The 57227-nt window shown below is 52.2% G+C and carries 54 protein-coding genes and 4 tRNA genes (2 of these 58 running past the window's edge); 47 read left to right on the top strand and 11 right to left on the bottom strand.

Annotated features, from left to right (window positions below; genetic code table 11):
- From ACHZB8_RS16210 to ACHZB8_RS16185, 6 genes are all read right to left on the bottom strand, one after another.
- Positions 1–322 carry the 5' end (the start) of an MFS transporter gene (locus tag ACHZB8_RS16210; RefSeq protein ID WP_316861833.1) on the bottom strand. Its footprint begins 944 nt before the window's first position, so only the first 322 of its 1266 coding nucleotides appear in the window; the start codon lies at positions 320–322; the stop codon falls past the left edge of the window.
- 121 nt (positions 323–443) lie between these two features.
- Entirely contained in the window at positions 444–2234 is a 1791-nt protein-coding gene (gene ade, locus ACHZB8_RS16205; RefSeq protein WP_316861879.1) for an adenine deaminase, read from the bottom strand.
- A gap of 237 nt (positions 2235–2471) precedes the next feature.
- The gene (locus ACHZB8_RS16200; RefSeq protein ID WP_316861832.1) at positions 2472–3902 is read right to left on the bottom strand and encodes a carbon starvation protein A; all 1431 of its coding nucleotides are present in this window, start codon (positions 3900–3902) and stop codon (positions 2472–2474) included.
- 224 nt (positions 3903–4126) lie between these two features.
- Positions 4127–5845 (bottom strand): LytS/YhcK type 5TM receptor domain-containing protein, encoded by a 1719-nt coding sequence (locus ACHZB8_RS16195; RefSeq protein ID WP_316861830.1) that lies wholly within the window; start codon positions 5843–5845, stop codon positions 4127–4129.
- Positions 5846–5900: 55 nt separating this feature from the next.
- Positions 5901–6686 carry a LytTR family DNA-binding domain-containing protein gene (locus tag ACHZB8_RS16190; protein ID WP_316861829.1) on the bottom strand — a complete coding sequence of 262 codons (786 nt, stop codon included), beginning with the start codon at positions 6684–6686 and terminating at the stop codon, positions 5901–5903.
- A 269-nt stretch (positions 6687–6955) separates the two neighbouring features.
- Positions 6956–7081, bottom strand: coding sequence for a hypothetical protein (locus ACHZB8_RS16185; protein WP_316861827.1), 126 nt, complete (start codon positions 7079–7081; stop codon positions 6956–6958).
- 118 nt (positions 7082–7199) lie between these two features.
- On the opposite strand from ACHZB8_RS16185, the gene ACHZB8_RS16180 reads away from it, so the two are divergent.
- From ACHZB8_RS16180 to ACHZB8_RS16160, 5 genes are all read left to right on the top strand, one after another.
- Positions 7200–8204, top strand: a complete 1005-nt coding sequence (locus ACHZB8_RS16180; RefSeq protein WP_316861826.1) for a TAXI family TRAP transporter solute-binding subunit — start codon at positions 7200–7202, stop codon at positions 8202–8204.
- A gap of 106 nt (positions 8205–8310) precedes the next feature.
- A complete protein-coding gene (locus ACHZB8_RS16175) occupies positions 8311–10389 on the top strand; it encodes a TRAP transporter permease (RefSeq protein ID WP_316861824.1) in 2079 nt (692 codons plus the stop codon).
- 495 nt (positions 10390–10884) lie between these two features.
- Positions 10885–12840, top strand: a complete 1956-nt coding sequence (locus ACHZB8_RS16170) for an EAL domain-containing protein (RefSeq protein ID WP_316861822.1) — start codon at positions 10885–10887, stop codon at positions 12838–12840.
- A 230-nt stretch (positions 12841–13070) separates the two neighbouring features.
- Entirely contained in the window at positions 13071–14249 is a 1179-nt protein-coding gene (locus ACHZB8_RS16165; protein WP_316861820.1) for an aminotransferase class V-fold PLP-dependent enzyme, read from the top strand.
- Positions 14250–14663: 414 nt separating this feature from the next.
- A complete protein-coding gene (locus ACHZB8_RS16160) occupies positions 14664–17108 on the top strand; it encodes a GH36-type glycosyl hydrolase domain-containing protein (RefSeq protein ID WP_316861819.1) in 2445 nt (814 codons plus the stop codon).
- 158 nt (positions 17109–17266) lie between these two features.
- Here ACHZB8_RS16160 and ACHZB8_RS16155 read toward each other — a convergent pair whose 3' ends face one another.
- Positions 17267–18145, bottom strand: a complete 879-nt coding sequence (locus ACHZB8_RS16155) for an EamA family transporter (RefSeq protein WP_316861817.1) — start codon at positions 18143–18145, stop codon at positions 17267–17269.
- Positions 18146–18249: 104 nt separating this feature from the next.
- Here ACHZB8_RS16155 and ACHZB8_RS16150 point away from each other — a divergent pair, with 104 nt between their 5' ends.
- The 3 genes from ACHZB8_RS16150 (at position 18250) to ACHZB8_RS16140 (ending at position 22049) form a co-directional block, all read left to right on the top strand.
- Positions 18250–18819, top strand: a complete 570-nt coding sequence (locus ACHZB8_RS16150) for a TetR/AcrR family transcriptional regulator (protein ID WP_316861816.1) — start codon at positions 18250–18252, stop codon at positions 18817–18819.
- 286 nt (positions 18820–19105) lie between these two features.
- Positions 19106–21085 (top strand): bifunctional 2',3'-cyclic-nucleotide 2'-phosphodiesterase/3'-nucleotidase, encoded by a 1980-nt coding sequence (locus tag ACHZB8_RS16145; protein WP_316861815.1) that lies wholly within the window; start codon positions 19106–19108, stop codon positions 21083–21085.
- Positions 21086–21212: 127 nt separating this feature from the next.
- Entirely contained in the window at positions 21213–22049 is an 837-nt protein-coding gene (locus ACHZB8_RS16140) for a glycerophosphodiester phosphodiesterase family protein (RefSeq protein ID WP_316861814.1), read from the top strand.
- A gap of 131 nt (positions 22050–22180) precedes the next feature.
- Here ACHZB8_RS16140 and ACHZB8_RS16135 read toward each other — a convergent pair whose 3' ends face one another.
- Positions 22181–22861: a D-lyxose/D-mannose family sugar isomerase gene (locus tag ACHZB8_RS16135; RefSeq protein WP_316861813.1), complete on the bottom strand. Its 681-nt coding sequence runs from the start codon at positions 22859–22861 to the stop codon at positions 22181–22183.
- A gap of 217 nt (positions 22862–23078) precedes the next feature.
- Here ACHZB8_RS16135 and ACHZB8_RS16130 point away from each other — a divergent pair, with 217 nt between their 5' ends.
- The 5 genes from ACHZB8_RS16130 to ACHZB8_RS16110 all read left to right on the top strand — a co-directional run bounded on the left by ACHZB8_RS16130 (position 23079) and on the right by ACHZB8_RS16110 (position 27333).
- The gene (locus ACHZB8_RS16130; protein ID WP_316861812.1) at positions 23079–24095 is read left to right on the top strand and encodes a LacI family transcriptional regulator; all 1017 of its coding nucleotides are present in this window, start codon (positions 23079–23081) and stop codon (positions 24093–24095) included.
- 69 nt (positions 24096–24164) lie between these two features.
- Complete coding sequence (locus ACHZB8_RS16125; protein ID WP_316861810.1) at positions 24165–25106, top strand: carbohydrate kinase; 942 nt, start codon at positions 24165–24167, stop codon at positions 25104–25106.
- Positions 25107–25308: 202 nt separating this feature from the next.
- The gene (locus tag ACHZB8_RS16120; protein WP_316861808.1) at positions 25309–25518 is read left to right on the top strand and encodes a TetR/AcrR family transcriptional regulator; all 210 of its coding nucleotides are present in this window, start codon (positions 25309–25311) and stop codon (positions 25516–25518) included.
- Complete coding sequence (locus tag ACHZB8_RS16115; protein WP_316861807.1) at positions 25451–25915, top strand: TetR-like C-terminal domain-containing protein; 465 nt, start codon at positions 25451–25453, stop codon at positions 25913–25915. The genes ACHZB8_RS16120 and ACHZB8_RS16115 overlap by 68 nt, the downstream gene beginning before the upstream one ends.
- Positions 25916–26577: 662 nt before the next feature.
- Complete coding sequence (locus tag ACHZB8_RS16110; RefSeq protein ID WP_316861806.1) at positions 26578–27333, top strand: MBL fold metallo-hydrolase; 756 nt, start codon at positions 26578–26580, stop codon at positions 27331–27333.
- A gap of 140 nt (positions 27334–27473) precedes the next feature.
- On the opposite strand, the gene ACHZB8_RS16105 is transcribed toward ACHZB8_RS16110, so the two are convergent.
- The 3 genes from ACHZB8_RS16105 to ACHZB8_RS16095 all read right to left on the bottom strand — a co-directional run bounded on the left by ACHZB8_RS16105 (position 27474) and on the right by ACHZB8_RS16095 (position 29235).
- Positions 27474–27549 (bottom strand) — tRNA-Thr (locus tag ACHZB8_RS16105).
- Between the two features lie 161 nt (positions 27550–27710).
- A complete protein-coding gene (locus ACHZB8_RS16100) occupies positions 27711–28553 on the bottom strand; it encodes an RNA methyltransferase (RefSeq protein WP_316861805.1) in 843 nt (280 codons plus the stop codon).
- A gap of 49 nt (positions 28554–28602) precedes the next feature.
- Complete coding sequence (locus tag ACHZB8_RS16095) at positions 28603–29235, bottom strand: alpha/beta hydrolase (protein WP_316861804.1); 633 nt, start codon at positions 29233–29235, stop codon at positions 28603–28605.
- Between the two features lie 206 nt (positions 29236–29441).
- Here ACHZB8_RS16095 and ACHZB8_RS16090 point away from each other — a divergent pair.
- From ACHZB8_RS16090 to rpsH, 34 genes are all read left to right on the top strand, one after another.
- A tRNA-Tyr gene (locus tag ACHZB8_RS16090) sits at positions 29442–29526 on the top strand.
- Between the two features lie 20 nt (positions 29527–29546).
- Positions 29547–29620: transfer RNA gene (locus tag ACHZB8_RS16085), tRNA-Gly, on the top strand.
- A 165-nt stretch (positions 29621–29785) separates the two neighbouring features.
- On the top strand, positions 29786–30976 hold the full coding sequence (gene tuf, locus ACHZB8_RS16080; RefSeq protein WP_316861784.1) for an elongation factor Tu: 1191 nt from the start codon (positions 29786–29788) through the stop codon (positions 30974–30976).
- A gap of 483 nt (positions 30977–31459) precedes the next feature.
- A complete protein-coding gene (locus tag ACHZB8_RS16075) occupies positions 31460–31870 on the top strand; it encodes a hypothetical protein (RefSeq protein WP_316861802.1) in 411 nt (136 codons plus the stop codon).
- On the top strand, positions 31863–32321 hold the full coding sequence (locus ACHZB8_RS16070) for a hypothetical protein (protein ID WP_316861800.1): 459 nt from the start codon (positions 31863–31865) through the stop codon (positions 32319–32321). Before ACHZB8_RS16075 ends, ACHZB8_RS16070 begins: the two co-directional genes overlap by 8 nt.
- A gap of 460 nt (positions 32322–32781) precedes the next feature.
- A tRNA-Trp gene (locus ACHZB8_RS16065) sits at positions 32782–32857 on the top strand.
- Between the two features lie 98 nt (positions 32858–32955).
- Positions 32956–33153 carry a preprotein translocase subunit SecE gene (secE, locus tag ACHZB8_RS16060; RefSeq protein ID WP_316861798.1) on the top strand — a complete coding sequence of 66 codons (198 nt, stop codon included), beginning with the start codon at positions 32956–32958 and terminating at the stop codon, positions 33151–33153.
- A 7-nt stretch (positions 33154–33160) separates the two neighbouring features.
- Entirely contained in the window at positions 33161–33697 is a 537-nt protein-coding gene (gene nusG, locus ACHZB8_RS16055; protein WP_316861797.1) for a transcription termination/antitermination protein NusG, read from the top strand.
- A gap of 193 nt (positions 33698–33890) precedes the next feature.
- Entirely contained in the window at positions 33891–34319 is a 429-nt protein-coding gene (gene rplK / locus ACHZB8_RS16050; protein WP_316861796.1) for a 50S ribosomal protein L11, read from the top strand.
- A 6-nt stretch (positions 34320–34325) separates the two neighbouring features.
- Complete coding sequence (rplA, locus tag ACHZB8_RS16045) at positions 34326–35018, top strand: 50S ribosomal protein L1 (protein WP_316861795.1); 693 nt, start codon at positions 34326–34328, stop codon at positions 35016–35018.
- 341 nt (positions 35019–35359) lie between these two features.
- Positions 35360–35878, top strand: a complete 519-nt coding sequence (gene rplJ / locus ACHZB8_RS16040; RefSeq protein WP_316861794.1) for a 50S ribosomal protein L10 — start codon at positions 35360–35362, stop codon at positions 35876–35878.
- A gap of 54 nt (positions 35879–35932) precedes the next feature.
- Positions 35933–36307, top strand: a complete 375-nt coding sequence (rplL, locus tag ACHZB8_RS16035) for a 50S ribosomal protein L7/L12 (RefSeq protein ID WP_316861793.1) — start codon at positions 35933–35935, stop codon at positions 36305–36307.
- 156 nt (positions 36308–36463) lie between these two features.
- The gene (gene rpoB, locus ACHZB8_RS16030) at positions 36464–40606 is read left to right on the top strand and encodes a DNA-directed RNA polymerase subunit beta (RefSeq protein WP_316861792.1); all 4143 of its coding nucleotides are present in this window, start codon (positions 36464–36466) and stop codon (positions 40604–40606) included.
- Positions 40607–40698: 92 nt separating this feature from the next.
- Positions 40699–44910: a DNA-directed RNA polymerase subunit beta' gene (gene rpoC / locus ACHZB8_RS16025; RefSeq protein WP_316861791.1), complete on the top strand. Its 4212-nt coding sequence runs from the start codon at positions 40699–40701 to the stop codon at positions 44908–44910.
- Between the two features lie 804 nt (positions 44911–45714).
- On the top strand, positions 45715–46086 hold the full coding sequence (gene rpsL, locus ACHZB8_RS16020) for a 30S ribosomal protein S12 (protein ID WP_090075714.1): 372 nt from the start codon (positions 45715–45717) through the stop codon (positions 46084–46086).
- Positions 46087–46110: 24 nt separating this feature from the next.
- Positions 46111–46581, top strand: coding sequence for a 30S ribosomal protein S7 (gene rpsG, locus ACHZB8_RS16015; RefSeq protein ID WP_316861786.1), 471 nt, complete (start codon positions 46111–46113; stop codon positions 46579–46581).
- An 18-nt stretch (positions 46582–46599) separates the two neighbouring features.
- Positions 46600–48675, top strand: coding sequence for an elongation factor G (fusA, locus tag ACHZB8_RS16010; protein WP_316861785.1), 2076 nt, complete (start codon positions 46600–46602; stop codon positions 48673–48675).
- A 94-nt stretch (positions 48676–48769) separates the two neighbouring features.
- A complete protein-coding gene (gene tuf, locus ACHZB8_RS16005; RefSeq protein WP_316861784.1) occupies positions 48770–49960 on the top strand; it encodes an elongation factor Tu in 1191 nt (396 codons plus the stop codon).
- A 60-nt stretch (positions 49961–50020) separates the two neighbouring features.
- Positions 50021–50329: a 30S ribosomal protein S10 gene (rpsJ, locus tag ACHZB8_RS16000; RefSeq protein WP_090072145.1), complete on the top strand. Its 309-nt coding sequence runs from the start codon at positions 50021–50023 to the stop codon at positions 50327–50329.
- A 24-nt stretch (positions 50330–50353) separates the two neighbouring features.
- Positions 50354–51088, top strand: coding sequence for a 50S ribosomal protein L3 (gene rplC / locus ACHZB8_RS15995; protein ID WP_316861781.1), 735 nt, complete (start codon positions 50354–50356; stop codon positions 51086–51088).
- Positions 51088–51708 carry a 50S ribosomal protein L4 gene (rplD, locus tag ACHZB8_RS15990; RefSeq protein ID WP_316861779.1) on the top strand — a complete coding sequence of 207 codons (621 nt, stop codon included), beginning with the start codon at positions 51088–51090 and terminating at the stop codon, positions 51706–51708. The genes rplC and rplD overlap by 1 nt, the downstream gene beginning before the upstream one ends.
- On the top strand, positions 51705–51998 hold the full coding sequence (locus ACHZB8_RS15985) for a 50S ribosomal protein L23 (protein WP_316861778.1): 294 nt from the start codon (positions 51705–51707) through the stop codon (positions 51996–51998). The genes rplD and ACHZB8_RS15985 overlap by 4 nt, the downstream gene beginning before the upstream one ends.
- 25 nt (positions 51999–52023) lie before the next feature.
- Positions 52024–52860 carry a 50S ribosomal protein L2 gene (gene rplB / locus ACHZB8_RS15980; RefSeq protein ID WP_316861777.1) on the top strand — a complete coding sequence of 279 codons (837 nt, stop codon included), beginning with the start codon at positions 52024–52026 and terminating at the stop codon, positions 52858–52860.
- Between the two features lie 10 nt (positions 52861–52870).
- Positions 52871–53149, top strand: coding sequence for a 30S ribosomal protein S19 (gene rpsS, locus ACHZB8_RS15975; RefSeq protein ID WP_316861776.1), 279 nt, complete (start codon positions 52871–52873; stop codon positions 53147–53149).
- Positions 53149–53529: a 50S ribosomal protein L22 gene (gene rplV / locus ACHZB8_RS15970; protein WP_316861775.1), complete on the top strand. Its 381-nt coding sequence runs from the start codon at positions 53149–53151 to the stop codon at positions 53527–53529. Before rpsS ends, rplV begins: the two co-directional genes overlap by 1 nt.
- Positions 53529–54257 carry a 30S ribosomal protein S3 gene (rpsC, locus tag ACHZB8_RS15965; RefSeq protein ID WP_316861774.1) on the top strand — a complete coding sequence of 243 codons (729 nt, stop codon included), beginning with the start codon at positions 53529–53531 and terminating at the stop codon, positions 54255–54257. The genes rplV and rpsC overlap by 1 nt, the downstream gene beginning before the upstream one ends.
- 34 nt (positions 54258–54291) lie before the next feature.
- Entirely contained in the window at positions 54292–54705 is a 414-nt protein-coding gene (rplP, locus tag ACHZB8_RS15960; RefSeq protein WP_316861773.1) for a 50S ribosomal protein L16, read from the top strand.
- Positions 54706–54725: 20 nt separating this feature from the next.
- Complete coding sequence (gene rpmC / locus ACHZB8_RS15955; RefSeq protein WP_316861772.1) at positions 54726–54926, top strand: 50S ribosomal protein L29; 201 nt, start codon at positions 54726–54728, stop codon at positions 54924–54926.
- Between the two features lie 10 nt (positions 54927–54936).
- Positions 54937–55182 (top strand): 30S ribosomal protein S17, encoded by a 246-nt coding sequence (rpsQ, locus tag ACHZB8_RS15950; protein ID WP_316861771.1) that lies wholly within the window; start codon positions 54937–54939, stop codon positions 55180–55182.
- Positions 55183–55254: 72 nt separating this feature from the next.
- Positions 55255–55623, top strand: a complete 369-nt coding sequence (gene rplN / locus ACHZB8_RS15945; protein ID WP_090072124.1) for a 50S ribosomal protein L14 — start codon at positions 55255–55257, stop codon at positions 55621–55623.
- Positions 55623–55940, top strand: coding sequence for a 50S ribosomal protein L24 (gene rplX / locus ACHZB8_RS15940; protein ID WP_316861770.1), 318 nt, complete (start codon positions 55623–55625; stop codon positions 55938–55940). Before rplN ends, rplX begins: the two co-directional genes overlap by 1 nt.
- Positions 55933–56490 carry a 50S ribosomal protein L5 gene (rplE, locus tag ACHZB8_RS15935; RefSeq protein WP_316861769.1) on the top strand — a complete coding sequence of 186 codons (558 nt, stop codon included), beginning with the start codon at positions 55933–55935 and terminating at the stop codon, positions 56488–56490. The genes rplX and rplE overlap by 8 nt, the downstream gene beginning before the upstream one ends.
- Positions 56491–56519: 29 nt before the next feature.
- Positions 56520–56825 (top strand): 30S ribosomal protein S14, encoded by a 306-nt coding sequence (gene rpsN / locus ACHZB8_RS15930; protein WP_316861768.1) that lies wholly within the window; start codon positions 56520–56522, stop codon positions 56823–56825.
- A gap of 13 nt (positions 56826–56838) precedes the next feature.
- A protein-coding gene (rpsH, locus tag ACHZB8_RS15925) for a 30S ribosomal protein S8 (protein WP_316861766.1) crosses the window boundary here: on the top strand, positions 56839–57227 show its 5' portion. It continues 10 nt past the right edge of the window; 389 of the gene's 399 nt are visible here — the first part of the coding sequence; it begins with the start codon at positions 56839–56841; its stop codon lies beyond the right edge, outside the window.

Raw genomic sequence — 57227 nt, 5'->3', positions numbered from 1 at the left:
AGGCAAAGCCAGCCATGGCGCGCAGGATGATCCAGGCGTAAGGCAGCATCAGCAAAGATGTGAGCATCACCGACAGGCAGGCGATCGCTGCCATGACACTGAAACCGCGAATGTGTCCTGCACGGGAAACGATGGCAGGGACTGTGAGACAACCGGATATGTAGCCTATCGCCCATCCGGTGCCTAGCAAGCCAAGTTCAAAGCTCGAAAAGCCTTCAATGCCGCCTCGAACCGGCAAGAGCATGCCGGTGAGACCGCCTGCAAAAAACAAAAAGAATGAGCCTAGCAACAGCGCGGCAATAGATATCAGACTACGGGACACGAATTCAGAAACCTTTTAGGTTGTGCTTGTTGAATAAAGCGATCTGAGGCAATCGGGAGCATGAAGCACCCGCCTTGCAATTTGGTGAACGAGAAAAGCAACAAGACGTCAAAATTGAGGCCTAGAGGAACAAATCCACCTTCTCGAACCTGGTTACATCGATAATGCCCATGTCCGAAATTCTGATTTCCGGAATGACGGCCAGGGCCAGGAGCGAATGTTGCATATAGGCATTGTTGAGATCGCAGCCGCAGGCTTGCATCGCCTTGACCATGTTTGACGCCTTTTCAGCCACGATTTCCGCCCGCTCATCGGACATCAGTCCCGCGATTGGCAGCTCGACAGTGGCCAGTTCCTTGCCTTCAGAGAAAATGGTGATGCCTCCGCCAACATTGGCCAAATGATTGGCTGCCAGCGCCATGTCCTGTTTGCTGGTTCCGACGATGATCATGTGATGGCAGTCATGAGCGACCGTGGAAGCCATCGCACAGGGTTTGTTGTAGCCGAAGCCCGAAACAAAGCCATTGACAACCCCACCGGTTGCCTTGTGTCGCTCTACCAGCGCGATCTGGCAGACATCTTTCTCGTCATCCATCTGGACCAGACCGTCCTTGACAGAAAGGGCTGCTTCCAGAGCCTTGGTTGGCGCCTGATTTTCAATGACCCCGATCACGCGGGCCGTGACTTCGTTTGCGCCCTCAGGTGCCTTGATATCGAAATCCGTCGCTTGTAGCGGCTTGCCAAGCTTGATGGTGTTTTTGGCAAAGTCGGGATAGCTGGCGGCTGGGATGTCGGCAACAAGGGTGCCATCTTTTGCCAGAAGCTTGCCTTGCGCAATGACAAGCTCGATTGGCAGGCTGGGCAAATCTGAAGTGATGATGATGTCGGCCCGGCGACCCGGTGTGATCGAGCCGATATCCCGTTCCATGCCGAAATGCTCGGCGGTGTTGATGGTCGCCATCTGGATGGCCGTGATCGGCTTCAGTCCCTGCGCGATGGCATGCCGGACAACACGGTTCATGTGGCCGTCATTGACCAGCGTGCCGGAGTGACTGTCATCGGTGCACAACACGAAATGACGCGGATCAAGCCCATCTTCGGTGATCGCCTTGATCTGTGCGGCGACATCGTACCAGGCCGAGCCGAGCCGCAGCATCGAGCGCATGCCCTGTCGCACGCGGGCAATAGCGTCCTCCTTGCGTGTTCCTTCATGATCATCGGCAGGCCCACCGGCAACATAACCATGGAACATCAAACCGAGATCAGGGGATGCAAAATGGCCTCCGACGGTTTTTCCTGCCTTCTGGGTCGCGCCGATCTCGCCAAGCATCTTGGGATCGTTCATGGCTACGCCGGGGAAATTCATCATCTCGCCAAGGCCGCAGCTTTGCGGCCATGTCAGCGCTTCGGTCACCTCGGGAACGCCGAATTCGGCACCGGCATTTTCAAGGCCCGGAGCAGACGGGATACAGGAGGGGACCTGTACCTGCACATTGATCGGCATATCCACCGCCTCGTCATGCATCAGCCTCACCCCTTCAAGGCCGAGAACATTGGCGATTTCATGGGGGTCGATGAACATCGAGGTCGTGCCATGGGGGATGACGGCCCGGCAGAATTCGGTAACCGTCACCATGCCGCTTTCGACATGCATATGCGCGTCGCACAGGCCGGGAACCATATAGCGACCGTTGACGTCGATGATTTCGGTCTTCTCGCCGATGGTATGGCTGGCGTCGGCTCCCACATAGGCAATGCGTCCGCTTACGATGGCCACATCTATTCCATCGATGATTTCACCCGAGTGCACATTGACCCATTTGCCACGGCGCAAGACGCTGTCAGCTGCTTTGCGTCCCATGGCAACATCGACAAGCAATGGGGCACAGTCGGACCAGGTTGGAATGGGCATGGGACCTCCGAATTTGTTATAGACCTTGGTTTTCTTGGGCGCACCTGGCTGGGTTGCCTTGAGGGAAGGGCAAAGCGGCGCAGTGATTTGCATAAACTATCCTGCCTGAAGGTTATCTTCCAGATGCCAAGTGGAAAAAGCGCAAACAAAAAGCCGCACCGGTGCAAGTCCGGCGCGGCTCTGTCTTATACAGGTTATTCGGTGATGAGGGACGCGTTTGCGCCCCGTCACACACGCCTATTCGGCAGGGGTTTCCTGTCCTGCGACATCATCTGTCGGGCGCACCATCACAAGGAAGGCGACCAGAGAGGCAATCGCAATCACGATACCACCAATATTGGAAATATTAGTTGGCAGGTTGAAGCCGATTTGAGCTTGCAGGATGAAGGCTGCATCAACGGCTGTCATGAAGACGGCAGGCACCGTTGCAATCCAGTGGAATTTGGCTTTGCGAGCCAGCCAGATAGCCGCGCTCCAGAGCACCAGCATGGACAGGGTCTGGTTGGACCAGCCGAAATAACGCCAGATGATGTTGAAGTCGACCAGCGAGATCACGAAGGCAACTGCAAACAGCGGCAGAGCGATCAAGAGGCGTTTGTTGATTTTTGCCTGATCGAGATTGAGAGCTTCAGCCAGAATGAGACGTGTTGACCGGAAAGCGGTATCGCCACTGGTGATTGGCAGAACAACAACGCCGAGGATTGCCAGGAAGCCGCCGACTACGCCGAGGAGGCTGGTGGAAACTTCGTTGACAACGGCGGTTGGAGACCCAGCAGCAATCACAGCCTGAAGAGCTTCTGGGCTGTCATAGAAGGTCATGCCGGCAGTTGCCCAAACGAGACCGATGATGCCTTCGGCAATCATTGCGCCATAAAAGACCTGACGACCGTTTTTCTCGTTGCGCATGCAACGGGCCATCAGAGGCGACTGGGTCGAGTGGAAGCCGCTCAATGCGCCACAGCTCAGCGTGATGAAGAGCAGCGGGAACAGTGGCAGATCTTTCGGATGAACATTGACCGAGAAGTCTTTGTTCGGCAGGAATTCATAGCCATGCCAGATCAGACCGATGGTGATGCCGATGGTCATGAACATCAAAAGGGCACCGAAAATCGGATAAAGACCACCAATGATCTTGTCGATTGGCAGGATGGTTGCGATGAAATAATAGATGAAGATCAGGCCGACCAGCAGCTGCACGTTGAGGCCTGTCATGTTGGAGAGCAGTTTTGCCGGGCCAAGAATGAAGACCACACCAACCAGCAACAGCAGAATAACAGAGAAAACCCTCAGGACCTGACGGGCAAACTGGCCCATTTCATCGCCGACAACTTCCGGGATGGATTTGCCGCCGCTACGTACGGACAACATGCCAGAGAAATAGTCATGAACGCCGCCGGCCAGGATGCTGCCGAAGACAATCCAGAGCAGGGCCTGCGGGCCATAAAGTGCACCGAGAATTGGACCGATGACAGGGCCCAGACCAGCAATATCAAGCAGCTGGATAAAGAAGACCTTCCAGGTTGGCATATTGACATAGTCAATGCCGTCTTCCTTGGTCCAGCAAGGTGTTTTTCTTTCAGGCTCAATACCAAATGTCTTTTCGACAAAATAGCCATAGGTGAAATAGCCGAGAATCAATATCGCGACGCATGTCAGGAAATAAAGCATACCGTTCCTCCATTCATGAGCAGTCCGAATTTTCGGGCTGCTCTTCTTCCCTGAGGCCGGACCCTAGTTAACAAAGTCTGAACCACCAAGAAAATGCATCTGGAAGGTCGCTTTGGCGGGCTGAAATGCACTTGCACCGGTCCCAAATGCATCTTCTGCTTTATCGGTAATCGCGTTTTTTGCTGGAAGATCCGGGGTAAACCGGGCAGTTTTCCCAAAAGGAATCAGGATACTTTGGGTAACAGTTCTTCACGGTATGGAATGGAAAACTGAATGCGCGTTCCGGCATGGGTTTGGCTGGAAATGTCCATCGCGTGATCCTGACCATAGATATGTTCAAGGCGCAGGTTGGAATTGCGCAGTCCGACGCCACCCTGTTGGGCTTCCAGAGGCTTTTTCTCCAGAAGCGACGACATGACATCTTTCGGGATGCCGACACCATCGTCATATACGACGACCGACAGCGTGGTGTCTTGTCGGCTGATTTTCAGGCCGAGCGTTCCACCTTCCGCTTTCATGCGCAGGCCGTGCTTGACCGCATTCTCGATCAGCGGCTGGATGATCAGGGAAGGAATCGGCCAGTCTTCACACCCCTTTTCGACATCCATCTGAACCTTTATGCGCTCTCCGAACCGGGCTTTCTCGATGGCGAGGTAGGAGTTGACCTGATCCAGTTCGTCAGCAAGGCGGACGAAGCCTTTGCTCGAATCCAGATTTTTGCGCATGTAAAATGACAAATCGAGGATCAACTCTCTCGCCCGGTCCGGAGCCGTACGGCAGAAGGAGGCGATTGTGTTGAGAGAGTTGAACAGGAAATGTGGGTTGATCTGGGCCTGAAGATGCCTGATTTCGGCATGAGCCAGAAGGCGGTCCTTGATCTGGATATCCTGCAATTCAAGCTGGATGGAGAACAGATCGGTCAATCCTTTGGCAATTTCGAAAAGGAAGCTGTTCAGTTCCTGCTTGGCCGAGCCGTAGAATTTGAGAGTACCGACAATATGGTCATTCTTTTTCAAAGGCACGATGATGGCGGAGGTAAAGGGGCAATGACGATCACTACAACCGATCAGGGATTGCTCTTTGAGAAATATGGGCTCGCCAGTGACGATGACCTGAGCGGTCGCTTTGGTTACAAAGGGTTCTCCGGGCAAATGATGGTCGCTGCCTTCTCCGACATGAGCCAGAACGAGATTGGCATCAGTGACGGACACCGCAGCAACGGGTAATCGCTCCAGAATGCTGTTACACATGGCCTTCGCACTGTCTTCGTTCAAGCCAAAGCGCAGGTGGCTGACCGTGCTGTTGGCAATCTCGAAAATCTTTTGCGTATGGTCCGATGCCTTCCTCTCTCTCAGCGCTTGAATGGACTTGATGACATGTACAAAAAGGACGGTGCCCAGACCGTTGCCGATGAGCATTGGCAGCATGATGACCTGCACCAGGGCAAGCGCTTCTTCAAAGGGTTGCGAGAGCAACAGCACGAGGCCCATATGCATGGTTTCACCGAGAATGGTGAGGAAGAAGGCGACAGTCCAGTCCATGGCCCGTTCCTTCAACCATCGGCGCATCAGGCCAGCGGCGAGGCCCTCCAAGATGGTTGCCAATGCACAGGAAAGAGCCGAGAAGCCCCACGGATCAATCAGAAACCGATGCCCGCCCGCAACCAGTCCTGCACCAAGGCCCACGACCGGCCCGCCAAACAGTCCGGCCGTGACGACAGCCATTGCCCTGAGGTTGGCGAAGGAATTGAAAATCTCGTTGCCACCATAGGTGCCCAGAATACCCAGAATGCCGAAAAAAATGATCAGAAACAGGCGGTTGGACAGGCTCGCGCGGCTGAAGTTGATATCCTGAACGGGAGAAAGGGTCAGGATGACAAATGCGCCGGCGACAAGCAGTGCGACCTGCTTGAGCAAGAATGTCAGCAGAGCGACAATCGACATGTCTGGCTAGCTCCCTTTTCCAATTCAGTATCATGTTTGGCGAGCGCTGGAAGGCTCACAGTCCCAAACGGAGTTTGAAGTCCTTTACGCGCGATCGGCTTATTGTCAACTCGCTGCGTTTTTGATCCGTCATGACAAGGCTGTATTTACCGTTGAACCAGGGGCTGAATTCCCGAATGGCATTCAGATTGACAAGGGTCGAGCGGTGCGCACGGAAAAAGCTGCTACCTGAAAGGTGGTCTTCCAGCCGATCCATGCTGGAAATGCCATAAATCGGCATCTCACCGTTTTTGGTATGGGCAATGATACGGCTGTCTTCGCAGTCGAAATAGACAATTTCCTCCGGATCAACCAGACGGATTCTGCCCTTGGTTTCCACCGAAATACGAGTATGGGCTGGCTGCATGTTCGGCTTGTTTGAAACCTGGGCCAGTAAATGCTCCAGCTTTTGCTTGAGCGGATCTCCTCTCTCTGTCATCAGCTTGCTGATCCTGCTCAGCGTTGTCGAAAGACGCGCTTCCGATACGGGCTTGAGGATATAGTCCACTGCGCTTGCTTCAAAGGCATCCACGGCATAGGAGTCAAAAGCCGTCACAAACACGAACAGGGGCGGGTTTTCTTGTTCCTGCATCAGGGTTCGGATGACGTCGAAGCCGGTCTGACGCCCCATTTGAATGTCGAGAAAGATGACATCGGGTCTTATTGACCGACTGAGATTGATGGCTGCTTCGGCAGATTCCGCTTCCGCCACAACGTCAATGCTCTCCTGCTCGGAAAGCAGAAAGCGCAGCTCATCCCGGGCGGGCTTTTCGTCATCGACAATCAAACACCTGACTTGCATTTTCACTCCAAGAAAAAAAGCGTCTTTCGATGGGGTTGTGAATTCGCGTTATTGTTATTTCTGGCGAAAGGCGATTTTGTTTATCCAGATTTAGATTAGGCTGGTCCTTCCAGCCACAGACTATTAGGGCTTAGGTAATTTTGCGGGGTGCTGGGTCGAGATTTGGCTTTGCTGATTGAGCCTGTTTGAATTTTATCCAAAGTTGAAAGAGGCATGAAGTGAGATTAATGGGGGGATGTGAGTTGCGATGGAAACTGCTTGACCTCGCGTCACACGGCAAATCTCCCGGTATCGATATCGCTCAAGGCCTCATTTTCGCAGATCAGGGTGCGTGTGAAGGAAGCGACGGGGATCGATCTTTCGCTGATCAGCTTTTCAGGCACTTGTAAACTCATCCTTTTTGCTAGTATTCGAAGAGCTCGTGTGCGGAATTTTCCGTTCACACTCAACTTGGCATATCAGTTTGGATAGGGTAACGTTTTTTGGTCAATTCAGTGGAGGTTAGGAGATAATATGAAACATTTTAAAATTTTTACCGGCGTAGCTATTGCGCTTGGCCTTGCTGCTTCAGCTGCTTGTGCTCAAGATATGGCATTCTTCCGCATTGGTACGGGCGGGACGTCCGGCACCTACTATCCGATTGGTGGGCTTCTTGCCAACGCGATTTCCAACCCACCGGGCTCTCGTCCATGTGACAAAGGCGGTTCGTGCGGCGTTCCTGGCCTGATCGCGTCAGCTCTCTCTGCCAACGGCTCTGTTGCCAACATCAACGCCATATCAGGCGGTACTCTGGAATCCGGTTTCTCCCAGTCCGACGTTGCGACCTGGGCCTACACAGGAACTGGCATCTGGGAAGGCAAACCCGCAGTTGATAAACTCCGCGCAATTGCGAACCTTTATCCTGAAAGCATCCACCTTGTCGCAAGTGCCAAATCCGGCATTGCCAGCGTTGCTGATCTGAAAGGCAAACGCGTGTCACTTGATGAGCCGGGATCCGGTACGCTTGTTGACGCAAAAATCATCCTCAATGGCTATGGTCTGACTGAAGAAGACATCACGCCAGAATATCTCAAACCCGATCAGGCTGCTGACCGCATGCGCGACGGTGCCATGGATGCTTTCTTCTTTGTAGGCGGATATCCTGCCGGTGCCATTTCCGAATTGGCAAGCCAGCATGACGTCAAACTGGTACCTATTACCTGCGAAGAAGCTCCGAAAATCTGCGAAGATTTCAAATTCTTCGGTCCGGACCTCATCCCTGCTGGTACTTATGAAGGCAATGGCGCAGACGTCAAAACGCTTTCCGTTGGTGCCCAGTGGGTAACCAGTGCAGATCAGCCAGAAGAACTGGTCTACAATATTACCAAAGCTCTGTGGAACAAAAACACCCGCAAACTGTTGGATGCCGGTCATGCCAAAGGCAAAATGATCACCGCAGATACCGCGCTTAACGGTGTTGGTATTCCTCTGCATCCGGGTGCTGAAAAATTCTATAAAGAAGCAGGCTTGTTGAAATAAGCCTCAGTTTGGCATCGGTTGGGGCATAAAGCTCCAGCTCTGAACAAATAATGGGGGCGAGGGAAATCCCGCCCCTTTTCTGTAACAGATGACGGGAGAGCAGGTGATGACAGGGGACAGCGGAAAACAAAGCGAAACCGAGGACATCCGCCAATTAACGGCTGATGAGCTTCAGGCAATCGAGGAAGAATTTGATCCCGAATTGCGATTTCGTGTTCTGGCTTGGCCTTTGACAGTCATCTCTGCGATCATTCTTTTTCTTCTCTCCTGCTACCATTATTATACCGCTGGTTTCGGGATTCCTCAGGCAACCGTTCACAGGGGCATGCATCTCGGCGTCACCTTGCTGGTGGTCTTTCTCAGTTTTTCCGCTTTCGGCAAGAAAACTGTCAAACCCGGTCTGCTGGCACCGTTCGGACTGCCGCTGATTGACTGGGTTTTTGCGTTTGCCGGAGTGGTCAGTGCGCTCTATGTTCCGTGGATCTACTCCGATCTGGCCTTCCGTGTTGGCAACCCTCTGCCGATTGATATACTGATGGGCACGATCATGATCGTGGTCCTGCTTGAGGCTGTACGTCGTTCGATGGGGTGGCCCTTGCCCGTGATTGCGATCCTGTTCATCGCCTATGCCTATTTCGGCAAGTCGATGCCGGGGATTCTGGTGCATCCGGGGGCGAGCTGGGCCAATATTGTCAACCATCTCTATCTGACCTCGCAAGGGATCTACGGCACGGCGCTTGGCGTGATCGCGACATATGTGTTCCACTTCGTGCTGTTTGGGGTCATGGCGACGCGTATCGGACTGGGACAACTCTTCATCGATGTTGCCTCCGCATTGGCCGGGCGTTATGCCGGAGGCCCCGCGAAGGTGTCCGTGCTGTCATCGGCAATGCTGGGTTCGATTTCCGGCTCTTCGATTGCCAACACTGTGACAACCGGTGCCCTGACCATTCCGGCGATGATCCGCATCGGCTATCCGCGCCATTTCGCGGCCGCAGTTGAAGCCGCCGCGTCTACGGGCGGCCAGATTACACCACCGGTCATGGGGGCTGTTGCCTTCCTGATGATCGAATATCTCAACGTGCCGCTGACAACCATCCTGACAGCCGCTCTCGTGCCAGCTTTCATGCATTTCTTCGGCGTTCTGGTGCAGGTTCATCTCGAGGCGCGGCGTCTTGGGTTGCGTGGCATGTCCGCCTCAGAGCTGCCCAACGCCTTCAAGGTGCTCAAAGAGGGGTGGTTGTCCATCGTTCCCCTGGCCATTCTCGTTGCCGTTCTTCTGTCTGGCCGCACGCCATTTGCTGCTGCCTTTTATTCCATTTCCGCCTGTATCGTGGTTCTGGCAATCCAGCAGATTCAGAAGTCCGGAATTGTCGGTGGCCTCAAGGGGACCTTCCATGAAGTTTTCGAAGGCTTCATTCTGGGGGCCAAGCAGTCCTTGTCGGTCACCTCTGCGGCGGCTCTGGTTGGTGTCGTGATCGGTGTCGTTACGCTGACAGGTGTTGGCTTCAAGATCGCCTATATGGTGACCAGCATTGCACAGGGGTGGGCGACGTCGATTCATGATCTGATTGCTTTCCTGCCGTTCGAATTGATGACAGTGCCTGCGCTCACCCTCCTGTTCACGCTGATGTTGACGGCGGTGGTCTGTATTCTCATGGGGTGCGGTATTCCGACAACTGCCAACTATATCATCATGGTCGCTGTCGCTGCGCCAATCCTTGGCATGCTGGGCGTGCAGCAGATGGTCGCTCACTATTTCGTCTTCTATTATGGCGTGCTTGCAGATGTGACGCCCCCGGTTGCCATGGCGGCCTATGCCGGTGCGGGTATAGCAGGGGCCAACGCCTTCAAGGCGGGCAATACCGCCTTCCGGCTCAGTATGGGAAAGGCTCTTGTTCCCTTTGTCTTTGCGTTCCAGCCAGCTTTGCTGATTGTAACCGACGGGTTTACCTGGACAGCCTTCGCCATTGCCTTCAGTGGTGCGGTTCTTGGAATCTGGGTGCTTGCGTCCGCGGTTTCTGGCTGGTTGTTTGCAAGCCTTTATTGGTTTGAAAGACTGGTGTTGATTGTTGCTGCAATTCTTCTTGTGGCACCAAACTTTTTGGCAACGGCCATAGGATTGGTTCTGGTGGTGCCGGTCGCTCTGCGTCAATTGGTCCCGCGGATAACTCAAAGGGCATAAAACGGCCGATGCTTCAGGTTGTGTTTTCCTGATGCTTCTTCCTTGAGGTGTGCGTGTGCCTTCATGGATGATTATTGAGAATGGCGGCTAGCAGGTAATGCTGGCCGCCTTTTCTTTGTGTTGTCTCGATTTTGACCATGGCCTGCTATCATTCCTCATTGAGGATCGATGGGGCTAAGCAATTGATAAACAAGTTCGAGACAGTATTCGAAATTGAAAATCTTGGAGAATTTGAGTGAATATGTAACGATTTGCCTGAAACCAATTTATGATGAGGCGTTGGAAATATAATTGGTTTTATGTGTCAATATTAATCTGAAATAGAATATATATCTTTGAATTTTTTGCTAATATAAGCAATTTTTACAATGGTATTTTTGATAAATCTATTTTTTATATCAATATATATAATTGAAATACACATAAATGATTGATTCATACTCCTTCTGTAATCTTTCTTTTGTTGGTCGCGAAAGGAAAATGGCAGTGTTGGGGATGAAGGTCAGTCAAATCCCACGTTTTTCCATATCGGAAAAGATGGATGGAAGCCGAGAGCTGATCATGGCGCAATATGAGTCCTGTTCGCGCTTCATTCCCACTATCTATTTGATCCTGATAAGCAGTCTTTGGGGAATCGCGATTACTTGTCGTGGTCTCGATATGGTCCCCGTCGTGTTTATTCCTCCGGCCCTGTTTGCCGTGTTTGTGTTGTTCCGGGTTTATTTCTGGTTTGATAGCAGACCTGAATTGGTCACCTTTGAGCAGGCCAAGCGGGAGCTGTTGCAAACAAAGATTGGGACGATTGCTCTCCCCGTGATCTTTACCGCATGGGCGCTCTATCTGTTCGAACACAGCGCCTATGACATTCGCGTGAATGTTACCTATTTCATGGCGATGTCGGGTGTTTGTATTGTCGTTTTTCTCATGAATTTGAGAGTTATTGCCATTCAAACCGCCTTGATCGTGTATGTGCCTTTGATCTCCCGGCTGTTCTTGACGCACGATCCCGGTCATATAGCAATGGCGATAAATCTCATTGTCGTTAATCTGCTTCTTCTGACGGTTGTCTATTTTCAGTCCAAGCGCTTTGCTGAAACAGTATTCGTGAAACTGGCTCTTCAGGAGGCAAGTAACCACAACAAGATCTTGGCGAACCAGGACAGTTTGACGGGGCTCGCAAACAGGCGTCTGTTCTTCAGCAAACTGGAAAGCGAAGTTGCCTTTGCAAAGTCGCAAGGGCATCGGCTTGCGGTTGGTATCGTTGATCTTGATGGTTTCAAGGCGGTGAATGATCTTTACGGGCATAATGCCGGGGATCAATTGCTGCGTCTGGTGGCCGAGAGGCTGTTGGATACGACTGACCCGGATATTCTGGTCTCACGGCTTGGAGGGGACGAATTTGCACTGCTTGTTCCCAACAGGTCTTCCGATTTCGAGCTGCTTCTGCTGGGCGAGAAGCTTTGCAGTGTTCTGAATGAACCTTTTGAAATTGAAGACAAGATTGTTCGTATTTCCGGATCGATTGGCTATGCGGTCTTTCCTGAAGTCGCAGACAGCGCAGTTGCCTTGTATGAGAGCGCAGACTATGCGCTATATCATAGCAAGCATAACAATCGTGGCAATCCGGTGCTGTTCAACGAAGAACAGGCGGTCGAGATCGAGGCGGATGCGCGCGTTGCCCAGGCCTTGCGCACTGCTGATCTGGAAGAAGAGTTGACAGTCTATTTCCAGCCGATCGTCAACGTGCATTCCGGTCAGGCAATTGCCTTTGAGGCTCTGGCTCGTTGGCACAATCCAAAAATCGGCTCGATGTCTCCCTCCGTGTTTATTCCGCTTGCCGAGCAGTCGGGACAGATTTGTGAAATAACCCAGATTTTGCTCAAGAAGGCTTTGAAAGTGGCGGAACAGTGGCCTTTGCAGATCCGATTGTCGTTCAATCTTTCGGTTCATGATCTAGGCTCGCCGGAAAAAATACTGGCCCTGACCAGCATCCTGATGAACAGTTCCTTTAGTCCGCATCGTGTTGATTTCGAAATCACCGAGACTGCGGTCATCGGGAATCTGTCTCGTTCATTGAATGCCATCGAGACATTGAAGGGGCTCGGGTGCGGTATCTCGCTTGATGATTTCGGAACGGGATATTCCTGCCTCAGTCAGTTGCGGAACCTTCCCATTACAAAGATCAAGATCGACCGGAGTTTTGTTTCAGGGCTCGATAACAAACCGGCCAGCTACAAAATTGTGAAATCTCTTTTGTCTCTCAGTCAGGAGATGGGGCTCGGTTGTATCGTTGAAGGGATTGAAACAGAGGTGGAGCTGCAATTGCTCAAGCAAATGGGTGGGCAAGTCGTGCAGGGATATTACTATTCGCCACCTGTTCCGGCGCAAGAGCTATGGCGATTTCTTCCAGCTTCGGATGGCTCTGCCAGCTGCATTGAAAACAGTGCCTGAACGTCATTGGCAGGCGTTCCCCTTCCTGTGAGATCTGAATGGGAGCACTCCCTCGGGGAAGGCTGGTCGTGTGCGAATAGCTGCGCTATAGTACCGGGTGATTGCCCGTATATCGCGTCACGATCTATCCATTCCGCATATTTCCTCAACGGAATGCCTGCACAATTTTCATTCTTCCAGTCAATCGCAATTCTCTTGATTTGAGTGCGTTTTCAGAAAGTCAAACCATCATGGCAGATCTCAACACCCAGCCAAACCCGATGATTCTTCACGACATGCGGGGCGAATTTCAACTACCGCGAGATGTCGTCTGGATGAATTGTGCCCAGATGTCCCCCATGCACGAGAGTGTTGCCGCGGCGGGGCAACAGGGTGTCATGAGAAAGGCTCGTCCCTGGGAGGCGGCGCCTGCAATGTTTTCTGCCGAAGTTGAAGCGGTTCGGGCGGAGTTTGCACAACTGTTCAACTCTACATCGGATTGTGTCGCCATCATTCCCGCTTGCTCTTACGGTATCGCCATCGCCGCAAACAACATTGAGCTTGGCAAATCTCAGAAGGTCATTGTTGTCGAGGAACAGTTCCCGTCCAACCGGTTTATCTGGGAGCGGAAATGCGGGGCTTGCGAGGCCGATCTGGTTGTTGTCCGTCGGGTCGCATCTGGCGAGAATAAAGGAGAGATTACGGGCCCTCTGCTGGACGCTATTGATGCCTCAACCGCTGTCGTCGCGATTGGAGCTGTTCATTGGACCGATGGGACTCCGATTGATCTTCTTGCGGTTTCCAAGCGCGCACATGAGGTTGGAGCGGTGCTTGTGCTTGATCTTACCCAGAGTCTTGGTGCCTTGCCCTTTGATGTGGCGGTGATTGATCCTGATTATGCTGTCGCACCAAGTTACAAATGGCTGCTTGGGCCTTACAGTCTTGGAGGGCTCTATGTGGCCCCGAGAAACTGGGATGGTGTCCCGCTTGAGGAAGGCGTCATGGACAGGCTCGAGCCCGCGCGTTCGTTTGCAGGTGAAACGCCTCCTTATGCTGAAGGGGCGAGACGCTTTGACATGGGGGAAAAGGTGAATTTCCAGTTGATGCCGATGCTGTTGGCGTCTCTCCGGCTCATCAATCATTTGGGCGTCGACAAAATTCAAGCCTCTCTTGCGCAAAAGACGTCTTATCTGGCAAAGCTTTTGTCTGAAAGAGGATTTGATGTTCCTTCGGAGCAATTGCGCAGCCAGCATTATTTCGGCTGTATGCCTCCCGAGTATGCGCCGGACGATCTGCATGCCCGGCTTGCTGCTCAACAGGTCCATGTGAGCATCCGGAACGGCAAAATTCGTCTTGCTCCCCATCTCTGGAATGACGAAGAGGATCTTGCCCGATTTATCGAGGTTCTGGATTCCTGTCTTTCGAATTAGCGAACAGTATTTTCAAGTCCCGGTGGGTGGCGCTTTGCCATATGGCGCCACTCTCCGAGCGGGTCTTGCTTCCTTTTGCCCGCACGCTTTTCCCTGCGAGTTTGTCTGCCCTCCAGCTCGAAGCGCCACGATAGTGTCGAGTTCGTCTTCGACTTGCTCGTGATTGGTATATTTATCCAAAGATCTTTGCCATTTCGAGCTTTGTCAGAGCAAGATTTGAGGACGGTAACCCAAGTAATTTTTTTCAAATATTGCATTTTTTTGATATAAATGAAAAATCTGAAACGTTTCACTTCCAACTTTCTGTCTAGTATGATAGGGAGGCGATACTTGGAGGAATGGAGCTGTCTTCGAAAGAATGATATACCTTAGAGGTCATCCGACGACAGGCTCCCATCATTACAGGACACCAGCATGAAATATGGATATTTCGACGATCAGGCTCGCGAATATGTCATTACGCGCCCGGATACACCTCTTCCCTGGATCAACTATATTGGATGCCAAAGCTATTTCGGGATTCTGTCCGCAACGGCTGGTGGATATTCCTATTATCGGGATGCGCGGCTAAGACGTCTTACGCGCGGGCGCTACAATAATGTGCCGAATGATTTTGGTGGTCGCTATGTCTATATGCGCGACAATGGAAATGGCGATGTGTGGACGCCGTCCTGGATGCCGATGCAGTCTGAGATTGAGGACTATAGCTGCCGCCATGGTATGGGCTATTCGGTCATCTCTTCAAAGCGGTCTGGCATTCGCACCTCTACCCGTTATTTCGTGCCTTTGGACGAAACCTTGGAGATCTGGCAGGTTACTGTCAGCAATGAGCGGCTGCAAGCCGCTGATGTGTCGCTCTTTTCCTCCGTTGAATTCTGCCTGTGGGATGCTCTTGACGACTCCACAAACTTTCAGCGCAACCTGTCAACGGGTCAGGTGGAAGTTGAAGAAGGTGTCATCTATCACAAGACCGAATATCGCGAGCGCCGCAATCATTTTGCCTATTTTGCCTGTTCCGAGGACATTGAAGGTTTTGATACACAGCGCGAAGATTTTCTTGGTGCCTGGCGCGGATGGGACAAACCCGGCGCCGTGCTGGAAGGCAAGTCGCGCAATTCCATCGCTCATGGCTGGTCACCGATTGGCTCGCATCACGTACGACTTCGCCTTGAGGCTGGTGAAACCCGGCAGGTCATCTTTGTGCTCGGTTATCACGAGAATGACAAAGACGACAAGTTTGATCCGCCAAACTCGCAGATTCTGAACAAGAAGACCGTCAAGCCGGTGATCGACACCTATCTTGATGCCGACAAGGTGGATGAGGCCTTTGCTGCTCTTGGCACGCATTGGGACTCTCTGCTTGGCGTCTATCAGCTCTCCTGTCCGGATCAGCATGCCAACCGCATGGTCAATATCTGGAATGCCTACCAGTGTATGGCAACCTTCAACATGTCCCGCTCGGCCTCGTCTTTCGAGTCTGGTATCGGGCGTGGTCTTGGCTTCCGCGATTCCAACCAGGATCTGCTTGGGTTTGTGCATATGGTTCCGTCGCGGGCGCGCGAGCGCATTCTTGATATTGCAGCGACGCAATTGTCATCCGGTGGCGCTTACCATCAATATCAGCCTCTGACGAAAAAGGGCAACAATGATATCGGTGGTGATTTCAACGATGATCCGCACTGGCTGGTGATCGGGGTGGCTGCCTATCTCAAGGAAACCGGGGATTTCTCCATTCTTGAAGAACCGGTGATGTTTGATTGTCAGCCGGGCACCGAAGAGCCGCTTTATGAGCATCTCAAACGCTCGCTGCAATATGCGGAAGAGCGGATGGGGCCACATGGCCTGCCATTGATCGGGCGCGCCGACTGGAACGATTGCCTGAATCTCAACTGCTTCTCCGAGACACCGGGCGAGAGCTTCCAGACGACAACCAGCAAGGAAGGCACGACAGCGGAATCGATCTTTATTGCCGGCTTGATGGTGTTGTCTACCAAGGAGCTTTCGGATATTGCGAAGGTCGTCGGAAAAGATGGAGACGCCGCCTATTACGGTCGGCTTTCGGAGGATATGAAAGCCACTATTGGCGAGCATGGCTGGGATGGTGACTGGTTCCTGAGGGCCTATGACGATTTTGGTCACAAGGTCGGCAGTTATGAGAATGAAGAGGGCAAGATCTTCATCGAGCCTCAGGGATTCTGTGTTCTGGCAGGGGTTGGTCTTGAGGATGGCAAAGCCCGCAAGGCGCTCGACTCGGTCGCCAAGCATCTGGCAACACCGCACGGGATCGTGCTTCAGCAACCGGCCTATTCCCGCTACTATATCGAGTATGGTGAAATCTCCACCTATCCTCCGGGATACAAGGAAAATGCCGGTATCTTCTGTCACAACAACCCTTGGGTTGCGATTGGCGAGGCGATGCTGGGCGATGGGGATGCGGCGTTCGACTATTACAGCCGAATTTGCCCGTCCGCACGCGAAGGCATTTCCGATGTGCATCGGCTCGAGCCCTATGTTTATGCGCAGATGATTGCGGGCCGGGATGCTCCAAGTCACGGCGAAGCGAAAAACTCATGGCTGACCGGTACGGCTGCCTGGAACTATTACACCATAACCCAGTGGATCCTGGGTATTCGTCCCGACTATGATGGCTTGCGGATTGCGCCAGTCATTCCGGAACGGTGGGCTGACTTCAAGGTTCAGCGCGTTTTCCGCGGTGTGACCTATGACATTTCAGTCATCCGGCAAGGGGTTGGCAATGACGTTCGCTTGTCGGTGAATGGCAAACAGATCAAAGGGACTCTCGTGCCGTTGCCAGCAGAGGGAGACTCCAAAGTCACAATCGATGTTCTGATCGGTTGAAGAATTGACGGCTGGATCTGATGCCATTTCGGCTCCAGTTTTCTGGAAGTTGAAAAGCGCAGTCCTGTGAAGGGCTGCGCTTTTTTTATCTGGTCGCGTTTATGGTCGCTGATCTTGAACCGGAACTGGTCATCCGGGTCGATTTGCTCGGTTGTTCTTCATTCTGCCGGAACCGGAGCCGGGTTCCGCTTCGACAAAAACAGATTGACGAGCGGGTGTCCAAGCGCGGCAAGAAGAATGAAGCTGCCGCCAATAAAGGTCGCCTGGCTTGGAACTTCCCTGAAAATCGCCCAGACGATCAGGGGGGCGATGACAATCTTGATCTGAGAAATCAGGCTCACTTCGGGGGCTGGGATGAGGCGGGTCGCCATGGCCATCAACATGCGTCCGACCGGAGCAGAGACAAGCCCCATGATCATCATCACGAGAATGCCATAGATGTCAAAGTCCGCGACTTTGACGAAGCCGACCGAGAAGAGGGCAATGAACAAGCCTCCGGCGGCAATGACCAGAGACCGGCTGATATTTGAAAAGCGCCGCCAGACAACGAAATTGAGCGAAACCGCGACGACGCAGACGAGTGCGAGAAGGTCACCGGTGAACCCGCCGCTGGAAAGGGAGCCGCTGACGATGACATACATGCCGATCACCGAAAGGATGATTGCAAATCCTGTGTGAAGCTTGATTTTTTCTTTCAGGAATATCCAGCTGAAGACTGCCGAGAAAAAGGGAGCAAGGCTTGATATCAACAAGACGTTGGCAACGGTGGTATGTTGTACCGCCAGAGTGAAGGTGGTTCCGCTGACGCCCATGATGGCACCTGACACAAAGAGCATATATCCACCAGCTTTGACCGCTCGGCTGACGGAGCCTTCACGCCACTTGGTGACAAGGGTCATGGAGAGGAGAGAAAAGACGCCGAAGAGAAAGGAGGGAGCGAAGCCCTGAAGCCCGGAGAGACGGATAAAAACCGAATCGAGGCTCATTAAGATCGCAGCTATAACGAGATAGCCAAACCCTTTTTCGTGACTAGACATAAAGGAAAATCCTGACTTGTATTTCAAGAAAATTGAATATAATACTGTTTAGTATGATTTGCAAGGAGTTTTGAATCATTATGAAAGCAGCCGAGAAACTTCGCTTGAAAAGAGAAGCTATTTACGCGGCTGCCGAGCGGCTGTTTCTCAGTCATGGATATGAAGGAACAACGATGGATGCCGTTGCCGAGGAGGCAGGGGTCACCAAGCAAACCGTTTATCGCTACTGTCCTTCAAAAGCCGATCTGTTTGCCGGTCTGATTTCGGGGATGGGAGAGGAGCGAAGCGGATTTTCCTTTGGTAACAGTGCATTGGAGGAAGAACTTCATCAATTTGGCCTTGCGTTTTTGACCGCCCACATGGGAGAGAGAAATCTCTCCTTCTTTCGCCTTGTCATGAATGAAAGCTGGAAGAGCGAAGAATTGCGAGAGCTGTTTGCTAAGCATGCGCAATCACGCTGGTTTGATGAATTGTCCGATTTTCTGGAGAAAAGATTGGAGTTGCCAGACGCCGGGAGCATCGCGCAGATATTCATTTCCATGTTGTTGTCAGAACGGAACAGGGTGCTGATGGGGCGACGGTCTCCTTTGCCGAGAGATGAAATCATGACTCATGTCTCTCTTGTGGTTGGGATTTTCCTGAAAGGTTTGCCGAGGGATCACACTGTAAAATGATGACTTTTCTCGATCATCTTTGAGCGGGGCGAGAGCGGTTGGGCGGGATAATCGCATTTCTTTGCGTTCGTCCGTTTCTTTCCCTTTTTGCGCGATGGAAAGTCACGAGAGCGTCACAATAAGGGCCAATAAAAAGCTGGATCTTATCGTGTCAAAAGGACAGGATGGGACGGTCCTGTCTTGCCAGACAAGGACTGAAGATGGGTTTAAAATTCAGATAGATCCACTTTGCCAATAATGCTTGCCCCAAATTCGGGATTTCCCTCATTTTCAGGAGCGCACTTCAATGTCGATACTTTCGATTTCCCGCCGTAGCTTCCTTGCTGGCGCCGCCAGCGCAGGTGCCCTTATCGCTCTGCACCCATTCTCCGCCTTCGCCAAGGCAGGTCAGGCGCATTTGCGCTTGATGGAAACCACGGACATTCATGTCGCGATCTTCCCCTATGACTATTATGGTGACCGTCCAACCGATAGTGCCGGTCTAGCGCGCACGGCTGCGCTTATCAACGATATCCGCGCCGAGGCCACCAACTCGATGCTGCTCGACAATGGCGACCTTATTCAGGGTAACCCGATGGGTGACTATGTTGCCTATGAGCGTGGTTTCAAGGGGGATCAGATCCACCCGATGATGGCTGCCATGAACACGCTTGGTTATGACATGGCGACCCTGGGCAACCATGAATTCAACTATGGCCTTGATTTCCTCAACAAGTCTCTGGCTGGTGCGAATTTCCCGTTTGTCTGCGCCAACATCGCGATGGGTGCCGAGCTTGGTTCCGACCCGCTCAAGGACAAAACCCTGATCAAGCCATATGAAATTCTTGAAAAGACGATCAAGGATGGTGAAGGCAATGACCATAGCATCAAGCTTGGCTTTATCGGCTTTGTTCCACCGCAGATCATGACCTGGGATATGGCCAACCTTGAAGGCAAGGTCATGACCCGCGATATCGTCAAAACCGCGGAAGCCTATGTGCCGCAGATGAAGGAAGAGGGGGCAGAGCTGATCATTGCGCTTTGTCACTCTGGCATCGATGGCAACGGCTATTCCGAAGGCATGGAAAATGCTTCGCTCTATCTGGCAGGTGTCAAGGACATCGATGTGGTCTTCACCGGTCACCATCATCGGGTTTTCCCGCGTGACTATGCCGACCTCAAAGGGGTCGACAATGAAAAAGGCACATTGATGGGCAAGCCTGCGGTCATGGCTGGCTTCTGGGGTTCTCACATGGGCCTCATCGATTTGCTGCTGGAGCGGAACGAAGATGGCAAATGGGCCATTGCGTCTCACGTGTCTGAAGCAAGGCCGATCTACAAACGCGAGAATCGCAAGAATATTCCGCTGGTTGAAAGCGTTGCCTCCGTTCTTGCTCCCGTGCAGCAAACCCATGATGAAACGCTTGACTATATCCGCCGTCCGGTCGGCGAAGCAGCATCGGCTCTTCATTCCTATTTCGCGCTGGTTGCCGATGATCCATCGGTTCAGATCGTTGCCAACGCGCAGATCTGGTATACCGAACAGATGCTTAAAGGGTCCGAATATGAAGGTCTGCCGCTGCTCTCCGCAGCCGCTCCATTCAAATGCGGTGGTCGTGGTGGTCCCGACTATTACACCGATGTGGCCGCTGGTCCTGTGGCGATCAAGAATGTCGCCGACCTTTATCTGTATCCGAATACCGTTCGCGCGGTGAAAGTGACCGGTCAGCAGGTCAAGGACTGGCTTGAACGCTCTGCCGGTATCTTCAATCAGATCGAGCCGGGCAAACAGGATCAGCCTTTGCTCAATCCGGACTTCCCATCCTACAATTTCGATGTGATCGATGGGGTTACCTACAAGATCGACATTTCCCAGCCCTCCAAATACTCATCTGACGGCAAGGAAGTGGTCGATCCGGCTGCCAATCGTATTGTCGATCTGATGTATAAAGGCGAACCGATTGATCTGGCGGCTGAATTTGTTGTTGCGACCAACAACTATCGTGCTGGTGGCGGGGGGCACTTCCCGGGTAATGATGGCTCGACCATCATTCTGACAGCACCGGATACAAACCGTGACGTTATTGTCCGATATATCGTTGAAAAAGGCACGGTGAACCCATCGGCTGACAGCAACTGGTCGCTGGCTCCGCTGGCGGGCACGTCTGTTCTGTTCGAGACCAGGCCAAAGGCTGCGGCTCATGTTGCGGACGTAACGGCGGTCAAGATCGAAGCAACTGGCAAAACCAACGAAGCTGGCTTCGGCGTCTATCGCATCTCTCTTTAAGGGGAGGGGCGCTGGTTTAGCCAGCGGACTTTGAAATCAATTCCCCGCGCGTTGTTTTGTAATGCGCGGGGGCTTTTTGGGGGAGCGATGGCTTGGGCTCAAAAGGTCAAATGGCTAGGAAATGATCATGAATACTCCGGTTGCTATCGAGCGGAATGGGCACAGAACTCTCCTGAAATGGCACCGAGCCCGACGCAATAAACTCGATACGCCTTTCACCGGCTCCCGCATTCGAGACTGCATGGGCGCAGGCGGCAGTGTCGAGATTGATCTGCAAGTGGATGGTTCTGGCAATTTTGTCGTGCTGCATGACGAAAGGCTTGAACAGTCCACCACAGGCTTCGGGCCGGTCAATGAGACATCAAGTGACGATCTGCGTGGTTTGCACATCCTTGACGTGAAAGGGGAGGACAGCGGCGAGCGGGTCATGATGCTTGATGATCTGGCCGACCTTGTTGTCAAAGGGCCTGTCAGGGAAGGCGCTGTGCTGCAACTGGACATGAAAGACGAACTCGAGGCCTTTCATGATAACAGCATCGGAATATTCGCACGGACCATTGCTCCGGTCGCCCGCCATATGATCCTGTCAGGCATGGACAGCGCTGCTGTCCGGGCTCTTGCCGATGCCGTGAAGGATCTGCCGGTCGGATATGATCCCTGCAAGGAAGATGTTGTGCTGGCTGTCTTGGAAAGCGGTGATTTTGCGGGTCTGGTTCGCGATACGCTTGAAACGGCACCGTGGGCCTCGATGATCTATCTTGAGTATCAGTTTGTGCTTGCAGCTGACAGGGCCGGGTTTGACATGATCGGTGCCTTTCACGACGCAGGCAAACAGGTCGATGCATGGACCATCAGGACGATTGATGAGAGCACATGTCCGCAAATAGAACGCCTGTTGGCGCTAAAAGCCGATCAGATCACCACCGATGACCCTGATGCTTTCTATGCTCATTTTGCTCTGTAAAATGCTGCCCCGCGCCTGTAGGGCGATGACGTCGCTTCCGGGCCAAGGCTGGTGCGGCAGGGAAGGGGGAGCGACAGGGATTGCCCTGTCGCCAGTTGGTTTCTCGGTTGCTTCAATCAGCGATGCTGCAATCAGGCCAGATATGTATCGTAATCAGACACAAGCAAATGGACCGGGGCTTCATCTTCCTCGATATTTGAGAAGCGACCGATTTCCTGTTCGAACCAGTTGTCGGTCTTGTCGTCATTGACCGTTGAGACTTCACCGATCAGGACATCTCCGCCTTCACCCCAGAAAGCGTGCCAGACACCGGGCATCAGGGTGACGCTTTCACCCGGATCAAGCTTGAGCAGGCCTCCTGCGGGCAGGGTGACCAGACGGCCATCAACCGGAACGGTCACATCGCTCTCGCGGTCGATCTTGCCCTCTTTATTCGGAGCAAATAGCTCAAGCACCAGCTTGGCCCCACCGCGGTTGATGATGTCCTCTGCCTTGAGCATATGGCGATGCATTGGCGAATACTGATCCTGACGGCTGATCATGATCTTTTCAGCATACAGCATGCCGGTGCCCTTTTTCAGATCGGCTGCAATGCCATTTCTGACAGTGAAAAGGAACAGGCCCATTTCATCGAATTTTTCCATTCCGTAGTCGGTGATGTCCCAGCCCATCGAGCGCTCGACATAAAGGCTGTGATCCGATTCTTTCATCTGTTCGGGCGTCAGGTAGGCAAAGGGCGGCAGGGTGTAGCCGAAAGAGCGAATGAATGCATCACCTTCTTTGAGAATTTCATTGATGAGAGACCGTTTCATTGCATGTGTCCTGTGATTTGACTTTCAAAAAGTCTGGTGTTTGAAATTTGCGTCGAGTTGACTATAAACGGAAAGCAGAAGAATTTGTATCGTTACAAATGGCTGGGGGATAAATTTCTCTCTGTCTGGGAAAGTGGTTGATCCAGATGGGAAAATACCCTCTTCTCTGAGCTGTTAGGACTGAGACAGATCGCGACTTCGTGCGTAATGAGGATCTATGCCGCAGGGACAAAACAAGCCGACGCAAAAGACGATAGCGAAAAAGATGGGACTCGCCGTCACGACCGTATCGCGTGCGCTGAAGGGGGATCCCAAAATCGCCGAAGCAACGCGGGTGGAAGTTGCCAGGGTGGCAGAGGAAATCGGGTATGTCCCGGACCGGGCCGCGCAACGCCTGAGGACCGGAAAAACGCGCGTCATCAGCCTTATTCTCAACCCTCATGATGAGATGCTCGGCTTCAGCAATCGGATGATTTCAGGTATTTCACAATCGGTTGCCGGGACTGACTATCATCTCACGATCACGCCAAGCTTTGATGACGATGATCAACTGGCTCCAATCAAGCGACTGGTGCGGAATGGCTTGGCTGATGGTATTCTGCTCACGCGAACAAGTAATTTTGACGAACGTGTTCGCTATCTGATGGAGCAGGACTTCCCCTTTCTGACGCATGGTCAAACCGATTTTTCCCAGAAACACAATTTTGTCGATTTCGACAATGACAGCTTCGCCTATTTTTCGGCAAAACGGTTGGTCAAAAAGGGTAGCAACAAACTGGCGATCATTCTGCCAAGGGCTCAGCTTACCTTCCATCAGCATTTGCGTTATGGCTTCATGCGGGCGGTGAGCGAGGAGGGCCTTGAGCACGTGATTCCCGACAATGTGGCACTGGATTCTCCGCCCGAGATGGTCAAGGCATGGATCAAGGCTCTTTGTGCGGAAAGAAAACGGGGCACGGTCTTTGGATTCGTCTGTCCGGGAGAGGCTTGTTTTCTGGGGCTGCATGCAGCCTTGCGAGACTGTGGAATGCAACATGGGCGGGACTATCATGCGGTTGTCAAGACGAGCAGTGCGATTGTCGAGCAGATTGATCCCAGCCTTGATCGGGTGTTCGAGGACATTCAGGAAGCCGGTCGTTTCATGGGACAGAATATGCTGGCCGTCTTGAAAGGCAATACGGACTATGTGTCGCAATATATTCAAAAACCAATTTTCAGCTTCGGTATCGATTGATGACCCGTACACAGGATCTCGATCATTGTTTCACTGAGGCAGCAAAAGACAAACAAGGAGGATGTGGCGGTGAGTAACGAAGCGAAGATCTTGTGTTGTGGCGAGGCATTGATCGACATGATACCGGTGATGTGTGAGGGAGACAGTCTGGCCTATCAACCGTGCTCGGGTGGTGCGGTCTTCAATACGGCAATCGCACTTGGGCGGCTTGGGGTTGGGACCGAATTTCTCACCGGCCTGTCATCGGACCTCTTCGGGGAACAGATCAAACAGACTTTGCAGGAAAGCAATGTTGGCTCCAGCCTTTGCAAGCAAAGCAAGCTGCCAACAACCCTTGCATTTGTGAAGCTGGTCGATGGACATGCGACCTATCACTTCTATGACGAGAACTCGGCCGGTCGCATGCTGTCCATCGATGATGTCGGGCAGGTTCCTCCATCGATTGATGCTCTGTTTTTTGGCGGAATCAGCCTTGCGGTAGAGCCTTGCGCCCGGACTTATGAGGCTCTGATGATGCGCGAGGCCGACAATCATGTGGTGATGATGGACCCCAATGTCAGACCGGGTTTCATCGAGGATGCCGATATCTACCGGGCTCGCATTCGCAATATGGTTTCCAACAGCGATATCGTCAAAGTTTCTGATGAGGATCTCGCCTGGTTGTTGCCGGACTGCGAAGGTCTTGAGGCTCAGGTCAGTGAACTGAGAGATCTTGGGGCTTCGATCATCATGGTAACAAAAGGGGCAGACGGTGCGACGGCCTATCTTGCCGATGGCCGGGACGTTTCGGTCGCCTCGGAGAAAGTGGTCGTGGCGGATACCGTTGGGGCAGGCGACACCTTCAATGCAGGTGTTCTGGCAAAACTGCATGATCTGGGACTGCTTGACAAGGATGCTCTAAAATCGATTTCGATCGACCATGTTGCCGAGGCAATGGCGTTTGCCGCAAAGGTCGCTGCGGTGACGGTTTCCCGCAAAGGGGCCAATCCGCCTTGGTTGCGCGAGCTTTGAACGTCCAGCTTTCTTGAGTGGAATGCCAATTATGCCGTGCATGTCATTGTGCGGCATTTTTTTGTTTGGATCTGAATGTCTGGGCTGGAGAAAAACAGGCCGTCATTGAGTCATTGCAATATAAAAGACGGTTTCCTATCTTAAGTCGGATGGCAAGAAAGCTGATAAGAGACGGTCATGTTCCTTGTTTGAGGGTGAAAGAGTGAGTGAAAAAAAGACACGCCGCCGTGGAGATGTTCTCGAAAGAGCGATCCTTGATGCAGCCTGGGAAGAAGCACTGAATGTGGGGTTTCTGAAATTCACTGTCGAAGGCGTAGTTAAAAGAGCCAAAACGAGCCGATCAGTTGTGTATCGCCGCTGGAACAACAAAATCGAATTGTTTGAAGCCGCCATTTTACACTATTTTCAGTGAAAACAAGCCGGTCGCTCCGAATACATCATCCTTGAGAGACGATCTGATTTCTCTCCTTACGCAGATTTCGGAAAGCAAGGGGCATCTGATGTTGGCGATGACCTCGCAAATGCTGGATTTTTTCAACGCCACGGAAACCAAACCCGAGGATCTGCGAGAGAAGATCGCAATCAACGGGCAGGAGGTGTTGGAGACAATTCTTCTCAATGCCGTGAAGCGGGGTGAAATCTCCAACCGGTCACTTCCCAATCGAGTGAAATTCCTGCCTTTTGACTTGCTGCGAAGCGAGTTTGCAATGACGCTGCAACCTGTCAATTCGGACCAGATTACGGAACTGGTCGATGTGGTCGTCATGCCGTTATTTCACTATTATCATGTCATGCGCTCAGAGTACTGACATCGGGTGAAACGCGAGTTTGAGCCGGCCAAACTCGCGGGATTTTCACGTGCTGTGAATTGTGCAAGCATCTGAAACGTTTCATAAAAAATTCAATGTGAATAGTCTTGCAGAATTGTACTAATTCAGTTGATGGTGGTCGTTGTAGATTCTATCTATATATGGTCAAAATTGACAATATTTTACTTTAGCGTGTGTTGTCAGGTTTCTGAAACATCGCTTTTGCGACGAGCAAAAGTCAGGTTTGAATGTCTTCACCTTTGTTTGGCCGTGTTTGTCGTGAACGATCCTTTTGCATTGTGTTCCCGTGGGGGGCTGGTGATGGGGTGCCGTTAAAATGGTCTGGGGATTCGCTGTTTTAGGGCACCTCATCCTACTGAGGGATGTGGCTTCGTCTCGTGAGGCTGGTTGTTCCTGGACTGCAATCCAATTTCACAGTAACTGGCGAGGTGTTGCTGCCTGCTGCTTGGTTTTGAAGACGCTGGAGCGACTTTGCGGCTGCGTCAGCTGCGTCATATCCGCACCTTTTCCTATTCGGCTGGACGCTGTTATCCGAGCCATTTATCCTGACGTTGTTCCATCGGGTCTCCAGGGTTGGTCTTCACAATCGGTGATGTGTCTGCCTTGGCCTTTCTCATCAACACGATATATGTTTGACGGTCATGAAAACGACGTTTCTATGCGAAAATCAAATCAGCCACAAAGCTGCCCGGACCTGTTTGGCCGAGTGGGGCTTCTCTGCCTTTATTGAGGTGGGGGGGATTCGTATTCTTTTTGATACTGGCCATTCCGGTATCTACAGGACCAATGCACAGAAGCTGGGAATTGATTTGCAGAAGACCGATTTCGTTGTTCTCTCGCATTATCACTGGGATCATGTGGATGGGTTGCAATATCACGATTTCGCCGAGAAAAAGAGGCTGCTGTTGCATCCTGACCTGTTGGGAAAATTGCCTGAGCAACAGGCTGGTGCCTATCGGGCAGACTTTCATGTCATTGAGTCCCGCTCGCCTTTCGAGATGGCACCCGGTGTGTTCTATCTTGGTGAAATCCCGCGCACAAAGGGATTTGAAAAGGGCAGCTACAAAGGCGATCCGATGCTTGAAGATTCAGCGATTGCGGTGAAAACATCAAATGGAGCTGTTGTGATTTCGGGCTGTTCCCATGCTGGTATTTGCAACATCTGTGACTATGCAAAAGAGGTCACGGGGCAGGCGCTTCATGCGGTAATGGGCGGGTTTCACTTGTTCGAGCATGATGAGGAGACCACGGCGGGAACAATCGACTATTTCAGGGCAGAAAAGCCGGAACATTTGCACCCGATGCATTGTGTTGATTTTCCAACGCTGTCCAAGCTCCACTCAGCGCTTGGCATTCAGAAGCTGTCAACTGGCGACGATATCGAATTTGCTGACTAGTCGGGGCGTCGCTCTTGCTGGCCAAGTATGGCACAGGCAGAGAGACGGGCAATCGTGTTGACGCTTCTATATCATTTTTGTGAGAATTCAGGTTTGTGAGAATTCAGGCCTTCAAGCCCAACGGCGATGCGTGGGGGAAATGGTGCCGCCAGAGGGATTCGAACCCCCGACCCCCTGATTACAAATCAGGTGCTCTACCAGCTGAGCTATAGCGGCTTGAAGGTGCCTTTGTTTAGGGAAAGGCTTCTGGTCTGTCAAGAACTCCAAAGCACTATTCCCAAACTTGTTTCAGTGTGCCGGTTATGGTGCCTTTCTTCCACTTTAATCCCGTTGATTGTCGCTCCGCTTGCAGCTTGGACAAATCAGGGGCAGGACGATCATTTCGGTGTCAATAATCCCGCTCGCTTGAGCATGCAGGCATAAAGGGTCATGGCAACCGCGTTCGAGACATTGAGGCTTTTGATGGGGCCGGGCATGTCGAGGCGTGCAAGGGCAGTGCATTTCTCACGGGTGAGGCGGCGCATGCCTTTGCCTTCCGATCCGAAGACCAGCGCCAGAGGGCGACTGGGATCCTGCTCGGCAATGATCTGCTCGAACGGTTCGCTTTCCTCTGAATCAAAGCCGATGACGTCAAAGCCGCTATCGGCAAGGTCATCCAGGGCACGGGCGAGGTTGGGCACTGACACCATGGACAGAAGGTCAAGCCCGCCAGAGGCCGTTTTGGCCAGAATGCCGGATTCCTCGGGGCTGTGGCGTCCCGTCATGACAAGCGCTTCTGCACCAAGGGCGACCGACGAGCGCATGATGGCGCCCACATTGTGAGGGTCGGTGACCTGATCGAGAATGACGACCAGCTTGCAATCAAATATGTCGGCAATGTCGAGGGCTGGCAGATTGTGTGCGACCAGCAAGACGCCCTGATGCACGGCGTCGCGCGCCAATGCATCGATCTCTTTGGGTGTGGCTGTCTGTACAAGGCCATCGATGCGAGAGGGATTTCCACCGATCTTGAGAATTTCCTCGACCAGTCGGGCTTGCGCGTTCGGAGTTGCGTGAAGGCGGATCAGCTCGCGGCGGGGATTGGCGATGGCACTGGCAACCGTATGGATGCCGAAAATACGAATCGTATCGTCGTGACTCTTGCGAGGACCTCTTTGTCCGTGGTCAGACGATTGGCCCTGACGGGCCCGTTTCTGTTTTTGAGATCTGTTTTTTGTCATGAAGCGATTTACAGCCATAAACTGGGGAAGGGCAAGCGCTAAAAGCGGGTCACAGCCTGAAGAGGCAATCTTCAAGCCAATGGCGTGTGTATGTGGAGTCCGAGTTGTCTTCCGCCTCGGCATGGCCAGCCTTGACGGTGAGGTGTGTCACTCTGGCTCCCGCTTGCTGGAGCTGGATTTCCAGATCACTCGCATCCTGCGGCTCTCTGCGTTCGTCCCAAAGGCCTGAGAGAAGCAGAATTGGCAAACCGACGAGGGGAGACGGACTTTCAAGGCTCGGTGACTGGGGTCTTAGCAAAACGGCTCCTGCAATCAGGGACGGTTTGTTCCAGAGTGTGGCCGCCGCCATGATCGCGCCGCTTGAATATCCGATCAGAATGGGCGCTTTGCTCGTGTGTGATGCATGCTTTGCAAATTCGACAAGGAAATGTGAAAACTCCGCTGCATCTTTCCTGATCTGACCATGGTCGAGCGTATGGTCTTCGTTTCTTTGTACGAAGCCATATCCCGGCCTTTGACTATAGGGGCCACGCACAAGGCAGGCGCTGCAACGTAGCCCGAGTCGTGCCAAAAAATCGGCACCATCAGTTTCGGATCGACCCGAGCCATGCAGATAGATGATCGGATGTCCATCGCTTTTGTGGCCATTGGTTTGATAATAGTAATCAGCAAGAATGGGCATGGGTTTTTCACTGACGGTGGGTAAGTTGCTGCTATATGGAGCCAAATATCCCCAGTCTAATACGGGATTTTTGCGATACCCACAAAAATGATAAAATCCGTGTTGACTTCCCTCATGCGGTTTTGCATAAAGCCGCTCACGAACTGACCGCGACTTGGCGGGCAATTCGAGACCATCCTGTTCGCAGGGACAGGACGGCGAAGCTTGGAGGAGTGTCCGAGTGGTTAAAGGAGACGGACTGTAAATCCGTTCGCTTAGCGTACGCTGGTTCGAATCCAGCCTCCTCCACCATCTTCGTCTTAACGTCTCGCGCGGGTGTAGCTCAATGGTAGAGCAACAGCCTTCCAAGCTGATGACGAGGGTTCGATTCCCTTCACCCGCTCCATCATTGATTTCAGCTACACAGATCATACAGCATGGCTCCGTTGTCCGTGGTGTTTCGGTTTTTTTGTATTGAACCTGGGTTGCGGCTTCTTGCAGAGAAGAGTTGCCACCTTTAGCGCTGAAGTGTGCCAACGACGGTTGGCCGACGATGACGAGAGCTGTTTCCATGGCTAAGGAAAAGTTTGAACGCACAAAGCCGCATGTAAACATCGGCACGATTGGTCACGTTGACCATGGTAAAACGACGCTGACCGCAGCGATCACCATGACCCTTGCAGAGGTTGGTGGAGCGACTGCGAAAGCCTATGACGAGATTGACGGTGCGCCCGAAGAGAAAGCGCGCGGTATCACGATTTCGACTGCTCACGTTGAGTATGAAACCGCGAACCGTCACTATGCCCACGTTGACTGCCCAGGCCACGCCGACTATGTGAAGAACATGATCACGGGTGCTGCGCAGATGGACGGCGCGATTCTTGTTTGCTCAGCAGCAGACGGCCCGATGCCGCAGACCCGCGAGCACATTCTGCTTGCCCGTCAGGTTGGTGTTCCTGCGCTTGTTGTTTACCTGAACAAAGTTGACCAGGTTGACGACGAAGAGCTTCTTGAGCTTGTTGAAATGGAAGTTCGCGAACTTCTTGACAGCTACGAGTTCCCAGGCGATGAAATTCCCATTGTCAAAGGGTCTGCCCTTGCAGCGGTTGAAAACCGTGATCCAGAAATCGGCCGCAACTCCATCCATGAGCTGATGGCAGCTGTTGACGATTACATCCCGACCCCGGAACGTCCGAAGGATCTTCCTTTCCTTCTGCCAATCGAGGACGTTTTCTCGATTTCCGGTCGTGGTACGGTTGTTACCGGTCGTGTTGAACGCGGTATCATCAAGGTTGGTGAAGAGATCGAAATCGTCGGTATCAAGCCGACCCAGAAAACCACCTGTACCGGTGTTGAAATGTTCCGCAAGCTGCTTGATAGCGGTGAAGCTGGTGACAACGTTGGTGTTCTTCTGCGTGGTACCAAGCGAGAAGAAGTTGAGCGTGGCCAGGTTCTGTGTAAACCAGGGTCTGTTACCCCGCACACCAAATTCAAGGCGGAAGCCTATATCCTGACGAAAGAAGAAGGTGGTCGTCATACCCCGTTCTTCACGAACTATCGTCCGCAGTTCTATTTCCGTACGACCGACGTGACGGGTGTTGTTACCCTTGACGAAGGTGTGGAAATGGTTATGCCAGGCGATAACGTCAATATGAATGTCGAGCTGATCGTGCCCATCGCGATGGAAGAAAAGCTGCGCTTCGCTATCCGCGAAGGTGGCCGTACCGTCGGAGCTGGTATCGTTGGCGCTATCGTCGAGTAAGCTTCTCGAGCGATCGACAAAAGATTTCGAAGCCTCCGTCCTTCAAAGGGCGGGGGCTTTTTTGTTGGAAAAACGGGGAGGGGATGCGGCTTGGAGCTCATTTGACGAATATTGCAAAATAGGCCAACGTCTGAATTGGGATTTGCCAAAAACCGAACCAAGCTTTGATGAGCGTGCAATGATGCGAGCATAGCCGATTTTCATGGGTCTATTTTGCAACGGACTTTTGCAATGCTGCCATTTTTTACCTCGCCATAATTAGCCGCTTAGTACAGGCTAAAATCAAGTTGATTTTAGAAGAAGAATAATTTGTGAATGTGCAAAATTGGCAAAAACGATTGAGCACGCGGTATAGAATATGGTAAGTCTAAGTCTGTTGACTTTGTAAATAAAATAATATTTTCAGAAATAAATATACACATTCTATAAAAATTTACCATGAAGTCGGCAAAAGTTGGACTGCGAATCTAGTGTTAACTTGATATGAACAAATATTTACTTCCAATAACAATCCTGTCAGCTTTTGTTTACTCTGGTCAGGCTGCGGCATCGGAAAGTGCTATTAAGATTACAAATGGTTGCGACGAAAAGGCGAGAGTTATCCTGCACGTAATCGATGAATATGACGAGTGGCACAACTATGGATTCTTCACCACCGAACCAGGTGAGAGCGGCTTTCCAACGGACAAAAACGGCGATTTGATTGTGCATGATTTCTCCAAAAAGTATTTATACACTTATTACGAGACAACAGACGGGAGATACGGCCCGAGAACCATAGATGAAGGTCAAAGCTACTGGATTTCTTTTTCAAATAACCGTCATTATCCTGTCGGTGCGGCATCGGTTGAGGCTATTGATGATTATTCGGTTTCATTGAAACTTTGTGACTGATCCTATTGCGGAGTATTATTTGATGAAATATTGGCTTTTAGCAGTTTTGGCTATTTTCTTGCTTCCTGACGCAGCCCATTCAGATTCGTGGCCAGACAGCTTTAGCAGGCGTGTGAAGGTGCAAAATAATTGTACCGCAGAGAGAAAAATCTATTTAGATTACAAAAAGCGTAATGGAAATTGGGTTGTTGGTGGTCCTTGGACAATTCAGCCCAACAAGTCAGTCAAGTTACTCGATGATGGAAATAAGGTGTTCCACCGTGACGGGGCTCAACTCTACGCTCATATTACGGATTCTGGAAAAAAACACTTATACTATACAAAGGGCACAGAGAAATTGATGAAAAACGTGAATGGAAGGAATCTTGAATTTCATGAAGTTCAACGTTTTTTCTTGGGTGATTTTGTTTATATCATGATCTGTAAAAGCAAGATGCCAAGCGATCTATAGTTAAGTTGTTCATTCCGATCTTGCGCGATATTAATTGAGACAAGCGCAATTGCCGGTCTGCCTGCCTGAAGGCAAACTATATGTTGCTTACACGCTGCAAACGGAATGCGCTCGCCCGTTGAATATTAGAAATTGAAGATTTGAAGCCCCAAGGTGTCTACAATTCTTGGGCAATTCACTCTGCTCAAGAGGTTCTGCTATGAAACAATTCTTATTCCGCGTGATCGCTCTTATTGTCTTGTGTTTCAACACCATCACAGCCCAGGCGGCCGATGACAAGTTGGGCGCCCAACGCCCTATCCATCAATGATGCTGATTGTTTTCACGCGGAGATATTCCAAAACCGCCTCAAATCATCCCGCCTGTTGATTTTTTGCAAATAATTCAACTTCCCCCTTGCAGTACGGGTGGAAAGTCAATAGGTAGTCTCCAACTTGGTTTTCACTAAGATCACGGAAGTAGGGGTGTAGCTCAGCTGGTAGAGCATCGGTCTCCAAAACCGAGGGTCGGGGGTTCGAGTCCCTCCGCCCCTGCCAATTTCGTGCTTGATCTTCTCTGAGAAGATAATATATATGGTGAGAATCTTTGGAACGCGCGAAACCTGTTTCGCGCGTTATTATATGTGAGCGGTTCCATGGCCAAGACAAACCCTTTTAGTTTTTTACAGCAAGTTCGTTCCGAAGCGGCCAAGGTTACCTGGCCTACTCAGAAAGAAACAGCGATTACCACGCTGATGGTGTTTGTTATGGTTGCACTTGCTTCTGTGTTCTTCCTGCTCGCTGACCAGATCATGAGCCTTGGTGTCAGCTATATTGTGAGCTTGGGAGGGTAGAGGCAACATGACGAAGCCAAAGCGGTGGTACATCGTTCACGCATATTCGAATTTCGAGAAGAAGGTCGCTGAAGACATTCGTCAGAAAGCTGACCAGAGCGGTTTGGGCGACCTTTTCGATGAGGTGCTTGTTCCGACCGAGAAGTTTGTGGAAGTGCGGCGCGGTCGCAAGGTTGAATCCGAGAGGAAGTTTTTCCCGGGCTATGTTCTGGTGAAAATGGCCATGACGGATGACGCATACCACCTGATCAAGAATACGCCCAAAGTCACCGGATTTTTGGGATCTGACAACAAGCCGATGCCGATTACGAATGCCGAGGCCGAGCGTCTGTTGTCGCAGGTTGAGGAAGGTGTCGACAAGCCGATGCCGACTGTCACCTTTGAAGTCGGTGAGCAGGTTCGCGTTTCCGATGGTCCGTTTGCATCCTTCAATGGCCTTGTTGAAGAGGTGGATGAGGAACGGGCTCGCCTCAAGGTTACCGTGTCGATCTTTGGTCGCGCGACGCCTGTCGAGCTTGAATATAATCAGGTCGAAAAACTCTGACCTTTCAGGCGCTGCGCACGGATCGACACGATTTGAGCGCGGCCTTATCCGTTTGATGATTTCGTTTCGGCGAGATTGTCTTTCACTCGTGCGGGAGACCGGTTTGCTTGCCAGGCAAACGGGAGGTCTGACCGCGCGACTTTCGTGTGTCTAGCAGGGCTCGACTGAGTCCGTAACATGTTAGGGAAAGTAAATGGCAAAGAAAATCCAGGGTTACCTGAAACTTCAGGTGCCAGCAGGGGCGGCCAACCCGTCTCCTCCAATCGGTCCCGCTCTTGGTCAGCGTGGTCTGAACATCATGGAATTCTGTAAGGCGTTCAACGCCAAGACGCAGGAAATGGAAAAGAACTCACCTGTTCCGGTGATCATTACCATTTACCAGGACAAGTCTTTCACCTTCGAGATGAAGACCCCACCTGCATCTTACTTCCTCAAAAAGGCTGCAAAGGTTCAGAAGGGTTCTTCTGCACCGGGTCGTGACGTTGGTGGCAAGGTTACCAAAGATCAGGTCAAGGAAATCGCTGAAGCGAAAATGAAAGATCTGAACGCCAATGACATCGAAGCTGCGATGTTGCAGATTGAAGGCACCGCCCGCGCAATGGGCTTCGAGGTTGTGGGGTAATAGAACATGGCTAAAGTTGGAAAACGCATTCGCGCCGCGCGCGAAAAAGTCGATGTGAACGCAACCTACACGCTGGAAGATGCCGTCAAGATCGTCAAAGAAGCGGCTACCGCCAAATTTGATGAAACTGTCGAAGTGTGTCTCAATCTGGGTGTTGACCCTCGTCATGCCGACCAGATGGTTCGTGGTGTCTGTCAGCTTCCTGCCGGATCTGGCAAGACTGTTCGCGTTGCTGTCTTTGCACGTGGTGACAAGGCTGAAGAAGCCAAGGCTGCCGGTGCTGACATCGTCGGTGCTGAAGATCTGGTCGAGATCGTCCAGAGCGGCAAAATCGACTTTGATCGCTGCATCGCGTCTCCTGACATGATGCCGCTGGTCGGTCGACTGGGTAAGGTTCTCGGTCCACGTGGCATGATGCCAAACCCGAAAGTTGGTACCGTAACCCCTGATGTTGCACAGGCCGTGAAGGACTCAAAAGGCGGTTCTGTCGAATTTCGTGTTGAAAAAGCTGGTATCATTCATGGTGGTGTCGGCAAGGTCAGCTTCGACGATGCTGCGATTGTGGAAAACATTAAAGCCTTTGTTTCTGCGGTTTCCAAGGCGAAACCAACCGGAGCAAAAGGCACATACATGCAGAAAATGTCCCTGTCTTCGACAATGGGGCCTGGTGTGCGTGTAGATCTTGCTTCTGTCGAATAAAACGATTAGAAGTCAAAAAGATTCCCTCCGACTCTCGTCGGGGGGATGTCTGACTATTGTCAGACGCCTGTCCAAGACTGTGGGTGCCCGAACAGGCAGGGTGGCTGTTGCCAGTTTGTCTCGAGCTTAATTTCCTGCACAGATGGGAATGGACTGATAGACCTTTTTGATCTGTTGGTTCGAACCTATGCTTGCTCGATCTTTGCCTTTGCGCATTGTCGGCAAGGAGGACAGGTCCCTTCGTGCCAGATCTCCTTGCTGTATTTGTGATGTTGATCTGGTCAAGTGTAACCTCCGGTTTTTGCCTTTCGGGGCGGGGGCCGGTAACTGGAGAGAAGGCATTGGATAGAGCGGAAAAGCAAGAAGCTGTCGCGGCCCTTCACGAAACGCTTGATGGCGCGGAAGTGGTGGTCGTTGCTCACTATGCTGGCCTCACTGTTGCAGAAATGACCGAACTTCGCAGTCAAATGCGCGAAGCCGGTGCAATGGTGCAGGTTGCAAAGAACCGTCTTGTCAAGCTCGCTCTTCAAGGCACGGACGCTGAACCGATTTCCGACCTTTTCAAGGGTCAGACATTGATCGCCACGTCAGGTGATCCCGTTTCAGCACCGAAGGTGGCCTCTGAATTCGCCAAGAAAAACGACAAACTCGTTATTCTTGGTGGTGCCATGGGAGCCACCATACTCGATACCGCGGGCGTGAATGCACTTGCTACCATGCCATCGCTTGACGAACTGCGCGGCAAAATCGTTGGTGTCCTTCAGGCACCTGCGACCAAGGTTGCTCAGATTCTGCAAGCACCGGGCGGACAGCTCGCGCGCGTATTCGGCGCATATGCCAAGAAGGACGAAGCGGCATAAGGCCGTTCTCGAAAAAACTAGAATTTTAGGTTCGTACCAATAGGAAACAATACGATGGCTGATCTTGAGAAGCTCGTAGAAGAACTTTCTACCCTCACCGTTATGGAAGCAGCTGAGCTTTCCAAAATGCTCGAAGAAAAATGGGGCGTGTCTGCTGCTGCTCCTGTTGCTGTTGCCGCAGTTGCTGGTGGCGCTGCTGCTGAAGCTGCTGAAGAAAAAACCGAATTTGACGTTGTTCTGACCGCTGCTGGCGACAAGAAAATCAACGTGATTAAAGAAGTTCGCGGCATCACCGGCCTTGGCCTGAAAGAAGCTAAAGAGCTCGTCGAAGGTGCTCCGAAGCCGGTCAAAGAAGGCGTCGACAAAGCTGAAGCTGAAGAGCTGAAAGCTAAACTCGAAGCTGCTGGCGCTTCTGTAGAATTGAAATAAGGTTCAAACCTTGTGTAGAATTTTGGGGGAAGTGATTCCCCCAAAATTTGCTTGAAAATTTGGTGCCCATTAATCCGGGCGTTTTTCTCAAGAGCCTGCACAATCCTGTGACGGGCTTTTTGGTCAACCGCCCACAGAGCGAGACGAGGAGCGACGATGGCTCAGACGTTTTCCGGTCGCAAACGTTTAAGAAAATATTTTGGTCACATCATTGAAGTGGCAGACATGCCAAACCTCATCGAGGTTCAGAAGGCTTCATATGACCAGTTCCTGCAAGTAGAAGAACCCGCCTCTGGACGCCCTGATGAAGGCCTTCAAGCGGTCTTTTCTTCTGTGTTCCCGATCACCGATTTTTCCGGTACGGCTCAGCTTGAATTTGTCCGTTACGAATTCGAGGCGCCGAAATACGATACAGAAGAATGCCGTATGCGCGGAATGACCTATTCTGCGCCTCTGAAGCTGACCTTGCGTCTTATCGTTTTTGAAGTTGATGAAGACACAGGCGCCAAGTCGGTCAAGGATATCAAGGAGCAGGATGTCTATATGGGCGACATGCCGCTCATGACAGACAAGGGTACCTTCATCGTGAACGGCACCGAGCGCGTGATCGTATCCCAGATGCATCGTTCTCCCGGCGTGTTCTTCGATCACGACAAAGGCAAGAGCCATTCCTCGGGCAAACTGCTTTTTGCTGCGCGCATCATTCCTTATCGTGGCTCCTGGCTTGATATCGAATTCGACGCCAAAGACATCGTCTATGCCCGTATTGACCGTCGTCGTAAAATTCCCGTATCGAGCCTTCTGTTTGCTCTTGGTCTTGATACCGAGGAAATTCTCGACACCTATTATGAAAAAGTTTCCTATCAGCAGGTTGATGGCGCATGGCGCGTTGCCTTTAATGGAGATGCCCTGAAAGGCACCAAACCTGATCTCGATCTTGTGGATGCCGATACGGGTGAAGTCGTCTTCGAAGCTGGCAAAAAGCTTACTGTTCGCCAGATCAAGAAGCTGACTGATGCCGGTTTGAAATATCTCAAGGTCGAAGACGAAGACTTCTACGGCAAGTATCTCGCCGAAGATGCGGTAAGCCTGACCTCCGGCGAGATTTTTGCCGAGGCCGGTGACGAGATTGACGAGAAGGTCCTTGCTGTCCTGAAGGATGCGGGTTTTGACGAAATCTCGGTGCTGAATATCGACCACGTGGTTGTTGGTCCTTACATTCGCAATACTCTTGCCATTGACAAGAACTCTGATCGTCAGTCGGCGCTGTTTGACATCTATCGTGTCATGCGTCCCGGTGAGCCGCCGACCCTCGAGACTGCCGAGGCAATGTTCGAATCTCTGTTCTTCGATTCCGAGCGCTATGATCTGTCCGCGGTTGGTCGCGTGAAAATGAACATGCGTATGGATCTCGATGTCGCGGACACGGTTCGCATTCTGCGCAAGGAAGACATCATCGAGGTTATTCGCACATTGCTCGATCTGCGTGACGGCAAGGGCGAGATTGACGATATCGATAACCTTGGCAACCGTCGTGTTCGCTCCGTTGGCGAATTGATGGAGAACCAGTATCGCATCGGTCTTCTTCGCATGGAACGCGCAATCAAGGAACGCATGTCCTCGATTGAAATTGACACTGTGATGCCACAGGATCTGATCAACGCGAAACCGGCGGCAGCCGCTGTTCGCGAGTTCTTCGGGTCTTCGCAGCTTTCCCAGTTCATGGACCAGAACAACCCGCTTTCCGAGATCACGCACAAGCGTCGTCTTTCGGCATTGGGCCCGGGTGGTCTGACCCGTGAGCGTGCTGGCTTCGAGGTTCGCGACGTGCATCCGACCCATTATGGTCGTATCTGCCCGATTGAGACCCCTGAAGGTCCGAACATCGGTCTGATCAACTCGTTGGCGACTTTTGCGCGTGTCAATAAATATGGCTTCATCGAAGCGCCTTATCGTAAGGTTGTCGATGGTCGTGTGACCCGTGAAGTGATTTATCTTTCCGCAATGGAAGAAGGTAAGCACTATGTCGCGCAGGCCAATGTCGAACTGACCAATGAAGGGGCTTTCGTCGAAGAAACGGTCATCTGTCGCCATGCTGGTGAAGTGATGATGGTTCCTGTCGAGCGCGTCGACTTCATGGACGTGTCTCCGAAACAGCTGGTGTCCGTTGCTGCGGCGCTTATTCCGTTCCTTGAAAACGATGACGCCAACCGCGCTCTGATGGGATCGAACATGCAGCGCCAGGCGGTGCCGCTTGTGCGTGCCGAGGCGCCTTTCGTTGGAACCGGCATGGAACCGATCGTCGCCCGTGACTCCGGTGCCGCGATTGCTGCGACACGGACGGGTATTGTCGATCAGGTGGATTCGACCCGTATCGTTATCCGTGCAACCGAAGAAATCGATGCTCACAAGTCCGGCGTTGATATCTATCGTCTGAGCAAATTCCAGCGGTCGAACCAGTCAACCTGTATCAACCAGCGTCCTCTGGTCTCTGTTGGTGATTTCGTTCAGAAGGGCGAGATCATTGCTGACGGACCTTCAACGGATCTGGGCGATCTGGCTCTTGGTCGCAACGTTCTCGTCGCCTTCATGCCCTGGAACGGCTACAACTTCGAAGACTCCATTCTTTTGTCCGAGCGTATCGTGAAGGAAGATGTCTTCACCTCGATCCATATCGAGGAATTCGAAGTGATGGCCCGCGACACCAAGCTCGGCCCTGAAGAGATCACCCGCGATATTCCGAACGTCTCGGAAGAATCACTGAAAAATCTCGACGAGGCTGGCATTACCTATATCGGTGCCGAAGTGAAGCCGGGCGATATTCTGGTTGGCAAGATCACGCCGAAGGGCGAAAGCCCGATGACACCGGAAGAGAAGCTTTTGCGTGCCATCTTTGGCGAAAAGGCCTCTGACGTCCGTGATACCTCTTTGCGCATGCCTCCGGGAACCTTTGGTACCGTCGTTGAGGTGCGTGTCTTCAACCGTCACGGTATTGAAAAAGACGAACGCGCGATGTCTATCGAGCGTGAGGAAATCGAGCGTCTGGCGAAAGACCGTGATGACGAGCAGGCCATTCTTGACCGGAACGTCTATGGACGTCTTGCGGATATGTTGAGTGGTCATGTTGGTTCTGCCGGTCCGAAAGGTTACCGGAAAGACACGGTCATCAGCCATACCGAGATGACGGATTATCCGCGTAGCCAGTGGTGGCTGTTTGCTGTTGATGATGAAAAGCTGATGAGCGAAGTGGAAGCACTGCGCAATCAGTATGACGACAGCCGCAAACGCCTTGAGCAGCGGTTTATCGACAAGGTCGAGAAGTTGCAGCGCGGTGACGAGTTGCCACCGGGCGTGATGAAAATGGCGAAGGTCTTCATCGCGATCAAACGCAAGATTCAGCCAGGTGACAAAATGGCTGGTCGTCACGGCAACAAGGGGGTTGTCTCCCGCATCGTGCCTATCGAAGATATGCCATATCTCGAAGATGGTACCCATGTGGACATCGTTCTGAACCCTCTGGGCGTGCCGTCGCGCATGAATATCGGTCAGATTCTCGAAACCCATCTTGGCTGGGCCTGTGCGGGCATGGGCCGCAAGATCGGTCGGATGTATGACGACTATAAGAAGACCGGCAACCTTGAGCCTCTGCGTCTGGAACTGAAAGATGTCTATCATGACAACGGCAAGAATCTGGACGTCTCCGAGCATGATGACGAAAGCGTCATCCGCATGGCCGAACAGTTGAGGAAAGGCGTCTCGATTGCGACGCCGGTCTTTGATGGTGCGCGTGAACCTGACGTTGTCGACATGCTCGAGCTGGCGGGGCTGGACCCATCTGGTCAGTCCTGGCTCTATGATGGCCGTACCGGTGAAATGTTCGACCGAAAGGTGACTGTGGGCTATATCTATATGCTCAAGCTTCACCATCTGGTTGACGAGAAAATTCACGGTCGTTCGATTGGCCCATACTCGCTTGTTACCCAGCAGCCGCTCGGTGGTAAGGCGCAGTTCGGTGGTCAGCGTTTCGGTGAGATGGAGGTCTGGGCGCTCGAAGCGTATGGCGCAGCCTACACCTTGCAGGAAATGCTTACCGTCAAGTCGGATGACGTGGCCGGTCGTACCAAGGTCTATGAAGCGATTGTTCGGGGTGATGACACCTTCGAAGCCGGTATTCCGGAAAGCTTCAACGTTCTTGTGAAAGAAATCAGGTCTCTGGGTCTGAACATGGAGCTGGAAGATAGCCAGCGCCTGATCGACCTGGAGCCGAATGATCCATCGCCTGCGGACGCTGCTGAATAAGCAGCGCCCGATATCACTAACCGAGGCAAGTTGTCGGAACGGATCGCATGGAGTGACGCCTGCGGTCCGTCTAACCGTAAAGAGGAGACACCATGAACCAAGAGGTCATGAATCTTTTCAGTCCGCAGGCTCAGGCCCAGACTTTCGACCAGATCCGCGTGTCCATCGCGAGCCCGGAAAAAATTCTTTCCTGGTCATTTGGTGAAATCAAAAAGCCAGAAACGATCAACTACCGTACTTTCAAGCCTGAGCGCGACGGTCTTTTCTGCGCCCGCATCTTTGGTCCGATCAAGGACTATGAGTGCTTGTGCGGCAAATACAAGCGCATGAAATACAAAGGCATCATTTGTGAAAAATGCGGTGTCGAAGTCACTCTTTCGCGTGTGCGCCGTGAGCGTATGGGCCATATCGAGCTGGCAGCACCTGTTGCTCACATCTGGTTCCTGAAATCCCTGCCAAGCCGTATTGGCCAGCTGCTGGACATGACGCTTAAGGATCTTGAGCGCGTTCTCTATTTCGAGAATTACATCGTTGTCGAGCCGGGTCTGACACCGCTCAAGGAATATCAGCTCCTCACGGAAGAGGAGTATATGATCGCGCAGGACGAATATGGTGAGGATACCTTCACCGCCATGATCGGGGCCGAGGCGATCCGCGAAATTCTGGCATCTCTCGATCTGGAACAGATCTCCGAGAAACTGCGTCAGGAAATCGCCGAGAGCACCTCGTCGTTGAAACCGATCAAGCTGGCAAAACGTCTGAAGATCGTTGAAGCCTTCATCGAGTCGGGCAACCGTCCTGAGTGGATGATCATGACGGTCATTCCGGTCATTCCTCCTGATCTTCGCCCGTTGGTTCCTCTGGATGGTGGCCGCTTTGCGACCTCTGATCTCAACGATCTCTATCGCCGGGTGATCAACCGTAACAACCGTCTGAAACGGCTTATGGAGTTGCGTGCTCCGGACATCATCATCCGGAACGAAAAACGCATGCTTCAGGAGTCTGTTGATGCGCTGTTCGACAACGGTCGTCGTGGTCGTGTTATCACCGGTGCCAACAAGCGCCCGCTGAAATCTCTGTCCGATATGCTCAAAGGCAAGCATGGTCGTTTCCGTCAGAACCTTCTTGGTAAACGCGTCGACTATTCGGGTCGTTCTGTTATCGTGGTTGGTCCTGAGCTGAAGCTGCACCAGTGTGGTCTGCCGAAGAAAATGGCGCTTGAGCTGTTCAAGCCATTCATCTATTCGCGCCTTGACGCCAAGGGCTATTCGACCACGGTCAAGCAGGCCAAGAAACTGGTTGAGAAGGCAAAACCCGAGGTTTGGGATATCCTTGAAGAGGTTATTCGCGAGCATCCGGTCATGCTGAACCGTGCGCCGACGCTTCACCGCCTGGGCATTCAGGCGTTTGAGCCGCATCTTGTTGAAGGCAAGGCCATTCAGCTGCATCCGCTCGTCTGTTCGGCCTTCAACGCCGACTTTGACGGCGACCAGATGGCTGTTCACGTTCCGCTTTCTCTGGAAGCGCAGCTCGAAGCCCGCGTCTTGATGATGTCGACCAACAACATTCTGCATCCGGCTAACGGTGACCCGATCATTGTGCCGTCTCAGGATATCGTGCTTGGTCTTTATTATCTCTCGATCATGAACGAAAATGAACCGGGTGAGGGGATGCTCTTCTCCGACTTTGGCGAGTTGCATCATGCGCTTGAAACAAAAGCCGTGACCTTGCATGCCAAGATCAAGGGCCGGTTCAAGACCATTGATGAAGAGGGCAACCCGGTTTCGGAAATCTTTGAAACCACGCCGGGTCGCATGCTGATCGGTGAATTGCTGCCGCGTCATCACAAGGTTTCGTTTGATGCTTGCAACAAGCTGATGACCAAAAAAGAAATTTCCAAGATGATTCACTCGGTCTATCGGGCCTGTGGTCAGAAGGAAACGGTTGTCTTCTGTGACAAGATCATGGGTCTTGGCTTTAACCGCGCCTTCCGTGCCGGGATTTCCTTCGGCAAGGACGACATGGTCATTCCTGACACCAAAGCGGGTCTTATCAACGAGACCAGTGAGTTGGCCAAGGAATTCGAAACCCAGTATAACGACGGTCTCATTACGCAAGGCGAGAAATACAACAAGGTTGTTGACGCTTGGGCGAAATGTACCGATCGCGTTGCCGACGAGATGATGAAACGCATTAAGGCGGTCGAGTTCGACGAAGAGACAAAACGCCAGAAACCGATGAACTCGGTTTACATGATGGCGCACTCCGGGGCTCGTGGTTCACCGGCACAGATGAAACAGCTCGCCGGTATGCGTGGTCTGATGGCCAAACCGTCTGGCGAAATCATCGAAACGCCGATCATCTCGAACTTTAAAGAAGGCCTCACCGTGATGGAGTATTTCAACTCCACCCATGGTGCCCGTAAGGGTCTGGCCGACACGGCTCTTAAAACCGCCAACTCGGGCTATCTGACACGCCGTCTTGTTGACGTTGCGCAGGATAGCATCATTACCGAGGTTGATTGCGGCTCCGAGGAAGGTCTTGAAGTTCGTGCCATTGTCGATGCCGGTCAGGTCGTTGCGACCCTTGGTACTCGTACAAAGGGCCGGACGGCTGCCGAAGATGTTGTCAACCCGAAAACGGGCAATGTCATCGTGCCGAAGGGCAAGATCATTTCGGAAGAGCATCTTGATGAGATCGAAACCTGTGGTGTTCAGTCGATCAAGGTTCGCTCCGTTCTGACCTGTCATTCCCGTGCCGGTGTTTGTGCTGCCTGTTATGGTCGTGACCTTGCACGCGGCACCGATGTTAACATCGGTGAAGCGGTTGGTGTTATCGCGGCCCAGTCCATCGGTGAACCGGGTACACAGCTGACCATGCGTACGTTCCATATCGGTGGTACGGCACAGGTGGTCGACAGCTCCTTCATCGAATCCAACTTCGATGGCAAGATCGAGATTCGCAACCGCAACGTCGCGCGTGACTCCGAAGGTCGTCTTGTTACTCTGGGTCGTAACGTCTCCATCGCCATCATCGATGACGAAGGCAACGAGCGGTCTGTCAACAAGGTCACCTATGGTACCCTGTTGCATGTCGATGAAGGGGACAAGGTCAAGGCTGGTCAGCGTCTGGCGGAATGGGATCCATATACCCGTCCGGTGCTTTGTGAGGTCGAAGGTGTTGTCGGGTTTGAAGATGTTGCCGAAGGGCTTTCGGTCAGTGAGGCAACGGACGAATCTACCGGTATCACCAAACGCGTCGTGATCGATTGGCGGTCCAACCCACGCTCTGCCGACATGAAGCCGGCCATCGTCATCAAGGATGCAAATGGCGAAATTCTCCCGCTGCCACGTGGCGGTGATGCTCGCTACCAGCTTCAGGTCGATGCCATTTTGTCGGTTCAGCCGGGAACGAAGGTCTCTGCCGGTGACGTTTTGGCTCGTAACCCGATGGAAAGCGCCAAAACGAAAGACATTACCGGTGGTCTGCCTCGCGTGGCGGAATTGTTCGAAGCGCGTCGTCCGAAGGATCATGCCGTGATCGCTGAGATTGATGGCACCATTCGCTTCGGTCGTGACTATAAGAACAAACGCCGTATTCTGCTCGAGCCACATGATGAGTCTATGGAGCCCGTTGAATATCTCATCCCGAAAGGTCGTCCTTTCCATCTTCAGGAAGGCGACACCATCGAGAAGGGCGAATATATTCTGGATGGCAATCCTGCTCCGCATGATATTCTGGCGGTCAAGGGTGTTGCTGCTCTGGCCGAATATCTCGTCAACGAGATTCAGGATGTCTACCGGCTTCAGGGTGTGGGCATCAACGACAAGCATATCGAAGTGATTGTGCGTCAGATGCTTCAGAAGGTCGAAATCGAAGAGCAGGGTGACAGCTTCTTCCTACAGGGCGAGCACATTGATCGTCTGGAATTCGAGGAAGAGAATGAGCGCCTGGCTGCAGAAGGAAAACAGCCTGCGAAAGGCAAACCGGTTCTGCTTGGTATCACCAAGGCAAGTTTGCAGACCCGTTCCTTCATTTCGGCGGCTTCTTTCCAGGAAACAACCCGCGTTCTGACTGAGGCATCTGTTCAGGGCAAGATCGATACGCTCGAGGGTCTCAAGGAGAACGTGATCGTTGGACGTCTGATCCCGGCTGGTACCGGCCGCGTGATGTCCGGTCTGCGCCGTGTCGCAACCCATCGTGACGATCTCATTCTGGAAGAGCGTCAGAGAACTCAGTCTCTGATGTCTACGCCTCAGATCAAGGACCAGACTGAACAAACTCCGGTTGAACCTGCTGAATAGACCGTTTGTCAGTCAAGAACCAGAAAAGGCCACTTTCCTTAGGAGAGTGGCCTTTTTCATGTGCGCATAACCGGGTTTCGCCGGATTCCACTGCGGGCGCATTCTTTCGGCATGATTCCAACTTAAGTTTGAATCATGGGGTGAATTTTTTTTGGGCCATTATTGGCAGGCATTCTTGGTTTGGAAGTGCCAAAAGGGAGAAATTGGCATCGGGACGGCTTCGAATATTCCTTGCTTGGTTTTGTAAGGAATCGTCTAGATTCTGGATTTTCCGAGCAGCCGAGCAAAGAAAGTGGACGCACTCTTTGTATATCTTGGCACTGGAGATGATTTTTCTTTATGAAATGCGTCTATATGGTGTTTATACAGAATTATATGTTGTCATATTCTCCCGTTGATCTTCCCTCTCTGAATCTTCATCAGGGGGGTTGACGGAATAGATTCTTCAGAGTAATTTCGCGCCACTTCTCGGACATGCCGTAAGTGCTCGTAGATCGAAAGCGCCTCGTTTTCGACATAGGACCATTTAAACGATGTTCGTTTCAATGAAGCTGAGATTGACTGGCTCATGATTGCGGTTTCCGCAATCCTCTGGTATTCACAGCGCCGTTCGCGGCAGAAGTCGCGCGATGGTGCGCTTTTGCGCGTGCGAATGGTGCAATTGGTAATCAGGGCGGTCCGGCGATTGTTGAATTGCGGGATTTTGCCGCGAACCACAGAAACATGGCGTTTCCTGGCCATTTTGAGGCACTCAAGATGAACGGGAAAGGCTCTAGTTCAGAGAGATCTGAAAGGCACACGTTAATGCCAACCATTAACCAGCTTATTCGCAAACCACGCAAAGCGCCGGTTAAGCGAAACAAAGTTCCGGCCATGGAGGCCTGCCCCCAGAAGCGGGGCGTATGTACGCGCGTCTATACCACTACGCCTAAAAAGCCTAACTCGGCTTTGCGTAAGGTGGCCAAGGTTCGTTTGACCAACGGCTTTGAGGTAATTGGCTACATCCCTGGTGAGGGCCATAACCTTCAGGAGCACTCCGTTGTCATGATCCGCGGCGGTCGCGTAAAAGACTTGCCAGGTGTTCGTTATCACATTCTTCGTGGTGTGCTCGATACACAGGGTGTTAAAGACCGTAAACAGCGCCGTTCCAAATATGGCGCCAAGCGGCCTAAATAAGCCGCTTTTTGGAGTTCTGGTCACATGTCACGACGCCATAGTGCAGAGAAACGCGTTATCAACCCGGATCCGAAATTCGGCGATATCGTTATTTCGAAATTTATGAACAGCATCATGCTGGACGGTAAGAAATCTGTTTCCGAACGGATCGTTTACGGTGCGCTTGATTCTGTTGAAGGAAAATTGAAGCAGGACCCAGTTGAAGTGTTCCACACTGCGCTGGAGAATGTCATGCCTCAAGTGGAAGTTCGCTCCCGCCGTGTTGGTGGTGCGACTTATCAGGTTCCTGTTGATGTTCGTACTGAACGCAAGCAGGCCCTGGCTATCCGTTGGATCATTGCAGCAGCTCGCAATCGTAACGAGCGGACCATGATTGATCGTCTTTCCGGCGAGCTTCTGGACGCTTTTAACAATCGCGGCTCTGCGGTCAAAAAACGTGAGGATACGCACCGTATGGCGGAAGCCAACCGTGCCTTCTCGCATTATCGCTGGTAAACCATTAGGGGCGAAGTCATGGCACGCAGCCACAAGATTGAGGATTATCGTAACTTCGGCATCATGGCCCATATTGATGCTGGTAAGACGACGACGACTGAGCGAATCCTCTATTATACTGGGAAAAGCCATAAGATTGGCGAAGTTCATGATGGTGCTGCCACCATGGACTGGATGGAGCAGGAGCAGGAACGTGGGATCACCATTACCTCTGCTGCAACAACCTGTTTCTGGCGCGAAAAGCGTCTGAATATTATCGACACTCCAGGCCACGTTGACTTCACGATTGAAGTTGAGCGTTCCTTGCGCGTTCTTGACGGCGCTGTTTGTGCGCTGGATGCTAACGCTGGCGTTGAGCCGCAGACGGAAACTGTTTGGCGTCAGGCTGACAAGTATGCCGTTCCGCGCATGATCTTCGTCAACAAGATGGACAAGCTTGGTGCTGACTTCTTCCGCTGCGTGGAAATGGTCAAGGAACGTCTTGGTGCTCATGCTCTGTGCTTGCAGTTGCCAATCGGTGCTGAAAGCGAATTCACCGGCGTTATCGACCTGGTCAATATGCGTTCGATTGTTTGGCTCGAAGAATCTCTGGGTGCCAAATTCGAATATGGTGAAATTCCTGCCGAGCTGGCTGATCAGGCTGCCGAGTATCATGAAGCACTGATCGAAGCGGTTGTCGAAACCGACGAAGAAGCCATGGAAGCTTATCTCGAAGGCGAAGAGCCGACAGTCGAGAAAGTCATGGCGCTTATTCGTAAGGGTACCATCGCCAACGATTTCGTTCCGATCCTGTGTGGTACAGCTTTCAAGAACAAAGGTGTTCAGCCTTTGCTTGATGCGGTTGTCGACTATCTGCCAAGCCCTGTCGACATTGAATCCATTCGTGGTATCGATGCCAAGACCGAAGCTCCGATCGAGCGTCATGCGGATGATGCAGAGCCGTTCTCAATGTTGGCGTTCAAAATCATGAACGACCCGTTTGTTGGCTCGCTGACTTTCTGTCGCATCTATTCCGGCAAGATCGAAACCGGTACTTCGGTTATGAACACCGTGAAAGAAAAACGCGAACGCATCGGCCGGATGCTTCAGATGCACTCCAACTCTCGTGAGGACATCAAGGAAGCATTTGCAGGTGACATCGTCGCTATCGCGGGTCTCAAAGATACGACAACCGGGGACACCCTCTGTGATCCGCTGAAGCCTGTTATTCTTGAGCGCATGGAATTCCCGGATCCGGTTATCGAAATCGCTGTTGAGCCTAAAACCAAGGCTGACCAGGAAAAAATGGGTATCGCTCTGAACCGTCTTGCTGCCGAGGATCCTTCCTTCCGTGTTAAAACGGACGAAGAATCCGGTCAGACCATCATGGCGGGCATGGGCGAATTGCACCTCGACATCCTTGTTGATCGCATGAAGCGTGAATTCAAGGTTGAAGCAAATATCGGTGCGCCTCAGGTGGCTTATCGTGAAACCATCTCCAAACGCTACGAAGTTGACTATACCCACAAGAAACAGTCTGGTGGTTCAGGTCAGTTCGCTCGCGTCAAGCTCATTCTTGAGCCGAATGAGCCAGGTGCTGGTTTCGAATTCGCTTCTTCGATCGTTGGCGGGTCTGTTCCAAAAGAATATATCCCCGGTGTTGAGAAGGGTGTTCAGTCTGTCATGACATCTGGTCCTCTGGCTGGCTTCCCAATGGTAGACATCAAGGTCGAACTGACCGACGGTGCATATCATGATGTTGACTCCTCTGTTCTGGCCTTCGAGATCGCATCTCGTGCAGGTTTCCGTGAGGGTTGTCAGAAGGCCGGGCCTAAATTGCTCGAGCCGATGATGAAAGTCGAAGTTGTGACCCCTGAAGAATATATGGGTGACATCATCGGTGACATTAACTCCCGTCGTGGTCAGATCTCCGGAACTGAAGCACGCGGTGTTGTAACCGTCATTAGTTCCATGGTGCCTCTGGCGAACATGTTTGGCTATGTGAACACGCTTCGTTCCATGTCACAGGGTCGCGCACAGTTCACCATGACGTTTGATCACTACTCACAGGTGCCACAGGCAGTCGCAGACGAAGTCCAGGCCAAATACGCCTAACTTCATTTGTTTGGTCGGTCTTTCTGCTCGATTTTAAGAGCAGAAAGATCAAGCCGCCGCACTTAATGAAATTTTTAAGAATGGAGACTTTCCTATGGCTAAGGAAAAGTTTGAACGCACAAAGCCGCATGTAAACATCGGCACGATTGGTCACGTTGACCATGGTAAAACGACGCTGACCGCAGCGATCACCATGACCCTTGCAGAGGTTGGTGGAGCGACTGCGAAAGCCTATGACGAGATTGACGGTGCGCCCGAAGAGAAAGCGCGCGGTATCACGATTTCGACTGCTCACGTTGAGTATGAAACCGCGAACCGTCACTATGCCCACGTTGACTGCCCAGGCCACGCCGACTATGTGAAGAACATGATCACGGGTGCTGCGCAGATGGACGGCGCGATTCTTGTTTGCTCAGCAGCAGACGGCCCGATGCCGCAGACCCGCGAGCACATTCTGCTTGCCCGTCAGGTTGGTGTTCCTGCGCTTGTTGTTTACCTGAACAAAGTTGACCAGGTTGACGACGAAGAGCTTCTTGAGCTTGTTGAAATGGAAGTTCGCGAACTTCTTGACAGCTACGAGTTCCCAGGCGATGAAATTCCCATTGTCAAAGGGTCTGCCCTTGCAGCGGTTGAAAACCGTGATCCAGAAATCGGCCGCAACTCCATCCATGAGCTGATGGCAGCTGTTGACGATTACATCCCGACCCCGGAACGTCCGAAGGATCTTCCTTTCCTTCTGCCAATCGAGGACGTTTTCTCGATTTCCGGTCGTGGTACGGTTGTTACCGGTCGTGTTGAACGCGGTATCATCAAGGTTGGTGAAGAGATCGAAATCGTCGGTATCAAGCCGACCCAGAAAACCACCTGTACCGGTGTTGAAATGTTCCGCAAGCTGCTTGATAGCGGTGAAGCTGGTGACAACGTTGGTGTTCTTCTGCGTGGTACCAAGCGAGAAGAAGTTGAGCGTGGCCAGGTTCTGTGTAAACCAGGGTCTGTTACCCCGCACACCAAATTCAAGGCGGAAGCCTATATCCTGACGAAAGAAGAAGGTGGTCGTCATACCCCGTTCTTCACGAACTATCGTCCGCAGTTCTATTTCCGTACGACCGACGTGACGGGTGTTGTTACCCTTGACGAAGGTGTGGAAATGGTTATGCCAGGCGATAACGTCAATATGAATGTCGAGCTGATCGTGCCCATCGCGATGGAAGAAAAGCTGCGCTTCGCTATCCGCGAAGGTGGCCGTACCGTCGGAGCTGGTATCGTTGGCGCTATCGTCGAGTAATCATTAGGGCAGGGGTGTGTGGGTGCTCCTATCGCACCCCAGTCTTTTGAGGTTGAAAATATGAACGGTCAGAATATTCGAATTCGCCTTAAGGCATTCGACCATCGCATTCTCGATACGTCGGCAAAAGAAATCGTGTCCACGGCAAAGCGCACAGGCGCCAATGTTCGCGGTCCGGTTCCGCTGCCAACCCATATCGAGAAATTCACTGTCAACCGTTCGCCGCATGTTAACAAGAAAAGCCGTGAGCAGTTCGAGATCCGCACCCATAAGCGTCTTCTCGATATTATCGATCCGACCCCACAGACGGTCGATGCCCTCATGAAGCTTGATCTTGCGGCCGGTGTGGACGTTGAAATTAAGCTCTAACGTGAGCGAGAGGCAAGAGTAGCCATGCGTTCTGGTGTGATCGCACAGAAACTGGGAATGACCCGCATTTATACCGAAACAGGTGAACATGTTCCGGTAACGGTTCTCAAAGTCGAGAATTGTCAGGTTGTCGCCCAGCGTACTGTAGAGAAAAACGGCTATACTGCACTTCAGTTGGGTGTAGGTAAAGCCAAAGTGAAAAACGTTTCCAAGCCTATGCGCGGCCACTTTGCCGTAGCAAAGGTCGAACCGAAACGTAAAGTCGCTGAATTCCGTGTTAGCGAAGACAATCTCATTGAGGTTGGTGCAGAGCTTACTGCGGATCATTATGTTGCTGGTCAGCATGTGGATGTCGTTGGTACGTCAATTGGTAAAGGCTTCGCCGGTGCCATGAAACGTCACAATTTCGGTGGTGGACGTGCATCGCACGGTGTTTCCGTATCCCACCGCTCCCATGGTTCGACCGGTCAGTGTCAGGATCCCGGCAAGGTTTTCAAGGGCAAGAAGATGGCTGGTCAGATGGGTGCTACCCGTGTGACGACGCAGAATCTTAAAATTGTCAAAACCGACGTCGAACGAGGTCTGGTTCTGGTTCAGGGTGCTGTTCCCGGTTCCAAAGGTGGCTGGATCCTGATCAAGGATGCTGTCAAAAAGGCTCGTCCGGCTGACGCTCCGCTTCCTGGTGCAATTCGCGCTGCTGCGGCACCTGCTGAAGAAGCTCCGGCTGCTGAAGCACCTGCCGAGGGGGGTGAAGAATAATGGAACTTAAAGTCAAAACCCTTGACGGCGGTGATGCCGGGTCTGTTGCGCTTTCTGAAGACGTGTTCGGTCTTGAGCCTCGCGCTGACATCATGGCCCGCATGGTTCGCTACCAGCAGATGAAGAAAATGGCTGGTACGCACAAAACCAAGACCCGCGGTGAAATCACCGGCACGACCAAGAAATACCTTCGTCAGAAGGGCTCTGGTGGTGCACGTCACGGCAACAAAAAAGTGCCGCAGTTCCGCGGTGGTGGTCGCGCCATGGGTCCGGTTGTCCGGGACCATGCGATTGAGCTGCCCAAGAAAATTCGTGCGCTTGCGCTCAAACATGCCCTGTCTTCCAAGGTCAAGAATGACAATCTGATCATTCTGGATGATGTGAAGGCGGACGCACCAAAGACCGCAGCCGTCAAAAAACAGATTTCCGGTCTGGGTATCGAAAGCGCTCTGATCATTTCCGGTAAGGATTTGGACGAGAATTTCGCTAAAGCTGCCCGCAATATCGTCGGTGTCGATGTGTTGCCGGTTCAGGGTATCAATGTTCTTGATGTTCTGCGTCGCGATACACTGGTTCTGACAAAGGCCGCAATCGATGCTCTGGAGGAACGGTTCAAATGACCAACCTTCGTCATTACGATATCATCCGCAGCCCGGTGATTACCGAGAAGGCAACCCTTCAGTCCGAACAGGACAAAGTTGTTTTCAACGTATCCAAGGATGCGACTAAATCCGAAATCAAGGCCGCTATCGAGTCTCTGTTTTCTGTCAAAGTCAAAAGCGTCAACACGCTGGTCCGCAAGGGCAAGGTTAAACGCTTCAAAGGCATTTTCGGTAAACAGGTCGACGTGAAAAAAGCGATTGTCACCCTCGAAGAGGGCCAGTCAATCGATGTCACGACGGGTCTTTAAGGAACGCGGGGATAGGCTTTAAGTCATGGCACTCAAGACCTTTAAACCGACAAGCCCAGGCACGCGTCAGTTGGTGATTGTTGACCGCTCCGACCTCTGGAAGGGCAAACCGGTCAAAACACTCACCGAAGGCTTGACCAAGTCTGGCGGTCGCAACAACTATGGTCGCGTCACGGCACGTCGTCGTGGTGGCGGTCATAAACGCACATATCGTATCATCGACTTCAAACGTCGTAAGTTTGATGTTGTCGGCACGGTAGAGCGTCTGGAATATGATCCAAACCGTACTGCATTCATTGCTCTGGTTACTTATGAAGACGGCGAGCAGGCCTATATCCTGGCTCCTCAGCGCCTCAGCGCTGGCGACAAGGTTGTATCGTCCAGCAAGTCTGCCGACATCAAACCAGGCAACGCAATGCCACTGTCCAACATGCCAGTTGGCACCATCATCCACAATGTGGAGATGAAACCAGGCAAGGGGGGTCAGATTGCCCGCTCTGCCGGTGCTTATGCCCAGCTGGTTGGCCGTGATAGCGGTTATGCGATCGTTCGTTTGAACTCTGGTGAGACACGTCTGGTACAGGGCGCTTGCATGGCAAGTGTCGGTGCTGTGTCCAACCCGGAACATTCGAATATCAATCTTGGTAAGGCTGGTCGTAACCGTTGGCTCGGTAAACGTCCAGATGTGCGCGGTGTCGTTATGAACCCGGTTGACCACCCACATGGTGGTGGTGAAGGCCGGACCTCTGGTGGTCGCCATCCTGTGTCTCCATGGGGTAAACCTACCAAGGGTAAACGTACTCGCTCCAACAAGTCGACCGACAAGTTCATTGTTCGTAGTCGGCATCAGCGCAAGAAATAAGGGTTAACCGATGGCACGTTCTGTTTGGAAAGGTCCGTTCGTAGACGGATACCTTCTGAAGAAGGCAGACAAGGTTCGCTCTTCTGGTCGTAACGAAGTGATCAAGACCTGGAGCCGCCGCTCTACGATCCTGCCTCACTTCGTTGGACTCACCTTCGGTGTTTACAACGGTCAGAAGCATGTACCGGTCCTCGTCTCTGAAGAGATGGTCGGTCACAAGTTGGGCGAATTTTCTCCGACCCGTAACTATTACGGTCACGGGGCCGACAAAAAGGCTAAGAGGAAATAATGGGTAAGGCAAAACGCGCACGCGTCCTAAAAGACAATGAAGCAAAAGCGGTTTCCCGCATGCTTCGTACGTCGCCGCAGAAGCTGAACCTTGTCGCTGCGATGATCCGGGGGAAAAAGGTCGACAAGGCTCTTGCCGAGCTGACCTTCTCTTCCAAGCGCATCGCGAAAGATGTGAAAAAGTGTTTGGAATCTGCGATCGCAAATGCTGAAAACAACCACGAGTTGGATGTGGACAGCCTGATTGTAGCCGAAGCATATGTTGGTAAGGCACTTGTGATGAAACGCTGGCAGCCACGGGCTCGTGGTCGCGTCGGCAAGATCCTCAAGCCTTTCTCCAACCTGACGATTGTTGTTCGTGAAGTTGAGGAGACAGCCTGATGGGTCACAAGGTTAATCCAATTGGTCTTCGTTTGGGCATCAACCGCACCTGGGATTCACGCTGGTACGCAACCAAGGGCGAATATGGCGGTCTTCTGCATGAAGATTATGCCATTCGCAACATGCTGACCGAGCTGTTGAAACAGGCTGCCGTGTCCAAGATCATCATCGAGCGTCCGCACAAGAAATGCCGGGTGACCATTCACTCTGCGCGTCCGGGCATCGTTATCGGTAAAAAAGGCGCCGATATTGAAAAACTCCGCGCCAAAGTTGGCAAACTCACAAGCTCTGACGTGCATATCAACATTGTTGAAGTACGCAAGCCAGAGTGTGATGCCAATCTGGTTGCCCAGTCCATCGCTCAGCAGTTGGAACGCCGTGTTGCTTTCCGTCGTGCGATGAAACGGGCCGTTCAGTCCGCAATGCGGATGGGTGCGGAAGGTATTCGTATCAACTGTGCTGGCCGTCTGGGTGGTGCCGAGATCGCACGTACCGAATGGTATCGTGAAGGTCGCGTTCCGCTGCATACGCTGCGTGCTGACATTGACTATGGTACTGCTGAAGCTTTGACCGCTTATGGCATTTCCGGCATCAAGGTGTGGATCTACAAAGGCGAGATCATGGAACATGATCCTATGGCCTCTGAAAGACGCGCTACCGAGGGCCAGGATCAGGGCGGCAATAACAACAACAACCAGCGCCGTCGTAGCAATAAGCCTGCTGCTTAATGTCGGTTACAAACTGAGTTAAGAGAGAAATACAATGCTGCAACCAAAGCGCACAAAATATCGCAAGCAGCACAAAGGCCGTATTCATGGCAATGCGAAAGGGGGCTACGAGCTCAATTTCGGTGCCTACGGTCTTAAGGCTCAGGAGCCTGCGCGTATCACCGCTCGTCAGATCGAGGCTGCGCGTCGTGCTATGACCCGTCACATGAAGCGTGCCGGTCGTGTGTGGATCCGTGTCTTCCCGGACCTGCCAGTATCCAAGAAACCTACCGAAGTCCGCATGGGTAAAGGTAAAGGTACTCCTGAATATTGGGCAGCTCGCGTGGCTCCAGGCCGGATCATGTTTGAAATTGATGGTGTACCTGAGGATATTGCTCGGGAAGCCATGCGGCTTGCTGCTGCGAAGTTGCCTATCAAGACACGCTTCGTACAGCGCATCGCCGACTAACGGTGTGAAGGGATAACCCGATGAAAGCATCAGATGTCCGCGCGATGACAGCGGATCAAATTGCTGACGAGTTGGTAAAACTGAAGAAAGAACAGTTCAATCTGCGCTTTCAGCAGGCAACGGGTCAGTTGGAAAATACCGTGCGTACTCGGCAGGTTCGCCGTGACATTGCACGCCTGATGACCATCGCGCAGCAAAAGCGCGCCGCGTCAGCAGAATAGGAGAGACGGGATGCCAAAGAGAATTTTGCAAGGCCTCGTCGTTAGCGACAAACAGGACAAGACCGTCGTTGTGAAGGTTGAACGTCGTTTCACGCACCCGCTTCTCAAGAAGACCGTGCGTCGTTCCAAACGTTATCAGGCTCATGACGAAGGTAACTCCTACAAGGTAGGTGATCAGATTTACATTCAGGAATCTGCTCCTATTTCAAAATCGAAACGTTGGGTCGTCGTCGGTACAGAATTGCCGACTTCATAATCCAGCTTGGAAATTGGTTGTAACCCTGTTCGCGCAAGACGCGTCAGGGGAGAATAAAAAAGGCGGCCAGTCATGATTCAGATGCAAACAAACCTTGACGTCGCGGATAACTCCGGCGCTCGTCGTGTCATGTGCATCAAAGTGCTCGGCGGCTCCAAACGGAAATATGCTGGCATTGGCGACATCATTGTCGTTTCTGTCAAGGAAGCTATTCCGCGCGGACGTGTCAAGAAGGGCGATGTGATGAAAGCTGTTGTGGTTCGTACCGCAAAGGCAATTCGTCGTCCGGACGGCAGCGTCATCCGTTTTGACCGCAGTGCAGCTGTTCTGGTGAACAACAATAAGGAACCAATCGGTACCCGTATCTTCGGCCCGGTTCCTCGTGAGCTTCGTGCTCATAACCATATGAAAATCATTTCCCTTGCCCCGGAGGTGCTGTAATGGCTGCGAAACTCAAGAAGGGTGATCGCGTCATTGTTCTTGCCGGCAAAGACAAGGGCAAGAGCGGTGAAATCGTGCAAGTGATGCCGGCTGAAAGCCGTGCGATCGTGCGTGGTGTCAATCTGGTCAAACGCCATCAGCGTCAGACACAGGTGCAGGAAGCTGGTATTGTTACCAAGGAAGCTCCCATCCACCTGTCCAACCTGGCTCTGGCTGATCCTAAAGACAACAAGCCAACCCGCGTTGGTTTCACCGTCAAGGACGGTGGCGTCAAGGTTCGCGTGGCCAAGCGTTCAGGAGATGTGATTGATGGCTGAGGCTGCTTACACTCCGCGTCTGAGGACGCGTTATGAAGACGTGATCCGCGCCAATATGCAGGAACAGTTCGAGTTTTCCAATCCTCATCGGATGCCGAAACTCGAAAAGATCGTTCTCAACATGGGCGTAGGTGAAGCGGTCGGTGACTCCAAGAAGGTCAAATCTGCCTTGGAAGATCTCGAAGCAATTGCCGGTCAGAAGCCGGTGGTTACGAAAGCTCGCAAATCCATCGCGACCTTCAAGGTTCGTGAAGGCATGCCAATCGGCGTGAAAGTTACTTTGCGTGGCGACCGTATGTATGAATTTCTCGATCGTCTGATCACGATTGCGCTGCCGCGCGTACGTGACTTCCGTGGTCTGAATGGGAAAAGCTTTGACGGCAATGGCAACTTCGCCATGGGTCTGAAAGAGCATATCGTATTCCCAGAGATCGATTATGACAAAGTTGACCAGATTTGGGGCATGGACATTATCGTTTGCACAACGACAAACAATGATGATGAAGCTCGTGCTCTGCTGAAAGAATTCAACTTCCCGTTCAGCCGTTAAGGTCCCGCGGAAAGTACGAGGAAAATGTAATGGCAAAAAAGAGCGCTGTCGAAAAGAACAAAGCTCGCGCCCGCCTGGCTCAGAAATATGCAGCGAAACGCTCTGCTCTGAAAGCCATGGCCAAGGACGAGTCCCTGTCTCTTGAAGAGCGGTTCAAAGCTCGCCTGAAGCTTGCAGAGCTTCCGCGCAACTCCGCATCCATCCGCATCCGCAATCGTTGCGAAGTAACCGGCCGTCCGCGTGGTTATTATCGCAAGTTGAAGATGTCCCGTATTTCTCTTCGCGAGCTGGGTAACGAGGGACAAGTCCCTGGCCTGGTTAAGTCGAGCTGGTAAGGAGCGCGGTTTCATGGCAATGACTGATCCCCTTGGGGATATGTTGACCCGCATCCGCAATGCGCAGATGCGTAAAAAAACAAAGGTTTCCACTCCTGCATCCAAATTGCGTCAGCGCGTGCTTGACGTTTTGGCATCGGAAGGGTACATCCGCGGCTACACCACTGTCGAATTCGAAGGCGGCAAGTCCGAGCTTGAGATCGAGCTGAAATACTTCGATGGAGAACCGGTGATCCGTGAAATCCAACGCGTGTCCAAGCCTGGTCGTCGCGTGTATGCATCGGTTAAGAATATTCCGCGCATTCACAACGGTCTGGGCGTGTCGATCGTGTCTACTCCAAAAGGGGTTATGGCCGATCATGACGCTCGCGAGAACAACGTAGGTGGTGAGGTCCTGTGCCG

The organism is uncultured Cohaesibacter sp., assembly GCF_963556055.3.
GTDB lineage: Bacteria > Pseudomonadota > Alphaproteobacteria > Rhizobiales > Cohaesibacteraceae > Cohaesibacter.
Note: the sequence above shows the minus strand (reverse complement) of the source record. Positions and strands in the feature narration are given on the sequence as shown.

Bases quoted from the DNA above. Each gene is read 5' to 3' on its own strand.
- ade (WP_316861879.1), bottom strand. From the start codon at position 2,234: ATGCCCATTCCAACCTGGTCCGACTGTGCCCCATTGCTTGTCGATGTT.
- ACHZB8_RS16200 (WP_316861832.1), bottom strand. From the start codon at position 3,902: ATGCTTTATTTCCTGACATGCGTCGCGATATTGATTCTCGGCTATTTC.
- ACHZB8_RS16195 (WP_316861830.1), bottom strand. From the start codon at position 5,845: ATGTCGATTGTCGCTCTGCTGACATTCTTGCTCAAGCAGGTCGCACTG.
- ACHZB8_RS16190 (WP_316861829.1), bottom strand. From the start codon at position 6,686: ATGCAAGTCAGGTGTTTGATTGTCGATGACGAAAAGCCCGCCCGGGAT.
- ACHZB8_RS16185 (WP_316861827.1), bottom strand. From the start codon at position 7,081: ATGAGTTTACAAGTGCCTGAAAAGCTGATCAGCGAAAGATCGATCCCC.
- ACHZB8_RS16180 (WP_316861826.1), top strand. From the start codon at position 7,200: ATGAAACATTTTAAAATTTTTACCGGCGTAGCTATTGCGCTTGGCCTT.
- ACHZB8_RS16175 (WP_316861824.1), top strand. From the start codon at position 8,311: ATGACAGGGGACAGCGGAAAACAAAGCGAAACCGAGGACATCCGCCAA.
- ACHZB8_RS16170 (WP_316861822.1), top strand. From the start codon at position 10,885: ATGAAGGTCAGTCAAATCCCACGTTTTTCCATATCGGAAAAGATGGAT.
- ACHZB8_RS16165 (WP_316861820.1), top strand. From the start codon at position 13,071: ATGGCAGATCTCAACACCCAGCCAAACCCGATGATTCTTCACGACATG.
- ACHZB8_RS16160 (WP_316861819.1), top strand. From the start codon at position 14,664: ATGAAATATGGATATTTCGACGATCAGGCTCGCGAATATGTCATTACG.
- ACHZB8_RS16155 (WP_316861817.1), bottom strand. From the start codon at position 18,145: ATGTCTAGTCACGAAAAAGGGTTTGGCTATCTCGTTATAGCTGCGATC.
- ACHZB8_RS16145 (WP_316861815.1), top strand. From the start codon at position 19,106: ATGTCGATACTTTCGATTTCCCGCCGTAGCTTCCTTGCTGGCGCCGCC.
- ACHZB8_RS16140 (WP_316861814.1), top strand. From the start codon at position 21,213: ATGAATACTCCGGTTGCTATCGAGCGGAATGGGCACAGAACTCTCCTG.
- ACHZB8_RS16135 (WP_316861813.1), bottom strand. From the start codon at position 22,861: ATGAAACGGTCTCTCATCAATGAAATTCTCAAAGAAGGTGATGCATTC.
- ACHZB8_RS16130 (WP_316861812.1), top strand. From the start codon at position 23,079: ATGCCGCAGGGACAAAACAAGCCGACGCAAAAGACGATAGCGAAAAAG.
- ACHZB8_RS16110 (WP_316861806.1), top strand. From the start codon at position 26,578: ATGAAAACGACGTTTCTATGCGAAAATCAAATCAGCCACAAAGCTGCC.
- ACHZB8_RS16100 (WP_316861805.1), bottom strand. From the start codon at position 28,553: ATGACAAAAAACAGATCTCAAAAACAGAAACGGGCCCGTCAGGGCCAA.
- ACHZB8_RS16095 (WP_316861804.1), bottom strand. From the start codon at position 29,235: ATGCCCATTCTTGCTGATTACTATTATCAAACCAATGGCCACAAAAGC.
- tuf (WP_316861784.1), top strand. From the start codon at position 29,786: ATGGCTAAGGAAAAGTTTGAACGCACAAAGCCGCATGTAAACATCGGC.
- ACHZB8_RS16075 (WP_316861802.1), top strand. From the start codon at position 31,460: ATGAACAAATATTTACTTCCAATAACAATCCTGTCAGCTTTTGTTTAC.
- secE (WP_316861798.1), top strand. From the start codon at position 32,956: ATGGCCAAGACAAACCCTTTTAGTTTTTTACAGCAAGTTCGTTCCGAA.
- nusG (WP_316861797.1), top strand. From the start codon at position 33,161: ATGACGAAGCCAAAGCGGTGGTACATCGTTCACGCATATTCGAATTTC.
- rplK (WP_316861796.1), top strand. From the start codon at position 33,891: ATGGCAAAGAAAATCCAGGGTTACCTGAAACTTCAGGTGCCAGCAGGG.
- rplA (WP_316861795.1), top strand. From the start codon at position 34,326: ATGGCTAAAGTTGGAAAACGCATTCGCGCCGCGCGCGAAAAAGTCGAT.
- rplL (WP_316861793.1), top strand. From the start codon at position 35,933: ATGGCTGATCTTGAGAAGCTCGTAGAAGAACTTTCTACCCTCACCGTT.
- rpoB (WP_316861792.1), top strand. From the start codon at position 36,464: ATGGCTCAGACGTTTTCCGGTCGCAAACGTTTAAGAAAATATTTTGGT.
- rpoC (WP_316861791.1), top strand. From the start codon at position 40,699: ATGAACCAAGAGGTCATGAATCTTTTCAGTCCGCAGGCTCAGGCCCAG.
- rpsL (WP_090075714.1), top strand. From the start codon at position 45,715: ATGCCAACCATTAACCAGCTTATTCGCAAACCACGCAAAGCGCCGGTT.
- rpsG (WP_316861786.1), top strand. From the start codon at position 46,111: ATGTCACGACGCCATAGTGCAGAGAAACGCGTTATCAACCCGGATCCG.
- fusA (WP_316861785.1), top strand. From the start codon at position 46,600: ATGGCACGCAGCCACAAGATTGAGGATTATCGTAACTTCGGCATCATG.
- tuf (WP_316861784.1), top strand. From the start codon at position 48,770: ATGGCTAAGGAAAAGTTTGAACGCACAAAGCCGCATGTAAACATCGGC.
- rpsJ (WP_090072145.1), top strand. From the start codon at position 50,021: ATGAACGGTCAGAATATTCGAATTCGCCTTAAGGCATTCGACCATCGC.
- rplC (WP_316861781.1), top strand. From the start codon at position 50,354: ATGCGTTCTGGTGTGATCGCACAGAAACTGGGAATGACCCGCATTTAT.
- rplD (WP_316861779.1), top strand. From the start codon at position 51,088: ATGGAACTTAAAGTCAAAACCCTTGACGGCGGTGATGCCGGGTCTGTT.
- ACHZB8_RS15985 (WP_316861778.1), top strand. From the start codon at position 51,705: ATGACCAACCTTCGTCATTACGATATCATCCGCAGCCCGGTGATTACC.
- rplB (WP_316861777.1), top strand. From the start codon at position 52,024: ATGGCACTCAAGACCTTTAAACCGACAAGCCCAGGCACGCGTCAGTTG.
- rpsS (WP_316861776.1), top strand. From the start codon at position 52,871: ATGGCACGTTCTGTTTGGAAAGGTCCGTTCGTAGACGGATACCTTCTG.
- rplV (WP_316861775.1), top strand. From the start codon at position 53,149: ATGGGTAAGGCAAAACGCGCACGCGTCCTAAAAGACAATGAAGCAAAA.
- rpsC (WP_316861774.1), top strand. From the start codon at position 53,529: ATGGGTCACAAGGTTAATCCAATTGGTCTTCGTTTGGGCATCAACCGC.
- rplP (WP_316861773.1), top strand. From the start codon at position 54,292: ATGCTGCAACCAAAGCGCACAAAATATCGCAAGCAGCACAAAGGCCGT.
- rpmC (WP_316861772.1), top strand. From the start codon at position 54,726: ATGAAAGCATCAGATGTCCGCGCGATGACAGCGGATCAAATTGCTGAC.
- rpsQ (WP_316861771.1), top strand. From the start codon at position 54,937: ATGCCAAAGAGAATTTTGCAAGGCCTCGTCGTTAGCGACAAACAGGAC.
- rplN (WP_090072124.1), top strand. From the start codon at position 55,255: ATGATTCAGATGCAAACAAACCTTGACGTCGCGGATAACTCCGGCGCT.
- rplX (WP_316861770.1), top strand. From the start codon at position 55,623: ATGGCTGCGAAACTCAAGAAGGGTGATCGCGTCATTGTTCTTGCCGGC.
- rplE (WP_316861769.1), top strand. From the start codon at position 55,933: ATGGCTGAGGCTGCTTACACTCCGCGTCTGAGGACGCGTTATGAAGAC.
- rpsN (WP_316861768.1), top strand. From the start codon at position 56,520: ATGGCAAAAAAGAGCGCTGTCGAAAAGAACAAAGCTCGCGCCCGCCTG.